General features: G+C 61.0%; 43 protein-coding genes and 1 tRNA gene (1 of these 44 cut by a window edge). 10 read left to right on the top strand and 34 right to left on the bottom strand.

Annotated features, from left to right (window positions below; all coding sequences use genetic code 11):
- Window positions 1-177, bottom strand: the 5' end (the start) of a protein-coding gene (gene rsgA / locus DXB98_RS03330; protein ID WP_199407110.1) for a ribosome small subunit-dependent GTPase A. It extends 777 nt beyond the left edge of the window; only the first 177 of its 954 coding nucleotides appear in the window; its start codon is at window positions 175-177; its stop codon lies beyond the left edge, outside the window.
- Window positions 178-648: 471 nt separating this feature from the next.
- The gene (locus DXB98_RS03325) at window positions 649-3,330 is read right to left on the bottom strand and encodes a cation-translocating P-type ATPase (RefSeq protein WP_117743145.1); all 2,682 of its coding nucleotides are present in this window, start codon (window positions 3,328-3,330) and stop codon (window positions 649-651) included.
- A gap of 441 nt (window positions 3,331-3,771) precedes the next feature.
- On the opposite strand from DXB98_RS03325, the gene pyk reads away from it, so the two are divergent.
- Together pyk and DXB98_RS03315 are read left to right on the top strand one after the other, a co-directional pair.
- Complete coding sequence (pyk, locus tag DXB98_RS03320; RefSeq protein WP_089572705.1) at window positions 3,772-5,232, top strand: pyruvate kinase; 1,461 nt, start codon at window positions 3,772-3,774, stop codon at window positions 5,230-5,232.
- Window positions 5,233-5,652: 420 nt separating this feature from the next.
- Complete coding sequence (locus tag DXB98_RS03315) at window positions 5,653-6,726, top strand: hypothetical protein (protein ID WP_117743144.1); 1,074 nt, start codon at window positions 5,653-5,655, stop codon at window positions 6,724-6,726.
- On the opposite strand, the gene DXB98_RS03310 is transcribed toward DXB98_RS03315, so the two are convergent.
- From DXB98_RS03310 to pheS, 6 genes are all read right to left on the bottom strand, one after another.
- Window positions 6,723-7,571: a hypothetical protein gene (locus DXB98_RS03310; RefSeq protein ID WP_117743143.1), complete on the bottom strand. Its 849-nt coding sequence runs from the start codon at window positions 7,569-7,571 to the stop codon at window positions 6,723-6,725. The two genes, DXB98_RS03315 and DXB98_RS03310, sit on opposite strands and share 4 nt — an antisense overlap.
- A gap of 80 nt (window positions 7,572-7,651) precedes the next feature.
- Window positions 7,652-8,422: an energy-coupling factor ABC transporter ATP-binding protein gene (locus DXB98_RS03305; RefSeq protein WP_117743142.1), complete on the bottom strand. Its 771-nt coding sequence runs from the start codon at window positions 8,420-8,422 to the stop codon at window positions 7,652-7,654.
- A gap of 44 nt (window positions 8,423-8,466) precedes the next feature.
- Window positions 8,467-9,303, bottom strand: coding sequence for an energy-coupling factor transporter transmembrane protein EcfT (locus tag DXB98_RS03300; RefSeq protein ID WP_117743141.1), 837 nt, complete (start codon window positions 9,301-9,303; stop codon window positions 8,467-8,469).
- Complete coding sequence (gene cbiM, locus DXB98_RS03295) at window positions 9,281-10,363, bottom strand: cobalt transporter CbiM (protein ID WP_117743140.1); 1,083 nt, start codon at window positions 10,361-10,363, stop codon at window positions 9,281-9,283. Before cbiM ends, DXB98_RS03300 begins: the two co-directional genes overlap by 23 nt.
- 167 nt (window positions 10,364-10,530) lie before the next feature.
- On the bottom strand, window positions 10,531-12,984 hold the full coding sequence (pheT, locus tag DXB98_RS03290) for a phenylalanine--tRNA ligase subunit beta (protein ID WP_117743139.1): 2,454 nt from the start codon (window positions 12,982-12,984) through the stop codon (window positions 10,531-10,533).
- A 184-nt stretch (window positions 12,985-13,168) separates the two neighbouring features.
- Window positions 13,169-14,245, bottom strand: a complete 1,077-nt coding sequence (pheS, locus tag DXB98_RS03285; RefSeq protein ID WP_117743138.1) for a phenylalanine--tRNA ligase subunit alpha — start codon at window positions 14,243-14,245, stop codon at window positions 13,169-13,171.
- A gap of 504 nt (window positions 14,246-14,749) precedes the next feature.
- Here pheS and DXB98_RS03280 point away from each other — a divergent pair.
- Entirely contained in the window at window positions 14,750-16,324 is a 1,575-nt protein-coding gene (locus DXB98_RS03280; RefSeq protein ID WP_117743137.1) for a carboxypeptidase M32, read from the top strand.
- 501 nt (window positions 16,325-16,825) lie between these two features.
- Here the strand turns inward: DXB98_RS03280 and glmM are convergent.
- The 7 genes from glmM to DXB98_RS03245 form a co-directional block, all read right to left on the bottom strand.
- Window positions 16,826-18,157: a phosphoglucosamine mutase gene (gene glmM / locus DXB98_RS03275; RefSeq protein WP_117743136.1), complete on the bottom strand. Its 1,332-nt coding sequence runs from the start codon at window positions 18,155-18,157 to the stop codon at window positions 16,826-16,828.
- Window positions 18,158-18,240: 83 nt separating this feature from the next.
- A complete protein-coding gene (locus tag DXB98_RS03270; protein ID WP_117743135.1) occupies window positions 18,241-20,553 on the bottom strand; it encodes a DUF4012 domain-containing protein in 2,313 nt (770 codons plus the stop codon).
- A 149-nt stretch (window positions 20,554-20,702) separates the two neighbouring features.
- A complete protein-coding gene (locus DXB98_RS03265; protein WP_199407106.1) occupies window positions 20,703-21,725 on the bottom strand; it encodes a DMT family transporter in 1,023 nt (340 codons plus the stop codon).
- 439 nt (window positions 21,726-22,164) lie between these two features.
- Entirely contained in the window at window positions 22,165-22,437 is a 273-nt protein-coding gene (locus DXB98_RS03260; protein ID WP_199407105.1) for a hypothetical protein, read from the bottom strand.
- A gap of 384 nt (window positions 22,438-22,821) precedes the next feature.
- Window positions 22,822-23,727: a TVP38/TMEM64 family protein gene (locus tag DXB98_RS03255; RefSeq protein ID WP_233505074.1), complete on the bottom strand. Its 906-nt coding sequence runs from the start codon at window positions 23,725-23,727 to the stop codon at window positions 22,822-22,824.
- Window positions 23,728-23,915: 188 nt separating this feature from the next.
- Window positions 23,916-25,715: a HAMP domain-containing sensor histidine kinase gene (locus DXB98_RS03250; RefSeq protein WP_233505073.1), complete on the bottom strand. Its 1,800-nt coding sequence runs from the start codon at window positions 25,713-25,715 to the stop codon at window positions 23,916-23,918.
- The gene (locus DXB98_RS03245; protein ID WP_117743134.1) at window positions 25,700-26,434 is read right to left on the bottom strand and encodes a response regulator transcription factor; all 735 of its coding nucleotides are present in this window, start codon (window positions 26,432-26,434) and stop codon (window positions 25,700-25,702) included. Before DXB98_RS03245 ends, DXB98_RS03250 begins: the two co-directional genes overlap by 16 nt.
- A 259-nt stretch (window positions 26,435-26,693) precedes the next feature.
- On the opposite strand from DXB98_RS03245, the gene DXB98_RS03240 reads away from it, so the two are divergent.
- Together DXB98_RS03240 and DXB98_RS03235 are read left to right on the top strand one after the other, a co-directional pair.
- Window positions 26,694-26,768: transfer RNA gene (locus DXB98_RS03240), tRNA-Val, on the top strand.
- A 402-nt stretch (window positions 26,769-27,170) separates the two neighbouring features.
- Entirely contained in the window at window positions 27,171-27,857 is a 687-nt protein-coding gene (locus tag DXB98_RS03235; protein ID WP_117743133.1) for a DUF5710 domain-containing protein, read from the top strand.
- A 444-nt stretch (window positions 27,858-28,301) separates the two neighbouring features.
- Here the strand turns inward: DXB98_RS03235 and DXB98_RS03225 are convergent, their stop codons facing one another.
- On the bottom strand, window positions 28,302-29,384 hold the full coding sequence (locus DXB98_RS03225; protein WP_117743131.1) for an HNH endonuclease: 1,083 nt from the start codon (window positions 29,382-29,384) through the stop codon (window positions 28,302-28,304).
- Between the two features lie 338 nt (window positions 29,385-29,722).
- Here DXB98_RS03225 and DXB98_RS03220 point away from each other — a divergent pair, with 338 nt between their 5' ends.
- On the top strand, window positions 29,723-30,091 hold the full coding sequence (locus tag DXB98_RS03220; protein WP_117799310.1) for a hypothetical protein: 369 nt from the start codon (window positions 29,723-29,725) through the stop codon (window positions 30,089-30,091).
- A gap of 100 nt (window positions 30,092-30,191) precedes the next feature.
- Here the strand turns inward: DXB98_RS03220 and DXB98_RS03215 are convergent, their stop codons facing one another.
- Window positions 30,192-31,658, bottom strand: coding sequence for an ATP-binding protein (locus tag DXB98_RS03215; protein WP_117743130.1), 1,467 nt, complete (start codon window positions 31,656-31,658; stop codon window positions 30,192-30,194).
- Between the two features lie 569 nt (window positions 31,659-32,227).
- On the opposite strand from DXB98_RS03215, the gene DXB98_RS03210 reads away from it, so the two are divergent.
- The gene (locus tag DXB98_RS03210; protein ID WP_117743129.1) at window positions 32,228-35,269 is read left to right on the top strand and encodes an insulinase family protein; all 3,042 of its coding nucleotides are present in this window, start codon (window positions 32,228-32,230) and stop codon (window positions 35,267-35,269) included.
- Between the two features lie 123 nt (window positions 35,270-35,392).
- The gene (locus tag DXB98_RS03205; protein ID WP_117743128.1) at window positions 35,393-35,989 is read left to right on the top strand and encodes a 5-formyltetrahydrofolate cyclo-ligase; all 597 of its coding nucleotides are present in this window, start codon (window positions 35,393-35,395) and stop codon (window positions 35,987-35,989) included.
- A gap of 42 nt (window positions 35,990-36,031) precedes the next feature.
- Here the strand turns inward: DXB98_RS03205 and metA are convergent, their stop codons facing one another.
- Window positions 36,032-36,958 carry a homoserine O-succinyltransferase gene (gene metA, locus DXB98_RS03200; RefSeq protein ID WP_117743127.1) on the bottom strand — a complete coding sequence of 309 codons (927 nt, stop codon included), beginning with the start codon at window positions 36,956-36,958 and terminating at the stop codon, window positions 36,032-36,034.
- Between the two features lie 229 nt (window positions 36,959-37,187).
- On the opposite strand from metA, the gene DXB98_RS03195 reads away from it, so the two are divergent.
- On the top strand, window positions 37,188-38,165 hold the full coding sequence (locus tag DXB98_RS03195) for an L-lactate dehydrogenase (protein WP_117735446.1): 978 nt from the start codon (window positions 37,188-37,190) through the stop codon (window positions 38,163-38,165).
- Window positions 38,166-38,298: 133 nt separating this feature from the next.
- Here DXB98_RS03195 and DXB98_RS03190 read toward each other — a convergent pair whose 3' ends face one another.
- The 12 genes from DXB98_RS03190 to DXB98_RS03135 form a co-directional block, all read right to left on the bottom strand.
- Window positions 38,299-39,267, bottom strand: a complete 969-nt coding sequence (locus tag DXB98_RS03190; RefSeq protein WP_117743126.1) for an SIS domain-containing protein — start codon at window positions 39,265-39,267, stop codon at window positions 38,299-38,301.
- A gap of 144 nt (window positions 39,268-39,411) precedes the next feature.
- Window positions 39,412-40,167 (bottom strand): GntR family transcriptional regulator, encoded by a 756-nt coding sequence (locus tag DXB98_RS03185; RefSeq protein WP_117743125.1) that lies wholly within the window; start codon window positions 40,165-40,167, stop codon window positions 39,412-39,414.
- A 2-nt stretch (window positions 40,168-40,169) separates the two neighbouring features.
- Complete coding sequence (locus DXB98_RS03180) at window positions 40,170-42,143, bottom strand: ATP-dependent DNA helicase RecQ (RefSeq protein WP_117743124.1); 1,974 nt, start codon at window positions 42,141-42,143, stop codon at window positions 40,170-40,172.
- A gap of 206 nt (window positions 42,144-42,349) precedes the next feature.
- Window positions 42,350-43,069: a GntR family transcriptional regulator gene (locus DXB98_RS03175; RefSeq protein WP_117735442.1), complete on the bottom strand. Its 720-nt coding sequence runs from the start codon at window positions 43,067-43,069 to the stop codon at window positions 42,350-42,352.
- A gap of 104 nt (window positions 43,070-43,173) precedes the next feature.
- On the bottom strand, window positions 43,174-44,181 hold the full coding sequence (locus DXB98_RS03170) for a YitT family protein (RefSeq protein WP_117743123.1): 1,008 nt from the start codon (window positions 44,179-44,181) through the stop codon (window positions 43,174-43,176).
- Between the two features lie 352 nt (window positions 44,182-44,533).
- Window positions 44,534-45,163 carry an HAD family phosphatase gene (locus DXB98_RS03165; RefSeq protein ID WP_158553134.1) on the bottom strand — a complete coding sequence of 210 codons (630 nt, stop codon included), beginning with the start codon at window positions 45,161-45,163 and terminating at the stop codon, window positions 44,534-44,536.
- Window positions 45,164-45,322: 159 nt separating this feature from the next.
- Window positions 45,323-46,306: an SIS domain-containing protein gene (locus DXB98_RS03160; RefSeq protein WP_233502247.1), complete on the bottom strand. Its 984-nt coding sequence runs from the start codon at window positions 46,304-46,306 to the stop codon at window positions 45,323-45,325.
- Window positions 46,307-46,505: 199 nt separating this feature from the next.
- A complete protein-coding gene (locus tag DXB98_RS03155; RefSeq protein ID WP_117743121.1) occupies window positions 46,506-47,339 on the bottom strand; it encodes a PTS system mannose/fructose/sorbose family transporter subunit IID in 834 nt (277 codons plus the stop codon).
- Between the two features lie 13 nt (window positions 47,340-47,352).
- The gene (locus tag DXB98_RS03150; protein ID WP_117743120.1) at window positions 47,353-48,147 is read right to left on the bottom strand and encodes a PTS sugar transporter subunit IIC; all 795 of its coding nucleotides are present in this window, start codon (window positions 48,145-48,147) and stop codon (window positions 47,353-47,355) included.
- A 36-nt stretch (window positions 48,148-48,183) separates the two neighbouring features.
- Window positions 48,184-49,107 carry a PTS mannose/fructose/sorbose transporter subunit IIAB gene (locus DXB98_RS03145; protein ID WP_117743119.1) on the bottom strand — a complete coding sequence of 308 codons (924 nt, stop codon included), beginning with the start codon at window positions 49,105-49,107 and terminating at the stop codon, window positions 48,184-48,186.
- 184 nt (window positions 49,108-49,291) lie between these two features.
- Window positions 49,292-50,374: a DMT family transporter gene (locus DXB98_RS03140; RefSeq protein WP_158553133.1), complete on the bottom strand. Its 1,083-nt coding sequence runs from the start codon at window positions 50,372-50,374 to the stop codon at window positions 49,292-49,294.
- Window positions 50,375-50,736: 362 nt separating this feature from the next.
- Window positions 50,737-51,729 (bottom strand): SIS domain-containing protein, encoded by a 993-nt coding sequence (locus DXB98_RS03135; RefSeq protein ID WP_117648180.1) that lies wholly within the window; start codon window positions 51,727-51,729, stop codon window positions 50,737-50,739.
- A 205-nt stretch (window positions 51,730-51,934) separates the two neighbouring features.
- On the opposite strand from DXB98_RS03135, the gene DXB98_RS03130 reads away from it, so the two are divergent.
- A complete protein-coding gene (locus DXB98_RS03130; RefSeq protein WP_117743117.1) occupies window positions 51,935-52,657 on the top strand; it encodes a GntR family transcriptional regulator in 723 nt (240 codons plus the stop codon).
- A 124-nt stretch (window positions 52,658-52,781) separates the two neighbouring features.
- On the opposite strand, the gene DXB98_RS03125 is transcribed toward DXB98_RS03130, so the two are convergent.
- From DXB98_RS03125 to mfd, 4 genes are all read right to left on the bottom strand, one after another.
- Window positions 52,782-53,363, bottom strand: coding sequence for a GNAT family N-acetyltransferase (locus tag DXB98_RS03125; RefSeq protein WP_117735434.1), 582 nt, complete (start codon window positions 53,361-53,363; stop codon window positions 52,782-52,784).
- Window positions 53,364-53,441: 78 nt separating this feature from the next.
- The gene (locus tag DXB98_RS03120; protein ID WP_117743116.1) at window positions 53,442-54,467 is read right to left on the bottom strand and encodes a low specificity L-threonine aldolase; all 1,026 of its coding nucleotides are present in this window, start codon (window positions 54,465-54,467) and stop codon (window positions 53,442-53,444) included.
- Window positions 54,468-54,512: 45 nt separating this feature from the next.
- Complete coding sequence (locus DXB98_RS03115; RefSeq protein ID WP_117743115.1) at window positions 54,513-55,376, bottom strand: phosphatase PAP2 family protein; 864 nt, start codon at window positions 55,374-55,376, stop codon at window positions 54,513-54,515.
- A gap of 56 nt (window positions 55,377-55,432) precedes the next feature.
- On the bottom strand, window positions 55,433-57,671 hold a 2,239-nt coding region (gene mfd / locus DXB98_RS10260; RefSeq protein ID WP_199407104.1), incomplete at its 5' end, for a transcription-repair coupling factor.

Raw genomic sequence — 57,671 nt, 5'->3', positions numbered from 1 at the left:
CATATCGTGCCCGGGAGCGCGGCGCACCGCCACACGGTCGCCCACGGCAGGCAGCAGGACCTCGTCCTCGCTGCGCGACTTGGCAAACCCCACGGCATGCTCGGCGCGAAAGGTGTCGTCGGCAGTAGCCACCAGCGGAAACCCGCGATCCAAGCGCACCACGGCACCAAGTTGCATCTGCTCGGGCTCCTCGGCATGTGCGCAGAAATCATCAAAGGCAGTCTGCTGGGCTTCATCGACCGGCAGGTCATCAAACGCCGGAACGTCCTGCAGCGCGTCGAGTCCCGGCACGCTTGCCAGCAGCTCCTCAGCAGATGCGGGAGCCTCGGTCGCGAGCTTCCGGCGACGATCGCGCTTAGCCCGCGCCCCCGTCGTCTTTTTCTTCGCTTTAGCCTTAGCTTTGCCCACAGATGCCTCCCAGCACAAAACCACACAACTGAGCAGGTATTTTAAAACAAAAAGAGCTGGCCGGGCAAAGCCCGACCAGCTCACAAACTTTCCCTCAGCTTATGGTCCTGAGAGGTTATCCGAAGGCCCGCCCGCCGGGAGGGGTTTCCCAAGGGCACATCCCGCAGCCGCAAAGCGGCGAGGACGTGCCCGTGGAAACCCCGCAGGCGGTCGGGCCGGTGGGAAGGATAGCCTTTCGACCTACTCCTTCTCCACGGCGCGCATGATCGCCTTGTAGATCTCCATCAGCGGAATGATCAGGAAGGCAAGGCCCAGCGCGGCGATAACGCCCTTAAGCTCAAGCGTCACAGGGCCAAAGAACATCTCGGCAAGCGTCGGCTGCACGGTTACGATCACCGTCAGCACCAGCGCCAGCGCGGCCGAAGCCCACAGCCACTTGTTCTGCTTCTTCATCTTAAACAGCGACGTGCGACGGCTGCGCATGTTAAAGCAGTGGAAGATCTCGACCATGTTGAGCGTGATGAAGGCCATCATCACGCCTTCTTCGTCGGCGGCGCCGGCGATCATATCGGCGATGTGGATGTAGCCCATGTCAAAGTACACGCCCACAAAGAAGCTCGCCAGCACCAGCACGGTGATGATCAGGCCCTGGACCACGCAGTCCAGACCCATATGTCCGGCAAAGACGCCGTCCTTGGCGTTGCGCGGCTTGCGCTTCATGATGTCGCCCTCGGCATCCTCCATGCCCAGCGCGAGCGCGGGGAAGCAGTCGGTAACCAGGTTCACCCACAGCAGCTGCACCGGCTGGAAGATGGTAAAGCCGATGAGCGTGGCGATAAACACCGAGAACACCTCGGCAAGGTTAGCCGAAAGCAGGAACTGGATGACCTTGCGGATGTTGTCGTAGATGCGGCGACCCTCTTCGCAGGCGCCGATGATGGTGGCGAAGTTGTCGTCTGCAAGCACCATGTCGGCGACGTTCTTAGTGACGTCGGTACCAGTGATGCCCATACCCACGCCGATGTCGGCGCGCTTGATGGACGGGGCATCGTTGACGCCGTCGCCCGTCATGGCGACGATCTGGTCGCGCGACTTCCAAGCCTCGACGATGCGGGTCTTGTGCTCGGGCTGGACGCGGGCGTACACGCCGTAGTCCTCGATGTGCGCGTCGAGCTCCTCATCGCTCATGCGATCGAGGTCGGCACCGGTGATGGCATGGCTGCGATCGGTAACGATTCCCAGCTGCTTGGCGATGGCCACGGCAGTGTCGATGTGGTCGCCCGTGATCATGACGGTGCGAATACCGGCGTCGTGCGCTTCGCGGATGGCGTCGGCGACCTCGGGGCGAACGGGATCGATCATGCCGGACAGGCCGCAGAAGACCAGGTCGTGCTCGAGTGCAGCAGGGCTGCAGTCGCTCGGGACCTCGGTGTAGGTGCGGCTTGCCAGCGCCAGCACGCGCAGGGCCTCGTCGGCCATGGCCTTGTTGGCGGCCACGAGCTCGGCACGACGCTCCTCGGTCAGCGGGACGACCTTATCGCCCTCGTAGATGTGGGTGCACAGGCCGATCACCACGTCGGGCGCGCCCTTGGTGTACTGCTCATACTCGCCGTCCAGGGTCTCGACGACCACGGACATCATCTTACGACCCGAGTCGAACGGGGCCTCGCCCACACGCGGATGCTCGGCAGTCAGGCCGGTGAGGCCCGCCTTGCCGGCGTCGTTGACAAGCGCGCACTCGGTCGGCTCGCCCACGGCCTCGCCTAAATCCTCGTCCCACTGGGCATCGGAGCACAGCGCCATACCGGCCAGGAACTTCTCCTTAGGCGCAGCAAGCTCGTGCTTGACGACGGTCATCTTGTTTTGAGTAAGGGTACCGGTCTTGTCGGAGCAGATGGTCTGCGTGCAGCCGAGGGTCTCGACGGCAGAAAGCTTGCGGATAATCGCCTGGCGCTTGGCCATCTTGGTCACGCCAAGCGACAGCACGATGGTCACAACGGCGACCAGGCCCTCGGGGATGGCAGCGACGGCGAGCGAGACGGCGACCATAAAGGTGTCGAGCAAAGCGGTCGGGTCGGTAAGGACGTTGCCCACGCCGTGGCGGAGGATATCGACGCCAAAGATGACGACGCAGATGACGATAACCATGATGGTAAGGATGCGGCTGAGCTCGGCGAGCTTCACCTGCAGCGGCGTGAGCTCTTCCTTAGCCTCGGCCAGGGCGCCGGCAATCTTGCCCATCTCGGTGTTCATACCGGTGCCGACCACGACGGCGCGGCCACGGCCGTACACAACGGTGGAGCCCATGTAGCACATGTTCTTGCGGTCGCCGAGCGGCACGTCATCGGTGCCCGCAGCAAGCTCGATCACGTTGGCGTGCTTCTCGACCGGCACGGACTCGCCGGTGAGTGCGGCCTCTTCGATCTTCATCGTGGCGCTCTCGAGCACGCGGCAGTCGGCCGGGACGGAGTCGCCCGCCTCGAGCATGATCACGTCACCGGGCACGAGCTCGGCGCTCGGCAGGTGCACGAGCTTGCCGTCGCGCAGTACCTTGGACTGCGCCGCGCTCATCTCTTGCAGGGCTTCGAGGGCCTCCTCGCTCTTGGCCTCTTGGACTACGCCCAGCACCGAGTTGACGATAACGACGAACATGATGATGGCGACATCAGCAAAGTCGGGCTCGCCCTTGACCATGCCCGTGAGCGCGCTGATAACCGCGGCCGCGATCAACATGATGACCATGGGGTCGGCCATCTGCTCAAAGAAACGCTTCCAAAGCGGCGTTTTCTCGGCTTCCTCAAGCTTGTTAGGGCCTGTCTTGGCAAGACGCGACGACGCCTCGCCGTTGCTCAGGCCGAGGTTCTCATCGACACCTTGGTCGCTGAGCACCTCCGCCGCGGCGGACAGGTATTCCTTTTGCATATAGAGTCCCCTCCTGGGATTCGGGCCACTCAGCAGATTGATGCCCGATCATAATTCCCAGGAGAAGGGCAAGGGCTCATCAAGGCTGCCGTGCTGAGCGGCAGTTGATAGTGGAGCTATGGTACCCCAAAGCGACGCGTCTAGCCAAAACATTCCATCTGGAAACACGGCACAGGCGCAACGGTGCAGACAGTGTGATGCTCGAGATTGATAAAACGTTTTTTCTTCAGCGCATCGGCAAACTGAAATATCGCCCAGATAGCAGCGGTAAGACCGCTTGGTAAAAATTTTTCTTTAGTCTTTTTTGACTAAAGAATGAACTTCTAAATCGGCGTACGGTCGATTTTTTGGGGTATTCGGTCGTCATTTCGTTATAATCAACTCAGTTTTATTTCTTATGGTTTATCTATCAGCGCAAGACGATGTCAGATGGAGGTCTGAATGTACAAGCGCACTAAGATTGTATGCACCATGGGTCCCGCCTGCGATAGCGACGAGACCATCCGCGAGATGATCAAGGCGGGCATGAACGTCGCCCGTTTCAACTTCTCGCACGGCTCTTACGACGAGCACCACGGTCGCATCGAGCGCGTCCGTCGTATTTCCAAGGAGCTCGGTCTGCCCGTCGGCATCCTGCTCGACACCAAGGGCCCCGAGGTCCGCACCGGCCTTCTGGTCGACGGCAAGAAGGTCGCCGTCAAGACCGGCGATAAGATCGTCGTCACCGCTCAGCCCACGTCCGAGGATTTCCACGGCACCGCTGAGCACATCTCCCTCGACTACCTGGCTCTGCCCTCCGAGGTCGAGAAGGGCTCCCTCATCCTGATCGATGACGGCCTGGTTGCCCTCGAGGTCGAGTCCGTCGACGGCCAGGACATGACCTGCGTCGTCAAGAATGACGGCCTGATCGGCGAGCGCAAGGGCGTCAACATGCCCAACGTCAACATCTCGCTGCCCGCCATCACCGAGCGCGATCGTCAGGACATCCTCTTTGGCCTGACCGAGAACATCGACTACATCGCCGCTTCCTTCATCCGTGACGGCGAGTCCGTCCGTGGCATCCGCAAGCTTTGCCGCGAGAACGGTGGCGAGCACGTGACGATCTTCCCGAAGATCGAGTGCGCCCTTGGCGTCGAGAACTTCGACGAGATCCTCGAGGCTTCCGACGGCATCATGGTCGCCCGTGGCGACCTGGGCATCGAGATCAAGCCCGAGCTCGTTCCCCACATCCAGAAGGAGATCATCGCCAAGTGCAACGCGGCCTACAAGCCCGTCATCACCGCTACGCAGATGCTCGACTCCATGCAGCAGAACCCGCGCCCGACGCGCGCCGAGGTTGCCGACGTTGCTAACGCCATTTACGACGGCACCGACGCCGTCATGCTGTCCGGCGAGTCCGCTGCCGGTAAGTACCCGGTCGAGGCCGTTAAGATGCAGGCCAGCATCGCTCTCGAGACCGAGAAGTACCTCCCGGCCCACGCTCCGCTCGAGGTTCCGGCTGACGCTCACGGCACCCGCGTCGTCAACAACGTTGTGGGTATGTCCGCTGTGAACATGGCCACCACCGTTGGCGCCAAGTGCATCACCGTGCCGACGACCACCGGTCGTACCGCTCGCCTGATCTCACACTTCCGTCCCAACATGCCGATCTGCGCGTTCTCCCGCCACGAGTGGGCCGTCCAGCAGATGATCATGTACTGGGGCGTCATCCCGCACCAGGCAGAGATTACCCAGGGCACCGTCAACGGCACGATCGTCAAGGCGATCGAGACCGCCAAGGAGCTCGGCTACGTCGAGGCCGGCGATCTGACCGTCGCCACCGCCGGCGATCCCCGCATGAGCGTCCAGCTCGAGGACAAGGTTTCCTCGACCAACGTCGCTTACGTCGCTCAGGTGCGCTAAATCGCACTTGCAAGCAGATTTGCATTGCAAAGGGCCCGGAAGGCTTCGCCTTCCGGGCCCTTTTTCTGTGTGCCAATACCTGCACACGGCAAAACACGCACTCATTTCTTTACCAAAAGCGCGAAATCCACCCTTCAGGGCCCAAATAATAAAGTCCCAAGCGCTAAAAGTGTTCGCCCGGTGGCAAACCCACACCTTAACCGACGCTGCTAAATCGTTTTAGCAAGGTCAAAAATGACTATGTTTTCGGAAGTGCGGGGAAAAATTGCTCACCCCCAAGCACAAGCCCTTTTATTTCAACAAAACCCCTGATAAAGTTGGCTCAAATACTCCTTGTGCTTTGCCTGCTTCTCTTTTTCCCCGCACTTCCGAAACCGATAGCCTTTCTAGCCCAAACAACGCTCAAACGATCGGATTGCTATGTCATTTCTCGCTTGCGGACCCTCGGCTTTCCAGTACTATCGCATCCCGCCCCAGATACTGGGACTCTATCCGGCAATCCTGCCGCCCGACCATGACCATCGCTTGGTGCATTACTCAAAACAGCCAGTATTTGAGGATCTACTCGACAAGCCGGTCTGGAGATTCGTGGGCGAAAAGGGTCGCCGCGCGAACGGCAAGCTTTTTCGCAGCCGCCTGCTGACCCAGGAACCACCTCCCGGGTCGTTTAGGCAAACTGAACATGGATTTGATGTCACATCGCCCGAGTTCACACTGCTCAACCTTGCTACGCAGGTCTCACGCAACCAGCTGCTCATGGCGTGTTATGAGATGTGCAGCTCATTTGCAGTATTTACGCCCTGCGAGCGTGCGCAAAAGCAACTTGATGAGGCAATATCCCTTAAGCTCATTCCACCCGACTGTGGCTGGGAGCGCGTTGTTGACACCAAGGGCAATGGCACCAATTTGTGGAAACGCGCGCCGCTCCTCAGCGCGGCGGATATCGCCGCGTTCGCCAAGCAGGCCGCAGGCCTGCGCGGCGTCAAGCAACTCCGTTGGGCCGCCAAACGCATGACAGGACAGACTGCCTCACCCTTCGAGGTCCAAACATCCATGCTCATCTCACTCCCCCGCGACGAAGGCGGCCTGGGCATAGACATCACCAATAACGCGCGCATCCCGCTCAGCGAAGCCGCACGTTCGCTGTATGACAAAACCTGCTGTTACGCCGACATCCTCATCGAAAGTTTCACCGACAGCATGGGTGTCATTCTGGAATGCCAAGGCCGCTCCGCTCATGACAGCGAAGCCGCGAGCCTCTCCGATGCCGAGCGCGCCACCGCACTCACAAGCATGGGCTACGACGTCATCCAACTTACCTATGACCAGATTAAGGATAAGAAGAGCTTCGACCACATAGCCGAGCTCATCCATAAAAAGGCTGGGCTTCCCTACACCCCAAAGACCAAACAGGAGTGCGACGCCGAAGATGCCCTGCGGCAAAAGCTATTTGTCGATTGGGACGAGCTGTTCACTACCGGGCCGGCCAGCTAGCAGCTAGCAATCAGGGGCAGTGCGGGTGTGCCGGGAGCGGCTCCGCGCTCGGCAAAGCCTGCCTCGGTTAGCTCGATGACCTCGGTAAACGTTGCATCGAAAAATTCCTCGGTTAGCAGGCGATACGGCGGATGATCGGGCTCACCGGGGTTTTCGCGTACAATCTCGTGCATGACGCCGATAGTCTTGAGCACATATTCGTTATGGATGGAATACTGCCCAAAACGCGTCGCCGCGGTATACAGGCGATTGGTCGCACGCGGAATCGAAACAATGCCCAGCGTCTTGCCAAACCAGTCAAAGTCGCCTTGCTTTTTAATGCGGAACTCCTCACACGGCTTGCCGCCGTGCGCCTCCAGATACTGGTTCACACGCGTGTTCCATACCGTGTCGGCCACCAGATGCGACCAGACGCCCAGCGTTAAATCGAGCAGCGACTGCGCCACATCTTCGGACGCAAGCGAGAACTCACTAGCGCCGGGACCGGCAACCGGCTCGGCATACTTGTAGCGCTGGGGATAGTGCACGCGGTTCAATCGCTCGCGTTCCTCGATAATCGAGGTCGCCGCGGCCGGCGCACCGGTGGGCGAACTTTTAAGCAACGGTGCCACATAGGTATCCCAGAACTCATGCTCACGAGGCTTAGGGATGGGCTCAGGCTTGGCAAAATGTGTAATGCTATACGGAATGGGATCGGCAATGCCAGGAACCATATAGCCCACGAAGATATCCGGAACCACGCAGCCAAACAAAAAGGCATTGCGGTCGCGCACACTATCGGCAAGCACACTGGTGCGATCCAGCAAACGCTCCGTCTGAGCGATATGAATGTTCCAGCTTGGCATAGCCACCCCCATAAAAAACCTGGATAACTATACCATCACGGCAAAGCCGCGCAGGCGGCTACGCACGCTTTACGCAGCAACTAGTCCGTAGCACCGCTTTCGGTTCCATACGACGGCGAAGACGCCTCGACCACATGGTGATATCGATCGATATAGATGGCGCGGGCACCCAGGCGTCGCACCAGATCCTGGTGATGCGTACTCATCAAAACCGTCTTACCCGCCGCGACGTAGGCCAGCAAGAAGTTGACCACGATGTCGCATGAATCTTCGTCGAGTCCATTGGTAGGTTCATCGAGGACCAAGATATCCGGGTTCATCGACACCACCGCAGCCAGCGCAACGCGCTTCTTTTGCCCGCCCGAGAGCTGATAGGGAGAGGCGTCGGCAAGGTCGGCAACCTGGAACAGCCCCATGGCATCGCGCACGCGGCGCTCGAGCTCGTCTGCCGGCAGCCCCATCTGGGCGGGGCCAAACGCGACCTCCTCGCCGACCGTGGCGCAAAAGAGCTGCGCATCGGCATTCTGGAACACAAAGCCCACGCGCTGATGGAACCGCTGGGCCGTCGCGGAATCCTTGAGATATGCCGCATCGACCACATGCCCGTCGAACAGGTACGCACCCGCGTCCGCAAGCTCAAGACCGTTGATAAGACGCATGACCGTCGTCTTGCCGCAGCCGTTAGGACCAAGCAGAGCAACGAGCTCCCCACGGTTCACCCGCAATGAAACGCCGTCGACCACCGTATGACCCGCATAGGAAAACACCACGTCGCGAAACTCGATGAGCGGCGTGATCTCGGTGCCGGCAGCACCGCTCGCACCCATCGCGTTATTCGTATCGTTTGCCAAAACGCCGCCCTTCCCTACTCACATCGACAGTTCGACCGTCCGCGCTACAACACCGCGCACAACACGACGAGCAACGCCACAACGGCCGCGTAAACGGCATCGTGCCAGCCAAACCCGGCGCGCGCGGGCGCCGGATACGCACCGGCAAAGCCGCGACAAAGCATAGCCTCGTCCATCGCGCGGCTGCATTCCATCGCCTTGATAAACGTCATGCCCATGATACCCGCCAGCGAGTCGGTGCGCGAAAAACCCGCAGGCGCGGATCCGACGCTGCGCAGCATGACCGATTCGCACAGATCGTGCGCCGTGAGTCCCAGCACCTCGATATGCTTGAGCGCCATATCAAACGTAAAGATAACTTCGTCGGGCAGATGCAGCATCTTGAGCGCCGCCGACATGCGGCTCCAGGTAAGCGTCCACGAAACGCCCAGTACCAGCGACACATTAATGAAGGTCTTGAGCGCGATCTTGAGCATGGCGCCCGTGGCAGAAGCGCCCAGCAGCAGAGCAGGCAGCGCCAGAACCACTGCGAGTCCCGCGGCGCCGAGCGCCGGCACAAAGGTCGCGCGCAGCCCGCGTACAGGGCGCACGGCAACGAGCACCAGCGCGATAGCCGCCATCAACATGAGATACAGCGGGCTTTGCGTCAGACACACGCACAGGACGCAAACGAACATCCCCACCAGGCGCACCGGAGCCGAAACGCAAGAAAGGGCGCGGTCGACCATCGACCCGCCCTCGTGCGCACCTCCACCCAGGCGAACCCGCTCAAGCAGGCTCGCCAGGTGCAGGACATTCTTTTGCATCACACGATGCCGAGCCCCCACGGGCTCATATCGCTCCTCGGCCGCAAGCCAGCTAGGCAGCTCGGCTATTGCCATGAGCACCGCTTTCCTTGACCGTCAGCGAGACCAGGCGGAATGCGATGGTAAGCACCGCCACGCCAATCACGCCCGAAAGGATATACATCGCGGCCTGGCCGGCAAAGCCAAGGCCCTGCTCCTCGGAATAGACCTGCAGGTAGTCGCCCGTGGGCAGCGCATCGGCAAAGGTCGGAGCATCGAGGCCGACCGAAGCCTGCAGACTGTCGTCACCAGCCTCCTGAACGGCGGTCGCGGCGCCCTCAGCGTCCCACTCGCCCCAGGCGTCACCCGTGGCCAAAAGGCCCAGCGGCGTGGCCAATACAAGTACGGCGACCAGAATGAGCGTGGGGATTAGGGAAGTCTTCTTGGCGGTACCATCGGCGGCAAGCTGGCCATCGACGGCCTCGGGCCCGACGATAATGCTCGGCGCCGTCTTCTTAATGAAACCGTAGATGGCGGCCGTCGCCACGCCCTCGATCACGCCGGCAACCAGCATATGCGGAATCAACATAGCCGGAATAGCCACGGACAGTGGGAAGGGGCAGTACAGCGGCGCGCCCGAAACGTTGGTAAAGAGCATCGGCTGAATACCAAACTCGATTGCCGCGCACAGGGCCGCCAGGCACAGGCCGACCCAACCGCTCACGACGGCAGAAACCGAGGTGCCCCAGCTCTTGTCGTGCAGACGACTGTTGAGCGCACCGAACACGATAGCAGCGACAAACGGCAGCACAAAGGCCATGTTAAAGCAGTTGGCGCCAAACGACAGAACGCCGCCGTCGCCAAACAGCAGCGCCTGCAGCGCCAGCGCGACCGAAACCGCGATGGCAGCGGCCTCGGGACCCAGCAGCAGTGCGATGAGCGCACCGCCGACGGCGTGACCCGTGGTGCCGCCGGGCAGCGGCACGTTGAACATCATGAGCAAAAAGGAGAACGCGGCGCAGATGCCCAGAAAAGCCATGTGCTCGCGATCGAGCGTAGCGCGCACCTTCTTGATGCAGTGAACCCAAACGGGCACCATCGCCACCGCCATGACGGCATCGGTCTGCGGGGACAGATAATTATCTGGAATGTGCATGTATGCCTCCCGATTGTCGGCACGCAATCGCAGCGCCGTTTGAATCACCTTGATAGTGTTACGTATTGATAGATTCGTAACACGCCGCCGGCTATCATAGCAAACGGCGCACTGCCAACAAAGCAGTGCGCCGTTTTGCAATACATTCGTCACAGACGCAAGCGATCTTAGCCGCGGACCTCGCCGTTTACGCCCTTGCACACCTTGGTGACGATCTTCTGGTGCGCCTTCTCGACCTCTTCGCTGGTGAGCGTGTGATCGTCGGAGCGATACGTAAGCGCAAAGGCCATGGACTTCTTGCCCTTGCCAATGCGGACCGGATCGCGGTAGACATCGAACAGGCGCACGCCCTCGAGCAGCTTGCCGCCGGCACTGGTAATACGGCGCTCGAGGTCCTCGCAGGTCACGGAGTTGTCGACCACGATTGCAAGGTCGTGCTCAACAGCCGGGTACTGCGAGAACTCACGGTAGTTCTCCTGGTTGCGGGCACCCTTGATCAGCTTGTCCAGATCGAGCTCAAAGGCAACGACGACCTCATCTATGCCGCAGGCCTCGCGCGCCTCGGGGTGAATCTCGCCGACCCAGCCCAGCACGGTACCGCCAGACAGAACCTCGGCCGCACGGCCCGGCTGCAAGAAGGCGTAGCCCTCGCCCTCGGCGGGACGGAAGCGCACCTTCTCGATGCGCAGCTGAGCGAGCAACTCCTCGACAATGCCCTTACCAAAGAAGAAGCGCAGCTTGCGATACTTCATGTTCCAGGACTGCTCACTCCACTGGCCCGAGAGCACACCCGCCACGGACTTGGTCTCCTTGGGCAGGCTAGCGTTCTCGCGGCCGTGGAACAGGCTGCCGACCTCGTACAGGTGCACGTTGGGCGTGCCGTGGGCCTCGTTGTAGGCCACAGACTGCAGCAGACCCGGCAGCAGCGAGCGGCGCATCTCGGTCTGCTCGGCCACCAGCGGGTTCATGAGCACCACGGGGCAGCCGCGGCCCTCGGTGGACATGCCAATCTTCTCCAGGTCGCCCGGGGCGGCAAAGCCAAAAGTCGTGGTCTCGTTGAGGCCACAGGCGCGCAGGATCTCGCCGACCTTGCGGGTAAGCTTCTGCTCGCGCGTCAGACCGCCGATGTGGTTCTTGGCAGCCGGGATGGTCGCCGTCACGCGGCCCATGCCCCACAGGCGCAGGACCTCCTCGATCAGGTCGATCTCGCGCGGCAGGTCAGGGCGGAAGCTCGGCGGGGTAACCTTAAAGTCCTCGCCGTCGCGCTCGACGGTGCAGCCCAAGCGGGTGAGCGAGCGCTCGATAAAGTCGGGCTCGATGTCGGCGCCGCAGATGGCGTGCACGCGGGCCAGGCGCAGCTTAATTCTGTCGATGGTCTTGGGCGCGGGGAAAACGTCGACGTAGCCGGGAGCAACCTCGCCGCCGGCGATCTGCTCGATGAGCGCGCAGGTAACGTTGGCGACATCCACGCAGCCGGTCTCGTCGACCTGGCGCTCAAAGCGGATGGAGGCATCGGAGATCAGCGACAGGTCGCGGCTGGTGTGCGAGGTGCGGCCGGCGTTGAAGCAGGCGCTCTCGACCATCACGTCGACGGTGTCGTCCTCGATCTCGGAATCCATGCCGCCCATAACGCCGGCCAGCGCCACGGGACGCTCGCCGTCGGTGATGAGGCCCATGCCGGCGTCGAGCGTGCGCTCCTCGCCGTCGAGGGTCGTGAACTTCTCGTCCTGCTGGGCGGCGCGAACCACCACGCGGCGATGGCCCTCGCGCTCGGCAAAGGTTGACAGGTCAAAGGCGTGCAGCGGCTGACCAGTGAGCATCATCACGTAGTTGGTGATATCGACGATGTTGTTGTGCGGACGCACGCCCAGGGCGTTGAGGCGCTTGACCATCCAGTCGGGCGACGGGCCGACCTTCACGTTGCGCACGATGCGGGCGACATAGCGGTCGCACAGGCCCTCGTCGGCAATCTCGACCGAAAGCTCGTCGTCGGTCGCGCGGCCGGTCTCTGCCTTGATGGCGGGCAGCTCCACGTGGAAATCGCGATCGAAAATGGCGCCGGTCTCGCGGGCCATACCGATCATGGACAGGCAGTCGGGGCGGTTGGGCGTGATCTCGCAGTCGAGCACGGTATCGCTCGAGCCCACATACTCGGCAAACGGCATGCCGCAGGGCGTATCCTCAGGCAGAATCATGATGCCGGAGTGGTCGCCGCCCAGACCGAGCTCGCGCGCAGAGCAGTTCATGCCCATGGACACGACGCCGCGAAGCTTGCTCTTCTTGATCTTGACGTCGCCGGGCAGAACTGCGCCGATCATGGCCGTGACGATGTGGTCGCCGGCCTCGAAGTTCTGCGCGCCGCAGACAATCTGCAGCGGGGCGGGGTTGCCGTCGGCGTCGAGGTTCTTGTCACCCACGTCAACCGAGCACACATACATATGGTCGCTATCGGGGTGCGGGGTCTTGGTGAGCACCTTGGCGGTCACCACGTGGTCGAAGGACTCGCCCACGGTGTCAATCGCCTCAACCTCGGTGCCGGTGCGGATATACTCGTCCGAAAGGGTCTTAGGATCTTCCGGAATATCGATCATGGTCTTGAGCCAGTCGTAAGAAACACGCATCTAGCTCTCCTTTCATACTGAAAGCCTGCGAAGAAATGCAGGTGGAAACTTCAACTTTGTGAACATTCCTTACAAAGCGAGGGTTGTCCAAGTGCGGCAGATCGGCCCGAAAGAGGAGCGCCGCGTACTCTGGTACGCAAGCGACGAATGAGCGCCGAGGTGCCGTGCTTGGGCAAGCCGCAGCCTAGAACTGATTCAGGAAACGCATATCGCCAGTCATGAGAGTTCTGAGGTCGGGCAGGTCGTAGCGCAGGGCCGCGACGCGCTCGGCGCCAATGCCAAAGGCGAAGCCGGTGTACTTCTCGGGGTCGATGCCGCAGTTGATGAGCACGTTGGGATCGACCATGCCGCAGCCCAGGATCTCGATCCAGCCGCTGTGCTTGCAGAAGTTGCAGCCCTTGCCGCCGCACACGTGGCAGCTCACGTCCACCTCGCAGGAAGGCTCGGTGAAGGGGAAGAAGTGCGGGCGGTAACGCGTCTTGCGGTCCTCGCCAAACATGCACTTAACAAAGTAGTCGAGCGTGCCCTTAAGATCGCCAAAGGTGATGCCCTCGTCGACGACCAGGCCCTCGATCTGGTTGAACTGCGGCAGGTGGCAAGCGTCGGCCGTATCGGGACGGTAGACGGTGCCCGGGCAGATCATGTAGATGGGCGGCTTCTGCGACTCCATGGTGTGGATCTGCACGCCCGAGGTCTGGGTGCGCAGCAGCACGTCGGACTCGCCGTGAGCGTGAGCCTCGGGATGCGCGACGCTGCCGGGGTTGTTGTCGACCACGTAGAACGTGTCGCGAGCCGAGCGGCTCGGGTGATCCATGGGCGCGTTGAGCGCGGTAAAGTTGTAGTAGGAGGTATCGACCATGGGGCCGGACTCGACGGTGTAGCCAATACCGCAAAAGATGTCCTCGGCCTCCTCGATGATCTGCTTGATCAGGTGCTGGTGACCGATCTGCGGACGGATGCCCGGCAGCGTGATGTCGACGGCCTCGTGCTCGAGTGCGTGCTTGAGGGCGGCGGCCTTCATCTCGGTGGTGCGCTCGTCGAGCATGCCCTCGATCAGCTGGCGCATCTCGTTGGCGCGCCTGCCCATGACAGGACGATCCTCGGGGGCGAGCTTGCCCATCATACGCATCAGGCCGGTGATGCGGCCCTTGCGGCCGAGCAGCTCAACGCGCGCAGCCTCGAGCTTTGCGGCGTCGTCGGCGCCTGCGACGAGCTCCTTGGCCTCTTCCTCGAGTTTGACCAGATCATCAATCAGACTCATGTCTTCCCTTTCGTCTCTCGCGTATCCGCGCTCCGGGACGGCTGACGCCGCCCGATGCTGCGGATGCGCGGCCCGGTTCGGTAACAAAAAAACCGCCCTCGGGCATGTGCATTGCCCAAGGACGGTTAAATTCCGCGGTACCACCTTGTTTGACCCGGCGGATGTCTGGCCCGCCGCGCCCACTCTGCGCCTCTTGTCGCGAGGCTCACGGCTTCCCTACTGGGGCTTTGCTGCCACTGGCCGCGCGCCCGTTGAGGTCGCTGCTCGGGAGTGAACGCTTGGCCCTTGCCACCGCAGGAAGGCTTGCAGCCCATGACCTTCCCTCTCTTGCCGGCGACGCGGCGGGCAAAACCCTCTCCGTCAACGCATTGGGCTATAGGATAGCACATTTCGCGAGCGCATCGCCGCGTTCCGTTTTGTTCGCGCTGGGTACAAGGCAGGTAACTGTGCAAACTGGCCGTGCACCCGCCTGCGGCGCTCGGCCTGCGAGATTAAGGATACGATATGGGAAAGAAGCTCGATAAGAAGGCCAAGCCCGCAGCGGGCAAGACGCCTAAAGGCATGAAGGTCGACAAGGCCGTCAAAAAGTTCCGCAAACTCGAAGGCAAGCTGTGGACTCGCGAGTACCTGCTCAAGATTGCCGAGTTCGATGGAGCGACGATTGCTCCCGCCAACGGCGCTGCCGCCCGTGCCGACGCCATGGGTACGCTTGCCGGCGAGCATCACAAGCTGCTGACCAGCGAGAAATCCGTTGAGCTCGTACGCTCCTTAGCGCGCGAGACGGTTGCAGGCGGACATGTAGACGACCCGCAGCTGCTCGACGAGCTCCGCGTGCTCGGCCGCGGCCAGCGCGAAGCGAGCGTTGTCCCTACCGAGGAGGCCGAGGCCTGGACCAGGCTCACCTGCGAGGCCGACGCCGTGTGGCACAAGGCCAAGACGGCCAATGACTGGGCGAGCTTTGAGCCCTATGTGGACAAGATTGTGGGCCAGCTCAAGCATCAGGCCGAGCTTATGGACCCCAAGCGCGACCCATACGACGTTTGGCTCGACCAGTACGAGCGCGGCCTTTCCGCCAAGAGCTTCGATGCGTTTTGTGACGAGGTCAAGGCCACGGTCGTGCCGCTCGTGCACGCCATCGGCGAGCGCGGCCAGCAGCCGGCCGCCGACTTTTTGCACGCCCACGTGCCCGAGGCTGCCCAGCGTGCCATGAGCTTCGACCTGATGAAGCTTGTCGGCCTGAACCTGGACGACACCACGCTTGCCTTTACCGAGCACCCGTTTAGCGAGGGTTTTGCCGTGGGTGACGCGCGCATCGCGACGCACATCTACGAGGACGATTGTATCTCCAATGTCTACAGCATCATCCACGAGGCGGGACACGCCATGTACGAGCTGGGCGTGAACCCCGCCTATGCGCGCACGTGCCTGGAGGGCGGCACCTCTATGGGCATCCACGAGAGCCAAAGCCGATTCTTCGAGAACACCGTGGGCCGCAGCCGCGCCTTTATGGGGCCGCTGCTCGAGGTACTGCGCCGCCACGCGCCCGAGGTCTATGGCAGCGTGGACAAAGACACGCTCTACCGCGCCGTGAACATCGCGCAGCCGTCGCTGGTCCGCACCGAGGCCGACGAGCTCACCTATCCGCTGCATATTATGGTGCGCTACGAGATCGAGCGCATGCTGTTTGCCGGCGAGGCCACGGCCAAGGACATCCCCGCGCTTTGGAACCGCTTCATGGATGAGTACTTGGGCATTCCCGTTCCCGACGACACGCGCGGCTGCCTACAGGATACGCACTGGAGCGGCGGCTCGTTTGGCTACTTCCCCACCTATGCGCTGGGCAGCGCCTACGACGCCATGTTTGTGCCGGCCATGTGCCGCGACGGCGTCGACCTCACCGGTGCCTGCGCGAGCGGCGATCTGGCGCCCGTCCGTGCCTGGCTGGGCGAGCACATTTGGCAGTGGGGCCGCGCCAAGGACGCGCCGGAGCTCATCAAGGGCGCCTGTGGTATGGACTTTGACGCCCGTTACTACTGTAGCTACCTCCAAGACAAGTTCACCACGCTGTACCAGCTGTAAGGCATAACCGACACGCCAACGCAAAGGGGAGCGCCGCGGAATCAATTCGCAGCGCCCCCCTTTCACTTAGTCATTGGGGACGCTCTTTAATGACTAGTCGTTTGGGACACTCTTCGCCAGCCAACAACCCGGCACTTGGGGACGTTCCTAAACTGCCGGCAGATAAGGAACGTCCCCAAGTGCCGGCAGAAAGGGAACGTCCCTAAGTGCCGGGTGACTGCTCCGGAGAGGCTGTGGTCAAAAACGGCAAAAATGAGTACTGTTGTCAGGTTGATAGCATTTATTTCGGGCTAAAACAGGGTCGCGGATGAGATTTAATCTCATCCGCGACCCTGTTTATTGGACATATGAGGAGCAATGTCTGTCGATATAACGCTCAGGCAATGCCGAAACGGCCTTTTGAGGCAAAATTTGCTGTTACTTATTTAGTGACAGTACTCATTTTTGCTTTTTTTGGCCACGTCATTTTATAACCCCCTATCAGACAGCCCAAAAGGCGCCCTATAGAGCCTCGAGTGCGTTGGCGATGCGCTTCATGGCGGCATCGGCGGATGCCTGGTCGGGGGCTTCGGCCAAAATGCGAATCACCGACTCGGTTCCACTCTTGCGCACGAGCACGCGTCCCTCGCCCGCCAGCGATGCCTCGGCCTCGGCGATGGCGGCCTGCACACCCATATTGCCCAGCGCGGCGTCCTTGTCCGCCACGTGCACGGCCACCTGCGCCTGCGGCAGCAGCTTGCACGGAGCCGTGAGCTGCGAGAGGGTCTCGCGCTCGGCGCGAATCACTTCCATCACGCGCAGCGAGGTCATAATGCCGTCGCCCGTGCGCTCGATATCGCCAAAGATCGTATGGCCCGTCTGCTCGCCGCCCAAGCTGTAGCCGCCCTCGCGCATCTTGGCATACACGTGACGGTCGCCCACGCCGCTGGTCACGGCACTTAGGCCGGCAAGCTCCAGCGACTTGACCAGGCCAAAGTTGCTGGCAATCGTCGGCACCACGGTACCGCCCGAAAGGCGACCGTGCTTGTTCAGATACACGCCACACACGTACAGGATCTGGTCGCCGTCTACCACGCGACCGCGCTCGTCCACGGCCAAGCAGCGATCGGCATCGCCGTCATAGGCAAAGCCCACGTCTAGGCCCTGCTCCACCACATGACGCTGCAGGCGCTCTATATGCGTGGAGCCGCAGTCGACGTTGATGTTAAAGCCATCGGGCGCGGCATTGATCACGCGCACGTCGGCACCGAGCGCGTCAAACACCGGCTTGGCCACCGAGGAAGCCGAGCCGTTGGCGCAGTCGATACCGATCTTGACGCCCTGCAGCGAAAAGTTCGCGCTGGCGATGAGCGAAGCAATGTAGCGGTTGCGGCCCTGCATGTAGTCCACCGTGGCGCCGATGTGGTTGCCCGTGGCCAGCGGTACCTCGCTCTTACCATCGATGTAGTCCTCGATGAGCTCCAGTACGTCCTCGTCCATCTTAAAACCGTCGCTATTGACGAGCTTAATGCCGTTATCGCAAAACGGGTTGTGGCTCGCGCTGATCATGATGCCGCAATCGAAGCAGCCTTCCACGGTCTGATGCGCTACGCCCGGCGTGGGGATCACGTGCAGCATATAGGCGTCCGCACCGCTCGCGACCAGGCCGCTCACCAGCGCCGCCTCGAACATATAGCTCGAGCGACGGGTGTCCTTGCCCACGATCACGCGCGCCTTGCGCTCGCGGTTGGTGCCGTAATACCAGCCCACAAAACGGCCAATCTTATAAGCGTGCTCTACCGTCAGCCCAACGTTGGCCTCACCGCGAAAGCCGTCGGTGCCAAAGTACTTCATGCGCTCTCCTTACAAAATAGGGGCGGACAGATTGCCTGTCCGCCCCAAAATGGTACTCGATTATCTGCGCTACCAGAAAAACCCTACGCCGACGCGCTGTCGCGAGCCGCCTGGCATGTAGGAGTCTGACGCAGCGTAAGCGGCTTGTCCCCCGCCTCGGCCGACGTGGTCAGCGTATACGTGATCGTCGTCGTCTCGCCAGCATGCAGGTCAACGGTGCCCGAATAGAAGGGAATTCCATGCCACGTAGCGGCGCCAAGACCAAACTGGGCGCCCTCGACGGTCAGATCAGTAATGTTGCCGCCCGTCGGGGCAAACAGTGAGACATTCAGGCGCTCGTCGTCGCGCGCGGCATCGGGCGCGCTCGCCGCGACGTAATCGGGCAGCTTGCCTGCCTCCTCCTGCGTCATGATGTTCGTCAGGGTAACGGTGATGCGATACGAGCACGTGCCGTCGCCGTTCTTGACGCCCTGGCCAATCTGCGTGTCGGCGTTCAGATACCAGTCGAGCTTGGAGAAGCTCAGGTTGTTAAAGTAAACGCCGGCAACGGGATCGGCACTCGGATCATCCGGATCGGGCAGCGAAGCGTCAATGCCCGTCTCTTTGATGGCATTCTGCTCATCATCGTTTCTCATCCAAGCAATCAGACGGCCCTCTTCGGCACCGCGCTCGAATGCACCGACAAGCTTTGTAACGTCGACATCACCGATGCCACCGAGAATCTTGTCGAAGGCGGCGCTGGCAACAGCCGCAAAGATGCCATCCGATTCCTCGACCGGATAGTTCCAATACACATCGTGCATGAGAACCTTCGCCGCGTTGGTACCGTCGACGACCGTACCATCGGGCAGCGAGACATTACCGACAAGGCCCAGCAGGTACTGCAAGAACACAGGATCGATGCCGACGACGCCATCAACGTCCTGCCCATACTGGGACTTCCACAGCGCGGCGACACGTTGCGAGTTGCGGGGCCAATCAGGCGAATAGGTATTGCCCGAGTTGTACAGGTTACTGTGGTTGCCGAACAGCGCCTCATCCTCTTCGTCGACGCTCTCGACTGCCTCATCCTCGCTGAGTCCAATGCGGGGAACAAACTCGCCAATCGACATCTGGCCGTCGGTGACCGAAATCAAACCTTGCGAACCGCCAAAGCCGCCGCAGGCACGAATTTCGACGTTGTTCATAGCGTACACAAGGTAGTTGCGCGTCTGGCCGTTGGCGCCGAGCATCTGGGGAAGGACGGGGGCGACCTTCTCCGCCGCGTCAACCGCGCCGTTGAGGGTGGCAAAGCCGTCCTTGGCCTTATCGACCAACTCGGTCACCTGGGAAATATGAGTATCGCCAATGCCCTGGATCTTCTCGTTGACGCTCTTGAACACCTTCGAGCTATCGGAGAGCGAATCGGCGACCGCCTGCAGTGCGGACACGTTGATGGTCCCATCCTGGAACAGCTTGCCGGGCGTGGCCTGCGAAAGGTTATCAGCCATGGGAACCAGCGCGTTGCTCGAGACATCGGACAGGGCGTCGATCATGGTGCGGGCCGCATTGATATCGCTGCCATACACCGGGATAAATGAAGCCGCCGTCCACAGCGGGCTCGAGGTCTCCGCCTTCATGCTGTCGCAGAGCTCATCGATCTTCTTCGCGTCGTCAGGCAGCGTCGAAAAATCGCCCGACGTGACCTTGTCCTTAAGGCCACCGACGATCTCGACAGCCTCCTTCGCTTCGCTCTTTACGGTCTTTGCCGAGTTAAGCAGCATAAAGCCGCTTGCGCCAAGCGCAACGAGAAGCACCGCGACTACAGCGGCAATAATGGCGCCAGTGTGACGCTTTTTGCGCTCGCCCTTGCGATGGCGATGACGGACCAGACCGTCAGAGGTCGAACTCGACGAAGCGTCGCCACCGTAGTTCAAGCCAAAATCGTAATAATCTTCCTTGGAACCCGAGCCCGCAAACTCGACACCGCTATCATCCAGGCGGGCGAACGTGCCAGTCTCGGAGGCGCCGGTGTAAATCGTGCCAAGGTTACCCGTAAGCCCCACGCCACCGGAAGAGGGAGTATTGTTGGCGGCCCTGCCGGCATTAACGTTGCCGTCGGTATTCGCGGCGTTGACAGCACCTGCGTTGTTCGCAGGTGCCGAAGGAGCCCCGCTCGGCTGCGACGTGGAGGTTGCACCGCCCGCAAAGACATTCCCTCTTGCACGGCCGGTCTTTTTTGCCTTTTGAGACTGCTCGTACAGAGCGGTAAACATCGCCGTCTCGCCCGGGGACACGCGCTTACCAGAACCGCCCTGTCCAGCGCCGCCCGGCGTGCCGGCCTTACCAGCCCCGTTCGGACGCGGCGGAACTGCAGGACGGCCGCTATCGCTGCTCTTAAAGTGATTACCAGCCATAAAGAAATCCTCGCAATTGAGTCGCAATGAAAAAGTCCATAACGTTGCTAGTTTATGGCATTTTGGGCATCGACAGCTAAACTCCAGACACGGACATCAATTGGCGAAAATGTGGCACAACACCTTTTCTGTCTTTGCGGCGGCGCCAGCTACACCGTGAGGAACATCATCACGATGATCATGGCAAAGCCGATAAGGTCGGTCGGCAAAAACACCGTGCCCAGCATAACGGCGCTGGTGATGGTCGCCGAAACCGGCTCCACAGTTCCGATGAGGCTCGCACGTACCGAGCCGATGTCCTTAACGCCCTGCATATAGAGCATGTAAGCAAAAAACGAGCCGATAACCACGAACACCGCGAGCGCCTCGACGCCGGCAGCGTCGAGCGCCGGCATATGCGCCCAAGGCTGCACGAAGACACACGAGACCACGCCCGCCGTGAGCATTGCCGAGCCCGTGACGATGGGGCTGCCGTATTCGGGCAGGATCTTGGCGGGAATCACCGCCATGCATGTAGCGCTGACCGCACACATGAGACCCGCGATCAGGCCGAGCGGCGAGATATTCAGGCTGGTGGGGTTGCCACCGGTGGCGATTAAAAAGGTGCCACCCAGAGCCAGACCGATGCCGATGACTTCGCGAGTACGCGGCATGCGGCGATCGGTCACGCAGGTGTAGCCCATGATGATAACGAGCTGCAGGCACTGGAGCACCGTCGCGGTTCCGGCGTTCGTCAGACGCACGGCCGAAAGATAGCAAAACTGATTGAACAGCAGGCCAAAGGCGGTAAAGAGCAGCAGCTGCTTGCGATCGGCGGCTGTGGTCCAGAGCTTAATCAGGCGCTCGCGGTCGCGCGTAACAACCACGGCCATAAAGAGTAGACCGGCGAGAATCTGACGCACGCTCATAAGCCACAAGGTATCGACGTGGTAGGTATCGAACAGAAAGCTCGCGCTGGTGCCCGAGAAGCCCCAAAACGAACCGCCCACCAGCGTAGCCAAGACGCCCATGATCAACTTGCGCGTCGAAGCGCTGTTCAGGCGGTCGCGCCATGCACGGCGGGTGTTGCGGCTGAGCTCGTCGGTGCCCTCGGGCACATCAATGTTCGATATATCGGTCATCGGCACCGAAGCTCCTGCGCCTTCGACCTGCTCGACGCACTCTTTGCTCATTCCACTCCCCCGAAACAGCCTGGAAACAATTCGGCTTACCTTACCACGGCGAAGGCACCAGCCGGAGGCTTGTCCGCTTATCGGTAGGACAATTCCGCAGGCGTCTTTCCATAGCTCGGTACCGCAATGGCCTTGCATTATGCGACAGTCAAATCGCGGCAGCAGGCTCTTTTGAAATGGATATGACAAAGCCCCCGAATTCCACAATGCAAGGGTTGATTTCCGATCTCAGCCGAACACATTGAGCAAATAGGCCGTTCCCGCACCTAGCCGAACGCCCCCGCGGCCCCTCCCGGGGCCCGGGGGGCGCCGTTTTCCCAGTTGAAGGAACGGTGGAGATGTGTTTCGATGGGTCCGGTGGCCATGCTCCGCCCGCCGCCCGGCACCTCTTCCCAGACTCAGCCGGACGGTCGGTCCGTCTATTCCGTTTTCCCTTAGGCTAGGACAGCGGGGCATCGCCCCTTTCCGCGCGCGCCCGCGCGATGAGCCCCGGCGTCAGGTCGAGTTCCCCGATGGGCACGTCCCCCACGCCGTAGGCGTCCAGCAGCGCCGCCGCGTCCTCCCCGAGCATCGCCCTGAAGGCGCGCGCGGGCGTCGCGAAGCCGAGCGCGCCGCGGGGCTCGGAGTTCACGTGCGACATGGCCAGCGACAGGTCCGCCGGGGCCAGCCGGTCGAACCTGAGGCCGCGGCCCTTGGGGGCTGCTCGAAGCAAAAACGAACGATCCCACGGACCTCGCGCGCGCTGTCGAGCTCATCGAGATCGGCGGGGGCATCGACGCGTGTCGTGATCTCGCACTCAAGCTCGCGCAAGAGGCGCAAGACACCAGCCGTGCGCTCGCCGAGAACGGCGTCATTTCGCACAACGCCGCTGACCTGCTCTGCTCCATGGCCGATTTCTTCATCAATCGGAGCGTATAGCGGAGTCGCAAGCGCGTAAACCCTCGAAACCTCCCCCAGCAGTGCATTTTGCTCGCGTTTCCGCAAGATTTCGATTTCAGAATGCACATGTTGGGGAGGTTTTGGATTGCTGTGGCGACCGGCGGTCCGATGTAGCCGCAAAAGGCCCATCAGCCGCCGTACATCCTCGCCGGCCGCCTCAGCTCGCCTTGGCACGCAGGCGACGATACAGCAAGCCGCCCAACGCCACGCACAGCAGTGACACGGCAGCGACGACACCAACCACCAGCCAGTTTCCGCTGCCCGCAGCGGATGCCGCGGCCGTCGAAGTCACAATGGAGGGAATGCGCCCAAACGTTGCGATGAGCACCACGGGGGCGAAGCGCATCTTGGTGAGGCCGGCGAAATACGTCAAGAAGTCCTTCGGGGTTCCCGGGATCAAGAAAATCACCAGCATGACCAGCTCGAGTCGCTTCGCATTATTGAGCCACGAAAACCGGTCGAGAAGGCTGCGGTCGAAGAAGAGGCCAACCAGGCTCCAGCCCCATCGACGCGTCGCCCAATAAATCGCCGACGTCGCCAGCCCCGAGGCGACGAGACACAGCGCCGTCCCCTCCCAGAAGCCAAACGCGTAACCACTCGCCAGCTCCACAGGCTCGCCGGGCAAAAAGGCCAAGAAGATCTGGGTGACGTTGATTCCAAGCATGACGAGACGACTTATCACGCTATGGTCGGCGACGAACGACCGAACCGCCTGAGGGTCTGCAAGCCATGCCAAGATCCCCGGAAGGTATTCCCAGCATGCAGTCGCGAGGATCGCGACCGAGGCTGCAAGCGCCAAAAGCACGCGACGGCGCAGGATTCGACGGCGGGCATCGAGACCATCGTCCTCTGCGACGGCCTCGGCCGACATTGCCGCAGCGGTCGCGAATGAGGGGGCGTTTGCGGTCCGCGCGCCGGCAGAAGAGGCGTCGTCCAGCGCGTCATGAGCGCCCGCGACTCGATTGCGAAGCTCGCTCAAGGCGCTTACGTCAAGACGGCGAGCGGCGCCCCCGCAAGAAACCTGACCGGAATACCCTTCGGCTTCGGGCTGCATCCTCATCATCGCGTTACCTCCTTGTGTACCTGACAGGGACAGTTTCGCAACTTGGTGTCTATGTTTTGTCTACCAGCAATGACAATTCAGTAAGCCTTACGTTAAGGTAAGCCATTCTTAAGGTAAGAGCAGGTAACTGGTTCGCCGACGGTTCGATGAGCCCGGCGACGCCCGCCCGCGTAGCGCGCGAGCCCTCGTCACAATTCCCCTGTTTCGTCCCCATCGCCGCCCATGCTAAACGTCGCCGTCACACGTGCCCCGCCGGTCGAACCATTCCCTAACTCAAGCGCTCCCCCGTGTAAACCGCACAAAATGCTCGACACATTCAAGCCCAGCCCAAAATGCTCGGCAGATTTGTTCTCGCTAAAGAACGGATCGCACCCGCGCCGCAGGGCTTCGGGCGTAAAGCCCGGACCATCATCGGCAACGCTCAGGGCCAACCTGCCCTCTCGAACAGAAATCTCAACCTCGATGACGCCCTTCGCGTGGCCGCACGCATTGCTCAAGAGGTTGTCGAGAACCTCTTCGACCAGGGGTAGATCGATGTGGGTCATGTCGGGACGGGCGCCATCTTCACCCTCGTCGATTGCAACCCTCAACGCGAGCCCTTCCCCGCGCGCCGCAACAACCTCGTTCGCATGCGACTCGAGCTCATCCACAAGGGACCGCGGCGTCAGCGGCTTGCGGTCTACAGGTCGATCTTCGAGCTTGCTCAGCCCTCCCATCTCCGTTGCGTACCGCTCCAAACGCACCATCTGGGCCGACAGGGCATCCAACGAACCAATATCGAGCTCATCGCCGCGACGCAGGCGCATCTGCGCCATCTCGATCGTCCCCTTGAGCACCGTGATCGGCGTTCGGAGGTCGTGCGCAAACGCCGCATTGAGCTGACGCCGCCCTTCGGCGGTGCGCCACAGCTCGCGCTGGGCATCGAGCAGCGACGCCCTCATATTCTCCAGCGTCTCGGACAGGCGACCAAGTTCTTTGCCCCGCACGCGCTCGATCGAGAAATCCAAATCCTGACCGGCGATGCGCCCCGCGGCGCTCGCCAGCTCCCCCAAGGGCCCGGCGATGTGAACGCGGTAGAAGTGCTTGAACGTGAGCCAACCCAGGCCGCCGTACGCCAAAACGGGCACAAGCCCCGTCGCAAGCGTGAGGACCCAGGGCATCGGACCATCGGGAGGCGGTGAAGCCGCATAATAGGCAGTGTTCGAGACGAGCCCTTCGCCAAACGTCTCCTCAAGATCGGCTCCCGTCATGTTTTCAAACAGCTCCACGCTCTGCGCGCGGCCCGCGCGGCTCAACGCGTCATAGCGGGCGAGGTTCTCCGCCGGAATCGTGCTGTTCACCTCGAGGATCTCCTCCTGCGGATAACCCTCGTTGTAATTGAGCCCCCAGTCGTAGAGGTGCACCTGGCCGCTACGAACCATGTCGACGGTCGCGTACAGCGTGCTGATGGTGCGCCCGCCCTCCGGCACGTAATCGCTACCAGTCCCCCAATCGCCCGTCGCAATGAAGACCGCGTACGGCCCATCGCCTGGCAAGTTGAGCTCGGATGCGGGAAGCAGCTGCTGAGAGGTGGGGTCGTAGATGTATGGGCCCGAATCGATCACGCCGTGCTCGGTCAAACCGTTATCGAGCGTCACCTCAAGTTCGTAATATCCATTATTCCAAGCCGCGAGCACCTCGATGGCACTCAGCGCAAGCACCGTGGCCACAACAAGATAGGCGACCAGATACGCCGTGAAGATCACGCCCAACGGCCGCAGGCTCCACCAGGTACGCAGGCGCTCTTTTCGCGGCAGGCGTTTCAGCCGCTCGCGCTCAAGCTCGCGGGCCGCGCGTCGCTCGGCGCGGCGAGCTGCGCGGCGGTCGCGCCTGCGGACAGAACCGCCATTGTCCCGACAACCGTCCTCGCAAGCGACAACTCGGCCGTCTTCGTGAGGCGCATGGCGCCCGCGTGGGCCCTTACCAAAACCCGTCACTTTGCCACCCACTTGTAGCCCACGCCCCATACCGTTGCGATCGGATCGTCCGCGATCCCCGCCGACGTAAACTTGTTGCGAATGCGGCGAATGTGCTCGCGCACCTGCGACGGGTCACCCGCGGCGTCCCATCCCCACACACGCTCGTAAATCACATCGCGGTCAAACACCTGGCCAGGGCGCTTGCTCAACAGGGCGATGATGTCGAACTCGAGCTTGGTCAAGTCGACGGTCACCGCGTTCGAATCGCCCCCGGCGGACGAATCCCGATTACCGCCCGCACCGTGAACCTCAACGATGCGCTGAGCGTAATCGATGGTCATCTCGCCAAAAAAGCGGACGGCGCCGTCGCTTTGCCGATCGCGAGCCCTTCCCTCGCGCGCCATGTGCGCCGCCACGCGACGACCCAGAACCTCGAGAGAAAAAGGCTTGAGCACGTAGTCGTCGGCGCCCGCCGCAAAACCATCAAGCTGGTCCATATCCTCAACGCGCGCCGTTAGAAAGATGATCGGGCAGCTCACATGCTCCCGCACGCGGCGACAGACCTCGAAGCCGTCCATCCCCGGCATGTTTACATCGAGCAGCATGATATCGGGGGCGGGGCCAGAAGAAGCCGCCGCCAGGGCCGACGGCCCGTCATGGGCAACCGAAACCTCGTAGCCCTCCATGCGGAAAAACTCCGCGAGCATATTTGCGATATCAACCTCATCATCTACGACCAGCATGTTCATGGTCGGCCCCCATACTACTCAAACAACGGCACACGCCTCGTGCAATCGTGCGCAAGACGGCGAAGCCAGCACATACTTCCCTGAAACCTTGCCACAAACCTGTCTACGCTTTGTCGATAATTTGACCGCAAACGGTCACCTGCAGGCGGCGAGCGGCTTTTTCTCACCAGACCACAATGCAAGCGATTTTTAAAAATGTTCTTGCCACCGAGTTCAGGCTCCGTTATATTATCCCTTGCGCACTTGCGCACCCTTGATCGGGCGTTTAGCTCAGGGGGAGAGCGCTTCCCTGACACGGAAGAGGTCAGAAGTTCAAATCTTCTAACGCCCACCAAATGTTCACAGCTCAGAGGCTATGTCTCTGGGCTGTTTTGTTTTATGTCGCCAAATCCGCTGGCAGCTCCAACCATCATCGCAACGTAGCATCAATTCACCTGACGAATGGCTGCCAAATAAATTCAATACCCCAACATCAACAATAGCCAGGCACAAAACTGCGCCGCAAACTGCTCCAACCGCTCAAACAACCACCCTGCCCATGCACAAAACCGCGTCAGCAACCCAAGTGCCTATCCCGGCTGACTCCGCAGTCAATCAAAACCGCCCCAATAGCCACCGAGGCCGAGACCAACGCGTCTCGAACCCATCCGAACCGCAACTTCTCAGCAAAACGCCGCGATGTCTGCGCTCTGCGGTATCCTTGAGCCACTTGCACCTGCAGCACCAAGGAGCCGCCATGCGCACCGAGCTCGATGTTCCCTTTTCGCACAAAGAAGAAGCCAAGGCGCTGGGCGCCAAATGGGACCGAACCAAGAAGATCTGGTATGTACCTAGCGGCGTCAACCCCGAACCCTTTGCCGAGTGGCTGCCCGGTGTTGACCGATCCGACCTCTCGGCGCCGTATATATATCTAGTACTGGGCAAGCGCGAGTACTGGAAGTGTCACAAAGAGACCTCGGTCGCGGCCTTCGGCATTCCCTATCGAACCGATAACGACGAGAGCATCGCCATCGCGCACGCGCCCAACGAAGCCGGGCACATTGCCATCGACACGGCCAACGCCAACGCACTCGCCATCGTGCCCGCTCTTGGCTGCGCACCGGGCGAGATCCGCGACTACCTTCATAAGCGCTGCGGCTACAAGCCCGTGGGCGCGCGAGCCTCCAAAGCCCCGTCACTCGGCAACACGTGCACCAGTTGCGATGCGCTGCAAGGCAGCCGCTATCTGTTCGAGGAGCCCTCATCCCCGTTTGCCCTCACTGCCATCAACAAGCTGCCGGCACTGGAGTTTGTGCGCGTCGAAGTTGCCGGCGTCTTTGGCGTCCCGGCCGCGCGTACCGACTTTGACCAGGCGCTCTTTACCTGGGCACGCGACCATCACGCCGAGTTCCACAAGCAGCTCGGTGAGGGGATTTATTTGTAGAGGCAAAAGACACTCACAGCCAACTCCTCCGCATCACCTGTCCCTCGTCGCCGGCGTCGTACACGATATCGAGGCCACAAACAGGGCATTTCTCCGGATACACCGGCATATGAACGCCTGTACGTTTCCTCACTTCGTCGCTGAATCTGTCACGTGCATCGATGAACCGAATGTCGAGACACGGTATTTGCGAGCCGCAGCAAGGGCAGGTGACGACAAACGACCCGCAATCAACCTCTACGCTCGGAAACATATTGTTGTCTATAAGGGCACACGGCAGTTTTCCGTACTTCCCCATCGCAATATCGCCTCGCCAGCTCATACACGCTCCCCTCTCGCTATACAAATCAGGAAGAGCATGCACCAGCAGGTGGGCGCGATATTGCATCGCCACGCGATCCGATCAAACAACACGATCGTCAAAGAATGCCAAAGCCAAATACGCTAATACGGCAGAAGCCCCGCCTTTTCACGCTTCTTTTCCGAGCGATCGAACTCAATGCGATGGGCCTCAAGAAACACCGTATTGGGTCGCCACTGACGCTCATTCGGCTGCCTTAGCGTCGCACCCGCAAAGGAAACGTAGTCGGTCTTATCCAGCAGGTACGATCCGCACAGCCGATATTCGCCGCAAACAGGCTCAAACGAAATCAGGTGAGCATCAAATAGGGAATGAAGATCGCGCCGAAGCAGAATGCCGTTGCTGGCAACCTGCGATTTGGGTCCCGAGTAATTCTCGATATGTGCAGCTTCCAGAGCTTCGCTGACGCCACAGTCCGACACCGCGCAACGGCCATCATAGGCGGCAACGAGCTGCTTGCGGAACCATTGCTGCCCCAATCGCTCGCGCCTTAACGCATAGCGGACCTTTTCGTCGTCGGTCGTACCCTGTCCGGCAAACTCAATATCGACGGGCATGTGCTTCAGATAACTCATGTCGGACGCAAAACGAGGGTCCGGTCCGCCTTTATGAACAGGACCGTGCAGAACAAACCATCCGTTTTCGGGCTCGAACCGTTCAACAAACGCAAGGCCGAGCACCTTGTAGCCCACCTCGGTTGCAAATATGACTCCGACTGGAACGCCACATTCCATGCAGTTGAGCATTTTACGGTTGTAATTCTGGTCTCGAAAACCAACGGTACCCGGCGCTTGAACCGAGTACTTAATGACCCACGTACCATCGTCCAAATAGAGCGGAGGCACATCGGTATAGAAGCTCTTTTTAGAGTTATGGACCGAAAGCGCAAAGATCTTATTGGGATCTTGCTTCACCCGATCCTGGCCCGGCCAGAAGATCCCTGAATCCCGCGTTACGGGAAAGAAGTCCGAGCCAATTCTCAAACGATACTGATACTGAGGGCTATCTTCCTTGGTGTGGTGCGGAAGGCTGGTCCAAACGCCGCCGCGCTGTTCCTCACCCAGAAACCACTCCCATGCCTCAACGTATTCGGAAGGCACGAGACTGCAGGCGCGGTCATAGCTTGGTCCATCCATCAACGGAACAGCAAGGTCAATGTCGTTCATCGCCAGCACCTACAACCATACGAACGCGAATCATGCCCCTCAATAATATGGCCGAGAGTCAATTATTACGAGGTCTCATTCCGCGATCGGCACGTCGTTGATGCTCTCGGTTTGCCGCTGGCGCGCTTGTACCCCGCTGTCCCACTTCCCTGTATACTGATGTAGCACGTGTTTCATCCGGGCTTGTTGGACCGGGTCGTTCATGGGAGGGCCTTATAGCTGCTTCGAATCCGCCTAAGGGGAGCGTTTCTTCTTCGTCCATCAAGCCGGTTACACGCAAGGCCGTGCGCTGCCAGCGCGAGGTCGCCTGGCTTGTCACGCAGGCAGCAGGCAGACTCGTGGCGAGCACGGAGGACGTCAATGCTCCCACACCGAGCTTTGTGCTGGCAGCGGCGCTGGATCGAGTACGCCAGCTGGAACTCGTCGCACAAGAAGACGGCAGCCATCTTGGCTACCAGGACGCTATGGCGCCCGACCTGTTGACCTTTTGTCGCATGACCAAATTGCCCGCCGCACCCAATGCGCTTTCGGACGCAGGCTACATGTTTACGCTTTCGGGCGCGGACCTTATCCGCGACATCTATGCATACTGCAGCGAGCTCGCCGAGCGCAGCGTCTTTGGCACGGCTGAAGTCAAACCGGGATATGTCATCAAGCTGGTTCTTAGGCTGTTCTTGATGGACGGGTTCGGGGCCATGCCGGCGTAAGCCGAGTCTTTAGCATCACCGTCGACTGGGCAACAACCGCTTTACCTTAATGGACGCCAATCGAGAGTCGATTATTGGGTCGCCTCGTCCACTAACGCATCTATCCCACGCGCTCCGACAGTCGATACTTGCGGTTGCGGCTCGTCGCCGGCGCCGTGGGCTCAAGCTCGCCTTGAGCAATGAGCGCGTTGACGCGCGACCTAACCTGGGAAATTGTGAGCCCTGTGTGCTCTGCCAGCTCGCGCGTCCCCAGCTCGCCGTAGTGTTTGAGTGCCGTCACAATTAAGCCCCCGCCATGATCGACCGGCTCGATCTTTGAACGGTAAAGTACGACCTTGAACCGATCGAATCCCGGGCAGAACAGGGGCTCGGCCAGACCATGCGCGCGCATGGCATCGATCATCATCGGGATGCCCGAGCCATTGCCCTCAGCCGGCGAACCTGCGCCATCCGGCAGCGGGACAATCGACATGAGCTTCACAAGCGTCGCGTTACGGCATCGGGAGCTGCCGTCAAACAAGTTCTCGCGAGTCTTTCCCCCGTAAAGGCCGCCAGGATTCGTCACCTCGACACGATCATCAAAGACGTCGACGGCAATCGATTGTCCACAGAACCGATCCCCGTATTCTCGATGGATTACGGCGTTGGCGATTGCCTCGCGCAGAACCTCCTCGGGAATCTCAAGCGAGTCGACACGCGAGACGCCTTGGACGGTCGAGGTTCGCCGCAAATTCTTGGCGACGGCTGCGACGGCATCCGAGATCATCTCGCCCAACGTTCCCTCACAGATTGTGCGGTCCATGAACCTCAGCGACCCCGCCATGCCCTTCTGAGTTCCCGCATGGACAGCCACGTCAATGAAGAGCTTGGGATAGAACTGCTGAGGGTAGGTGCCCACAACTAGGAGTCCAGCCTTGGTGACATTGCCCTGGGAATCAAGGATATTTAGGCGCTCCAGCTTCGTTTGTTTGTCCGGCGCGCCGCGCATTGCCCGGGGCGTCAACGAGAAAGCCCGATCTATCGTACGGTCGACCAGCGTCTCGTCGAGATCGTCCGCGCCCGCACCCGCCACCGCGTCGCGATCGCTCGGAGTCGCTCGACCGTATGACGCCAATGCGAGCACCTCGGTCGATGAAAGCGGCACATCTTTGTCATCGATGCGCTTGTAGCTGCCGCCCTGGGCGCCCCGCTCTATGACATAGCAGGGCTTGCTCGACGGATCGAGCTCCTCAATCGTAATGACGAGAACGATTACGCCCTGAAGCTCCACTCGCTCGATCGTGTATTTGGGCGGATTGGCCAGCTTTCCTCGACCGCCCGCATCACCCATGCCTGACACAAATTGGTTGAGCACTTTCTCGGTCTCGAAGTTCTCAACCGGGACAAAACCTGCGCGCTCACTCACTCCGAGCACGATGATTCCGCCGGCAGTGTTCGCGAATGCGCTCACCGTTTCCCACACGTCGCGGGAAAGCGTCGTGGCGCTCTCCTTCACTTCGACGTTAAGATCATCCGAGCCCATACGCCTTAAAGACTCAAGCAGACCGGTCAGCTCGTTTTCGTTCATCTGCACGTCCTTTCGCTCGGTCCTGCGGAGAATGCCGCGGATAGATTTCCCTCGTCTCTCAGTTATCTCTCGTAATTATCTCTCATTTATCTCTCTATCTCTCGGCTTAGAGATAAGAGATAGATAGAGATGAAATGTCTACCATTTGCTTCATTTATACATATTTTTGCTGGTAGAACAATCGGTATTGAGACAATACCATGATTGCCTGTCTCTTTGCTGCTCAGTTATCTCTCATATTTATCTCTCACCTTTCTGTTATCTCTCGTATTAGAGACGAATGAGATATGAGAGATGTGTGGGCGGCGGATGAGCGTGGATTTTGGACGGTCGGGAAATGAGGGTGGGTATTTGGACGGTTTTTGGGCGTTTTGAGGCTGATTCCGTCCGAAAATCCACTCTCATTCGATAGGCGTCCAAATTTCCACGCTCGCGCGGCGGTCACGCGGGGCCTTTACCCAATCCGCCGGTATCGCCTTCAGTTCGCTGCAGAACCGCGGCCCCATATGGGTATACTCTCGAGGATTCGACTCGATTCGCCCCCGCTGGGGCGTCAAAGGAGGCTGCATATGCCCACCACCTCAACCGACTCGCGCGCCGCTGCCGCCGCGCTGCTGGCACCCGGTACCACCTGCCACGGTTTTGCCGTCGAGCGCTGCGAGACCGTGCCCGAGCTCGACTCGGATGCCTACGTGCTTCGCCACACCGCCTCGGGCGCTCGCCTGCTGTACCTGGCGTGCGACGACGAAAACAAGGCTTTTGCCATTGGCTTTAAGACGCCGCCGGCCGATTCCACCGGTGTGTTCCATATTCTTGAGCACTCGGTGCTGTGCGGGTCGGCCAAGTTTCCCGTCAAGGAGCCGTTTGTCGACCTGATCAAGAGCTCCATGCAGACGTTCCTCAACGCCATGACCTACCCCGACAAGACCATCTACCCCGTTGCCACCACCAACGAGCAGGATTTGTACAACCTGATGGACGTGTACCTGGACGCGGTGTTCAACCCGGCCATCTATACCAAACCCACCATTTTTGAGCAGGAGGGCTGGCACTACGAGCTGGACCTGCCGGAGGGCGCCGAAGGCGAGGGCGACGCCGCGAGCCTGCGCGAGGGCACGCTGCGCTATAACGGCGTGGTGTTCAACGAGATGAAGGGCGCGCTGTCCGACCCCATGAGCGTGCTGGACGACGCCGTCAACGCCGCGCTCTATCCCGACACCGCCTATGCGCACGAGAGCGGCGGCGACCCGCGCGCGATTCCCGCGCTCACCTACGAGCAGTTCCTGGACACGCATGCGCGCCACTACAATCCTTCCAACTCCTACATCACGCTCTACGGCGACCTGGACGTGGACCGCGCACTGGCCTTTTTGGACGAGCGCTATCTGTCGCAGCCGAGCGCCGCGAGCCGCCGCATGGACGCAGCCGTTGCCGCCGGCGAGGACCCGTCCACGCTGGCACCCAATCCGCTGGGCGTGCAGGCGCCCGTGACCTGCGAGTACAAGCGCGTCGAGATGGCCACTACACCCGAGAACGCCCTGGTAGGCCTAGGCCTGGTGCTGGGCAGCGCGCTCGACCGCAAACGCACGATCGCGGCGGATATCCTGTTTGAGGCACTGCTGGGCTCCAACGAAGCGCCGGTTAAGAAAGCCATTCTGTCCGCCGGCCTGGGCGGCAACGTGGTGAGCTACACCGCGGCCGAGAGTCTGCAGCCCTACGAGCTCATCATGCTGCAAAACGCGCAGCCCGGCGTGGCGCGCGAGCTGCGCCGCGTGTTCCAGGGCGCCTGCCGCGACCTATGCGAGCATGGCGTTCCGCGCGAGCGCCTGGAAGCCATCATCAGCAGCAACGAATACGACCTGCGCCAGCGCGACTACGGTATCGCCGACGGCGTGGCCATTGCGTGCGATGCGCTGAGCACCTGGCTCTACGATGACAACGCCGCGACGCTGGCGCTCAAGTACGGCCCGGTGTACGAGGAGCTGCGTGGCGAGCTGGACGGCAACTATTTTGAGGACCTGCTGCGCGAGCTGGTGCTGGAAAACGATCACATGGCGCTGGTCGAGCTGGTGCCGGTGGACGCCGCCGAGGGTTCGGAGGGTGCCGAGGCCGCCGAGCTGGCAGCCAAGCGCGATGCCATGACCGATGCCGAGCTGGCCGACGTGGTCGAGCGCACGGCCGCGCTGCGTGCCGCGCAGGAGGCCGAAGACACGCCCGAGGCCAAGGCCACGCTGCCGCGCCTGCGCGTGTCCGACATTGGCGAGGCGCGCCCCGAGCCGCCGCTGGTCGTGGACACCACTGCGCCCATTCCCTGTCTGCGCCACGGCATCCCCACCAACCGTCTGGCCTACGCCATGCAGTATTTCGACCTGAGCTGCGTCGCGTTTGAGGATCTGCCCTATGTGACGCTGCTCTGCCGCCTGCTCAAGCAGCTGCCCACACGCGAGCATTCGGCCGAGGAGCTCGACAATTTACTTGCCGGCAAGCTGGGCTTTTTGAGCTTTACGACCGAGGTCATGACCCAGCCCGACGTGGACGGCGTGCGCCCCTACTTGCTGGTGAGCGCCGGCGCCCTGTCCGAAAAGATCGACGCGCTGGCGAGCCTGCCGCGCGAGGTGTGGTCGAGCACATTGCTGGCGGACGCCGATGCCGACCGCGTGCGCGACGTGCTCACGCAGATTCGTATTGGGCTTGAGCAGGGCTTTATCAACAACGGCCACTCGGCGGCGCTCGGTCGCGCGATGAGCTACAGCTCGCCTTCGGCCGTGGTGCGTGAGCAGCTCTCGGGCGTAGACTTCTACCTGTTCCTGCGCGATTTGCTCGACCACTTTGACGAGCGCCTGGACGGCCTGCGTGCCAGGCTTGCCGAGCTGGCAGGCCGCATCTTTGCGGCCGACGGCTGCCTGGCGAGCTTTACCGGCAGCGATGAGGACTTTAACGCGTACTGGGCCGCCGCGGGCGACTTGGGGTTGAGCGCGGACGCTGGCGGCGGCGCTGCCGGCCGCGACGCGCTCGTGGTGCCGGTGCCGCGCGACCGCCACGAGGCCTTTGTCATCCCCAGCGACATCTGCTTTGCGGCAAGCGCATGCGACCCGCGCCGTCTGGGCATCGACGTGACGGGCGCCTGGGCGGTTGCCGCCAACGCGCTCTCCTACGATTACCTGTGGAACGAGATCCGCGTAAAGGGCGGCGCGTACGGCTGCGGATTCCGCGCGGCCGGCGAGCGCCAGGCGGCGTTCTACACCTACCGCGACCCGGCAATCGATCCCTCGTTTGAGCGCGTGGCGCGCGCGGGCGAATGGCTCGGCAACTTTGAGCCCGACGAGGCCGCCTTCGAGGGCTTTATCGTAAGCTGTGTGAGCGGCATGGACGCGCCGGTGAAGCCCTACGCGCTCACCAAACGCCGCAACACGACTTACCTGGCCGGCCTCGATCCCGACGCGCGCGAGAAGCGCCGCGCCCAGATACTTGCCGCCACGCCCGGTGAACTGCGCTCGCTCGGCGCCGATGTGACGCGCATCGCAGCCGAGTCGCCGACCTGCGTCTTTGGCGGTCGAGACGTCATCGCCAAGAGCAACGCCGGCTTTAACGTCATCGACCTGCTGGGCTAGCCACAGCAAGCAAAACCACCACAAAGGGGACAGGCACCTTTGCGGCGGCTTCGACATTTGCCCAGATAAAACCTGCCAAAATAAACCTGTCCCTTTTTGGTAGGTTTGGGAGAGGGAGCTGGGATGGATAAGGCTGAGTTGCGACGGGCGGTGATTTCCCGGCGCGATGCTCTTGATTTGGATGTGCGTGCGGCAAAGTCCGCCGTTATCTGTACGCGGCTGGTTGAGCTGTTGGATCGCTCGGATGCCGCGGTGCCGCACACCGTTGCCATCTATGCCGCGATGGGTTCCGAGGTCAACCCTGCCGCGTTTGCCGCTGCGGTCGCCGCGCGCGGCTGGCGCGTGGCCTATCCGTGCATGCTCTCGGCAATTGATGCCGCAGCTTGTGGCCAGCGCATGTGTATGCGAGCAGTTGCCGCCGACGATGCGTTCGCGGCTCCGTTTATCGCCCACCCCGCGCGGGCCTTCGCGGCCACGGACATCGACAGCGGCCGCTTCCCCATCGTGCCTGCCGAAGCACTCGACATGATTGTTGTGCCGCTCGTGGCCTTCGATCAAACCGGCGCGCGTCTGGGCTACGGCGGCGGTTGCTACGACCGCTACCTGCCCATGCTCTCACCCGCATGCCAAATCATCGGCATCGCCTTTGACGAACAACGCATCAACCACGTCCCCACCGATGCCCACGACCTGCCGCTGCCCGACATCATCAGCGCCTAATCGCCGCCACATCAGCCACGGCTACAGCAGTACCATCGCAGTCTAGTGCTCCTCGCCGGCGCGGGCTAGGTCGTAGGGCGTAGTCTGGTAGACGTAGTAGTTGAGCCAGTTGGTATAGAGCAGCTGAGCCTGGCTGCGCCAGACGTTGCGCGGCTCGGTCGTGGGGTCGTCGTTCGGGAAGTAATGCGCCGGCACTTGAGGGTTGAGTCCGCGCTTCACGTCGCGCTCGTACTCCAGACGCAGCGTGTCGGTATCGTACTCGGGGTGACCAAAGACAAAGAAGCGGCGGCTGTCAGTCGACTTGACGATGTACAGGCCCACCTCGTCGGACACGGCAACGACCTCGAGCTGCGGCTCGGCTTCCACGTCCTCGCGGCGCACATCGGTATTGCGCGAATGCACGGCATAGAAACGGTCGTCAAAGCCGCGGACCAGCGGACTCTGCGGCTTCACCAGATAATGCTCAAAGACGCCGCTCGCCTTTGCCGGCAGGTCGCACTTCTGAATACCGTAATGATGGTAGAGCCCCGCCTGCGCGCCCCAGCAAATGTGCAGCGTAGAGTGCACGTGCGTGGTGGACCAATCCATAATCTGACAGAGTTCGGGCCAGTAGTCGACCTCCTCGAACGGCATCTGCTCCACCGGCGCGCCCGTGATGATCAGGCCGTCGTAGTGGATATCGCGGATGTCGTCGAACGTGCGGTAGAACGTCTCCAGGTGGCCGGCGCTCACGTGCGTGGCCTCGTGCGTCTTGGTGCGCAGCAGGTCCACCTCCACCTGCAGCGGCGTGTTGGAGAGCTTGCGCATGATCTGCGTCTCGGTGGCGATTTTGGTGGGCATGAGGTTGAGGATGAGCACGCGCAGCGGACGGATGTCCTGGTGCAGCGCGCGGTACTCGGTCATGACAAAGATGTTCTCACTCTCGAGCTGCGCGGCGGCAGGGAGGGCGTCGGGAATGCGAATGGGCATGGAAGCTCCTAACGAGTCAGTTGCAGCTATGGTACAACGAGCGACCCCATCCGCGCGAGCACATCGCCCAGCGGTTGATTTTCGGGTAGGTCCCAAAAATCTACCCTCCAACGCTGCAAAAGTAGAAATTAAGGCATGTCCCAAAAATCTACTGCACTTTAGTCTAGCAAAGTGGCAACAGGACGCTACAATGGTTCGACGCGAAAAACTCGGCCGGAAGGATACGTATATGTACCAGACGCGTAAGATCGGTGTGGTCGGCCAGGGCCACGTAGGAGCACATGTCGCCAACAGCCTGCTTATGCAGGGCATTGCCGACGAGCTGTACCTGTGCGATATCAACGAGGCCAAGGTGACGTCCGAGGTCCAGGACCTGCGCGACTCCCTTTCGTTTGTCCCGTACAACACCAAGATCGTCAACTGCTACGACCACTACGAGGAGCTGGCCTGCTGCGACGTCATCGTCAATGCCGCCGGCAAGGTCGCGCTGGCCGCTGGCAGCCGCGACGGCGAGCTGTTCTTTACCACCGACGCCGCGCGCACCTTTGCCAAGCGCATCGTCGACGCCGGCTTTGACGGCATCTTCGTCTCCATCTCCAACCCCTGCGACGTCGTGTGCACCGAGCTGTGGCACCTGACCGGCTACGATCCCAAGAAGATCATCGGCTCGGGCTGCGGTCTGGACTCCGCCCGCCTGCGCACCGAGATCTCCAAGAAGATCGGCGTGAGCCCCAAGTCCATCGACGCCTACATGATCGGCGAGCACGGCTTTAGCCAGCTTGCCGCCTTTAAAGCCGCGACCATCGCCGGCAAGAGCCTCAACGAGCTTCAGGCCGAGAACCCCGACAAGTACGCCTTCGACCACATGGAGGTCGAGGAGCTCGCGCGCAAGGGCGGCTATGTGACCTACGCCGGCAAGCAGTGCACCGAGTACGCCGTCGCCAACTCCGCCGCGCGCGTCTGCGCCGCCGTTCTGCACAACGAGCACGCCGTGCTTTCGGCCTCTACGCTTATGACCGGCCAGTATGGCGAGGAAGGCATCTTTACCTCCCTGCCGTGCGTGATCGGTGCCGAGGGCGTCGAGGAGGTCTACACGCTCGACCTTTCCGAGCACGAGCTCGAAGGCTTCCACAAGAGCTGCCAGCACATCCGTGACAACATTGCCCAGCTCGACTGGTGGGATGCCGAGGCCTACGACGCCAAGTAGGTCGTCGGTTGACGCGATACCCCCCACGCATGGACGCAATGCAGAGCGGGCCGCGCCGGAAACCCACCGACGCGGCCCGCTTTTTACGCACGCTGTTCGCTTGCGAATCGAAGGTGAATACTTTTCCCGGCACCTAGTACTGCTCGACACCCATATAGCGACGAACCTCGGGGCTGTGGTCGAACACCTTGCCGCGGGCGGCGCGCAGCTCGCAGCTCATCGCGTAGAAGAAGATCGGCTCCAGGAACGAACGCACGCTGGCCGGCACCTCGTCCACGCCGTACTCGAGCGCATCGAGCACTATGACCGTTTCGGTATGCGTGTTGAGGAATGCGAGCGCGCGCTCCTCCATGGGACGGCACTCGCCCGATCCGAGCTGCACAAAGTAGAACACGCCGGGCTCGGTGGCCTCGAAGGGGCCGTGGAAGTACTCGCCGGAGTGGATGTAGCAGCAGTGCTGCCACTGCATCTCCATGAGCGAGCAGATGGCCATAGCGTAGGTCTGGCTAAAGTTGGGGCCGGAGCCCAGGATGTAGAAGAACTTGTGCTGCTGGCAGAGCTCGGCAAAGCGGTCGCCCAGCTCCGCGTTGACCTTCTCGCGGGCGGCGGGCAGCAGCGCGTCCATCTGCTTAAGGCCGGCATACATGTCGGCGAGCGCCTCGTAGCCTTCCTGCTGATCGAGCAGCTCGGCAGCCATCAGAACGCCGATGCCCTGCGGGACCTCGGCCTGCGACTCGCCCTTGCCCCACGGATAGACCCAGGTGGTCCACTTGCCGTTGTCGATCTTGGAGCCCGCATAGTCGGTCATAGCCACGACCTCGGCACCGGCAGCCAGCGCCATCTCGCAACCGTCGACGACCTCCTGCGTGTTGCCGCTGTGGCTGCAGGCGACGACGAGCGACTTCGGCCCCAGGCTCTTGGGGGCCATCAAGCAAAACTCGCGCGCGGTGTAGACCGTCGAGGCAAACGTGGTGGCCTCGCGCTTGAGCAGCTCGTTGGCCGGCATCAGGTCGATCATCGAACCGCCACAGGCGATCCAAAAGACGTTCTCGATCTTACCCTTGCGCTCGATAATTTCCTGAATCAGATCGTGTGCGTTCACCGTGACGCTCCTCCTTGTGTGGCGGCTTTGAACGACGACAGCTCGTACCTGCGATCGTTCTATGTTGTCCTATTTATAATATGCGAACTGTCACAGGTGAAGTCGTTTCAGCAAATTTGTTCTATATTGTTCTGTCTATGGGCGTTAGATGTCAAACAAGTAGCGCGAGCCCACGATCTTTTGGCGCCCGAGCAGCAGGGGCCGCCCGTCCGCATCGGTAAAGTACGCCTCCATATAGAAGAGCGGCTCGCCGACCGGCACCTCCAGCAGCGGGGCCGCCTGAGCATCGGCAAGCGCAATCTCCACGGTGCAGGGGTCGGACTTGAGCGGTGCGCGGCCCGAATGCTCGGCAACGAACGCAAAGATCGAGTTATCGGCGAGGTCCTTATCGGCCAACGTCTGCAGGTAGGGATGATCGGCCAGCACAAAGGCGTTGTTCTCGAGCATGACGGGCACGCCATCTGCCGTGCGCACGCGCTCGACCACGATAAGCTCGCAGCCGGGCTCCACGCCAAAAAAAGCCGCGTCCTCGCGCGTCGCCGCGACCACCGTGCGCGACACCAAGCGTGCTCCGGCCACCATGTCGTTGGCGGCGCAGCCCTCGGTAAAGCTCTGGACATCGCCTTTCTGGCGAATCTTGCGTTTGAGCTTGGGGGCGCACACAAAGGTGCCCCTCCCCTGTTGGCGGTTGAGATACCCCGCACGCGACAGCTCCTCAATGGCGCGGCGCACGGTAATGCGTCCCACGCCGTAGGACTTCGCAAGCTCCATCTCGGAAGGAATGCGCGAGCCGGGCGCGTACACGCCGCGCGCGATCTCGCCCTTTAGGTCGTCCATGACCTGCTGGTACAGCGGCACGGCGGACACGTCGGGACGCTCGGTTTTATCGTCAGTTGCCATCGTTACGCTCCATCTCGCGCATGCTCGGACTCAAACTCTTCAATCGCCGCCATAAACTGCTCGCCAAAGGCGTCTGCCTTTTTCTCGCCGATGCCGTTGACCTGGATAAGCTCGTCGCGCGTCTGCGGACGCAGGCGACACAGACCGCGCAGGGCCTTGTCGGAAAAGACCATGTACGGCGCCATCTCCAGCTCGGTCGAGATTTCCTTGCGCAGGGCACGCAGGCGCTCGAATAGCTCGGCATCGTCGCCCACGCGCGGGCGCTGATCCAGCTCGGCCTCCTCGCGCAGCAGATCCACCGCACGTCGAGCGCGGGCCGAGGCCTTGCGCTTGGACGCACGGCGCTTAACGGTAAAGGCAAACGCCTCCTCTTCGACCTCGCCGGCACGCGGACCCAGCCCCACAACCGGGTACTGCCCCTGCGAGGCGGCCAAATAACCGCGGCCGCACAACTGGCCGATGATGTCCTTGATGCGCCCGACCGATTCGCTCGACAGCTCGCCATAACCGCGATCCTCGTCCAGATGCATCTGGCGCACGCGCTCGGTGTTGCCGCCGTGAAGCACATCGGCGATGAGCGACTTGCCAAAGCGCATGGGCCGCGTGGCCACATAGCGCACGGTGGCGCGGGCCATATCGGTGACGTCCTCGACCTCGAACTGCGTAAGGCAGTTGCTGCAGTTGCCGCAGCCCTCGGCGTCATCCGAGGCGGTGCCGCCTACGGCCGCATGCTCGGCCGCAGCCTCGTCGCCAAAGTAACGCAGCATGTATTCGCGCAGGCAGCCGGTGGTATTGCAGTAGCCTTCCATCTGACTGAGCAGGCGATATCGATTCTGGAGCGCCCACGCGCGCTGCTCATCGTCGAGCGCCTCGTCGGCCGCATCGCCGCGGTCGATCAAAAAGCGGCGCATGCGAAAATCGTTGCCGTTCCACAGCAAGTAGCAGCTGGCCGGATCGCCATCGCGGCCGGCACGACCCGCCTCCTGATAGTAGGCCTCGATGCTCTCGGGCACGTTGTTATGGATGACGTAGCGCACGTTGGGCTTGTCAATGCCCATGCCAAAGGCGTTGGTGGCGACCATCACCTGAATATCGTCGTCGATAAAGGCGCGCTGGCTTTGGCGACGGGCGTCGTTGCCCATGCCGGCATGGTAGCGACCAACGCGAATGCCGCTGGGGCCCAGCGCCTCGGCAAGCTCGCCGGCGAGCGCATCGACGGTCTTGCGGGTCGAGCAATACACGATACCGCTCTCGCTCGAATGCGCGATCACATAGTCGCGCACCCACACGGCCTTGGCTTTGTCGCCCATCTCCTCGCAGCCAAAGTAGAGGTTCTTGCGATCGAAGCCCGTCACCGCGCACGCGGGGTTTTGCAGGCCGAGCATCTGCTGAATGTCCGCGCGCACGCGCTCGGTCGCCGTAGCGGTAAAGGCCGCCACGATGGGGCGCTGCGGCAGGGAATCGATGAACTCGCGAATCTGCAGGTAGGCGGGGCGGAAATCCTGGCCCCATTGACTCACGCAGTGGGCCTCGTCAATGGCCACGAGCGGCACGCCGATGCCGCCGTCCGCCGCGGCCTCCTGCGCAAAGGCCAAAAACCGTGGCTCGAGCAGGCGCTCGGGTGCTACGTACATAAGCTGGTAGCGACCCTCGCGCGCCCGCTTGAGCACGGTGTTTTGCTGGGCCGGGGTAAGGCTGGAGTTGAGATAGCTGGGGCGCGCACCCGCCGCGAGCAGCGCGCGGGTCTGGTCCTCCATAAGCGACAGCAGCGGGCTCACCACAAAGGTGATGCCAGGCAGCATGAGCGCGGGCACCTGGTAGCAAATGGACTTGCCGGCGCCCGTGGGCATAACGCCCAGCGCGTCGCGGCCGCCAAGGATCGCATCGACCATGCGGTCCTGCCCCGGGCGAAACGAGGTGTAGCCAAAATAGGCGCCGAGCGTGTCGAGCGCCATCTGCTGCATGCTATCGGTCATGGTTTCCTAACGTCAGAATCCTCTGCCGCCGATTATACGCCGCCACGCGGACCAGCGCCGAGCTGCCGCTAGCCACGAGCAACGCGTTCCGAAAGGACGAGAGTGGATTTTTGGACACCCGACGAACGAGAGTGGATAATCTCCCACTTTAAGGCCGCCACCGGACCTAAAACGGGAGATTATCCACTCTCGTTTTCTATCCCGAACTACATCACCATAACGTAGCGCGATCCCACGTAGTACTGCTTACCCATCAGGACCGGCTCGCCGTTGGGACCGGTAAAGCCGGCACGCAGGTTGAGCAGCGGATCGTGCGGAGCAATGCCCAGCTCGGCCGCCTGCTCGACGTTAGCTCGAACGGCCTCGACCGTGCGGTAGCCAACCGAGACAATCGGCGTTCCACCAACACGCTCGACCTCGGCAAAAATCGACTTGTCCTCAAGATCGGCCGTCAACAGCTCACGGTAGGCGTCAAACGGCACAAAGATATTCTCCTCAAATATGGGCTCGCCATCGGCCGTACGCACGCGCTTGATATGCAGCAGCAGCGCGTCCTTCTGCAGGCCAAAGAACTCCATCTCGTTTTGACGCGCCGGCACAATCTGGCGATCAACCACGTGCGCGCCGGCCTTCATGCCGTTGTCGGCACATAGCGCGGAAAACGTCTGCAGCGTCGAGGCATGGAACTGGCGGTTGATGTGCGGCGTGGAAACAAAGGTGCCGCGACCCTGTTGCTTAACCAGGTAGCCATCGGAGCACAGCTCCTCGACGGCGCGGCGCACCGTAATGCGGCTCACCTCGTACTGCTCGGCAAGCTCAAGCTCGGACGGGATGCGCTCCTTAGGTGCATAAACACCTTTCTCGATCGCTTCCTTGATCTCGTCGTAAATCTGCTGGTAAAGCGGTGCATTTTTGGGCGCTGGCATATCTGATCACTCTTATCAAAATATCGAAATAACTAATACGTATATAACGTCTTTTTATATGTTACCTCAGCTTGATAAAACGATACACCGCATACAGCAAATCTTTACTTGCCGTCGTCCTGCTGCAAGCTTTCCTGATCGTGCAGACGGGCCTGCCTGCTAGCCATGCGCGCGGGCTTGTCGGGATCGGGTACGGCCGTAGGCATGGGCTCATCGACATGACCGCCCCACCAGCCGCCCACAAAGTTAAGCGTGTGGAACACATTGATCACGGCGCCGGGGTCGACGTCGCACACCAGCTTGACGATATCCTGGCTCTCGTAGGTCGAGACAACGGTGTGCAGCAGGTACATCTTTTCGCGGCTGTATCCGCCAATGACCTCGGCGCAGCTAATGCCGTGCTGAAAGTGATTGACATAGGCGGTCATGACCTCATCTGCCTCGCGCGTCGTGATCTGCAGCGTCACGCGGTCGTAGCGGCGATAGAAGCTGTCGATGGTCTTGGTCGAAATAAATTGAAACACAATGGAGTACGCCGCGTTGTCCCAGCCAAACATAAAGCCAAAGATCGCCAGGATAAAGCAGTTAAAACCAAAGATGACGCCCCAGATGGTCTTGCCCGTGTGGTTGGAGACCCACAGAGCGATAAAGTCGGTACCGCCGGTGGATGCGCCGGACTTAAGCGCGATGGCAGCGCCCAGGCCCGAGACCACGCCGCCAAAAATGATGAGCATGATCTTGTCGCCCAAAAACGGGGCGAAGTGAAAGATATTGAGGAACAACGACGAGAGCACAACTTGCATCATCGAGAAGATTACGAAGCGCTTGCTAATGCCGCTCCAGCATAGGAGCGCCACGGGGATGTTGAGCGCTAGCATGCCGAGCGAGATGTCGATGTGAACGCCGCCAAGCGAGGTAACGCGATCGAGCAGGACGGCGACGCCGGTGAGACCGCTCGGTAGCAGGTCGGCGGGCTGAATGAACGCCTGGATCAGAAATGTCTGAAGAATGGCGGAAATCGTGACCGCCACGGCAGTAATGGCGCGGCGGACGATGGTGAGGCGGCCGAGCACGAGCACGCGGTCCGTGAGCTGATCGATGGCGTTCGCCACGTAGGTTCCTTTCGAAGGCAGATGTAATTGTGGGGCATGCCGGCGATTGTAGCATGGAGCGCGAGTGGGCGCTTCAATTCACCCTCTCTCGACAACCAAAACGAGCCAGCAGCTCGCCAACCAAAGAGCCAAATTCTAAGTGAGTAGACTTTTTACGATCTGCCGAGCACACCAAAAACTGCCACCTCTGTGACCTGCGGTTTTACTAAGGCAGATGCGCTTTGCACTTGGCCTGAGCCAAAAAGTCTACTCACTTAGTCCGAGTCGAAGCCAAACGGATCAAATCGAAGCCGAAATGAGCCAATCCACCGCAAAAGACGTGCGAATCTGTACTACTCGTGGTGGATCGACGCTACAAAGCGGCCAAAATGTCGGCCAGGTTGTCGATGATGGTGTCGGCGGCGGACTGGTCCAGGTTGACGCCCTCGTGCGGACGCAGCGCCAGGACGCGGGCGCCGGAGCGCTTGCCGGCCTCAATGCCCATAGGCGAGTCCTCGATAACCAGGCACTCGGCCGGCTCAACACCCAACGCCTCCATGGCGCGCAAATAGATCTCGGGGTCGGGCTTAAACGCACTGCACTCATGGCCGCTGATGGTGTAGTCCAGCACGTCGGCGATACCGGCAATCTCCACCAGCTCGTCGATGAGCTCACGGTAGGACGAGCTCGCGATGGCACACTTCACGCCGCGCTCGTGCAGCTCACGCATCACCGGCTCCGTCTGCTCGTTGAGCAGCTCGGCATACGGAACGGGATGGACCGGGCTGTAGACCTGCTTGTACTCCACGCGCAGGCGCTCGCGCAGCTCAACATCGTCGGGCACCAGCGACTTCCAAATGGCGGGCTCGTTAGACCCCGAAAGATCGGGGATCTCGTCAAAGTGGAACCCTTTCTCTTCCATAAACGCCACGCGGCGACGATTGTAGAACCACTCGGTATCGACCAGCACGCCGTCCATATCAAACAGCACTGCCTTGATCATACGCATCTCCTCCCACTTGCCAAAAAGGGACAGGTTTATTTTGGTAGGTTTTATCTGGGGTTTTGCGGCGCGTGCGCACACGCCCTCCCCAGAGCAAAAAGGGGACGGGGCAAAACCCCATCCCCTCTCAATCAACCCGTAAGGTTAACTTACTTGTGATTAGTAGGAAAGCTTCCACATGTAGCGACGCATGGTCAGCGGGTGCTGACGGGCCTCGGCGATCTGGTTGCCGTACTCGCGCATAACGGCGAGGTGCAGCAGCGGGTTGAAGTAGGTGACGACGCTTGCCGGCACGGCGTCGGCCAGGCCGTAGTCCTTGGAGTCGATCAGAGCGACCTTGGCGCCCATGCGCTGCAGGAAGGTGAGGGCGCGAGCGTCCATCGGACGGGTAGCACCGTCGGACATGAAGAAGACGTAGGGCTTACCCTCGGTGGAAACCTCGAACGGGCCGTGGAAGTACTCGCCGGTGTTGTAAGCGGCGGCGTCAATCCACTGCATCTCGGTGAACAGGAAGGCGGCATGAGAATAAGCCATCTTCTCGGAGGCACCGGAGGCCATGAAGTAGATCATCTCGTCGTCCTTGAAGTCCTGGGCGAACTGCTTGGCGAGGCCCTTGGCGGACTGAGCGGCGTTCTCGCAGAGCTCAAAGACGTTGGTGAGGCCGGTGATCATGTCCTCGTAGTGGTCATAGCCCTCGGTCTGCTGAAGGATCTCGAGAGCAAGGGCGATGGCATAGCCGGGCTTCTCGCACTTGGCAGCATAGTTGGCGTGGAAGCCGTGAACGATGACGTGGTCGGCGTCGACGGTCAGAGCGGAGCCAGCCTTGTTGGTGAGGGAGACGACCGGGCAGTTGTGCTTCTTAGCGGTCTTGTTGGCCTCGACGGTCTCGGGCGTGGAGCCACCGAGGGAGCAGGTGATCACGAAGGTGTGCTCGTTGACCCAGGAAGGCGTGTCGTAGTTGAACTCGTTAGCGGTGAAGATCTGAACGTTCAGCTTGTCCGTGTTGTTGGCCAGGAAGTACTTGGCGGGGTAAAGATCGGACATAGAAGCACCGCAGCCGACGAAGGCGACGCTGTGGATCTCGTGGTTGGACAGGACGTCAGCGACGATCTGCTTAGGGAGGTTAAGGTCGATCTCGTACATCTGACACATTCCTTTCGAATTTTTGCGGCGTCACATTGCCGGACGCTCGCAGGGTTACCGTGGCTAGGACCGAGTCGCCGGCCCGTTGAGGATGCGACAAAGGGACTGTCCCTTTGACACATTTAGGGATGGAAGCCTGCCTGGGGTATGGGATGCCAGGCAGGCCCCCGGGGGAAAGCGGTTAGACGCTGGGTCGCGACTAGGCCAGGATGCCGACCGCGGAGAGGGCGATGCCGCCCACGATGGCGATCACGAGAAGCCAACCGGTGTTGACGTTCTTCTTGATGAGCCAGTACATAAGGCCGGTGAGGCCAAGGGAGATCATCTGGGGCATCATGCCGTCCAGGATGTCCTGGATAACGACGGTACCCTCAGCGAACTGCAGCGGGGTGGTGGCGCCGATCAGCGTAGCGATCATGCCGCCCACGGACATAAGACCCACGATGCCGCAGACATACATGAGCTTCTCCATGAGGTCGCCGCCCTGGAGCTTGCCCAGGTACTCGTGGCCACCCTGGTAGCCCATCTTGGCGGCGAACCAAGTGATCAGCACGGAGGGCACGATGGAGATGAGCATGGCCAGGATCGGGCCCATGATGGAGCCCTGCTGAGCCAGCTGAACGCCCAGGCCAAAGGCGATAACGCGGATGGTGCCCTGGAAGAAGGAGTCACCGATGCCGGAAAGCGGGCCCATGAGGGAGGTCTTGACCGCGTTAATCGAATCGGGATCGAAGTTCTCGGGATCCTTGGCGTACTCCTCCTCCATGGAGGCGGCGAGGCCTAGGACAAAAGCGCTCGTCTGCGGGGTGCAGTTGTAGAACGCCATGTGACGGTGGTAAGCCTCTTTCTTAGCAGCGAGCTGCTTGGGGTCGGACTCGTCCGGATAGAGGCGATCGAGCGTGGGGACCATGCCGTAGAGGAAGCCCATGTTCATCTGACGCTCGTAGTTCCAAGAGGCCTGGATGGCCCAGGAGCGCCAGAAGAACTGGCTGACCTTCTTGTTCAGGGACACGTCCTTGGTTGCGGTTGCCATAGTGTGTTCCTCCTTAGTCTTCGTCGTCTTCGAGCGGATCGTAGTCGGAATCGACACCGGCGGCTGCATGGGAGCCATTGAACTTGAAGCCCATGAAGACGATAGCCAGGCACACACCGATCAGAGCGACCGCGATGACGGACAGGTTGAGGTAGGCGGCGAGCAGGAAGCCGATGAACAGGAACGGGGTCATACCCTTCTTGATCATCATGGTGAGCAGCAGGGCCAGACCGTAGGCGGTCATGATCTTGGTCGAGACGTTCAGACCAGTGGACAGCCACTCGGGAACCATGTTGACGATGGCCTGGACCAGGTCGGTACCGACAAAGACGGCCAGGAAGATCGGCAGGAAGTACATGATGGCGTACAGACCGGAGCCGGCGCAGATGTGCATGCGGTAGGCGGTCTTGAACTTGCCGTTATCGATCGCGCTATCGGCCACATGGGTGAGGGCGGCGATGATGGAACGGAACACGATGCCGAGGAGCTGACCTAGGACGGCGACCGGGATGGCGATCGTCATGGCGGTCTCGGCGGAAGCATCGGTCAGGCACGCGAAGGCAGCTGCCACGATGCCGCCCAGGACCATATCGGGCGGAACGGCGGCGCCGACCTGCACCAGGCCCATGGACACGAGCTCGACGGCGGCACCGACGGCAAGGCCGGTGGGCACATCGCCCAGCAGCAGACCGACGAGCGTGGCGCCAACGAGGGGCTGCTCGAAGTTAAGACGACCGAGCAGGCGGGAGTCCCACATGCAGAACACGCCGACGAGGCCGACGAGCACCGCACTGATGAACGTATTCATACCCTTCTCCTTTCAGTCAGGCAAAAGCCTGGTTGATTACAGCTTGGCGTCGATGTCGACGCTCTGATACGTGGGGGTCTGCTGGACGTAGAGCTTGATGCCCATGTCGAGCAGCTGGTTGACGTCGGCCTTCTGGGTGGCGTCGAAGAAGACGGAGCTGTCCTTGCCGCCGACCTGATCGGCACCGTCGTGGTTGGCGGTGGCGCCCAGGTTGATGGCGTCGAGTTTGTAACCCTGGCAGAACTGCAGCATCTCGGCCGTGTTGCCAAAGACGAACATGACGCGCTCGCCGAGGGTGTTGAGCTTGTCCATCTTGGCGAGGGCACGCTCGACGGTGAAGACGTTCAGGCGCACGCCCTGGGGCTTGGCCAACTTTAGAGCACCCTTCTTGATGTCATCGTTGGCGGCAGCGTTGTCGACGACGATGATGCGCTCGGCCTGAACCTTGGTGGTCCAGGTAAAGACGACCTGGCCGTGCAGCAGACGGTAGTCAAGACGTGCGAGGACGATCTTGGCGGGACCGGAGCCGTGACGGGGCGCCTTGGCCTTCTTAGTGGGGGCCACGGCAGCCTCGATCGGCGCGTTGGGGTTGGTCAGACCGGTGCGGGCCTCGTTGATGAGGGCCGCGAGCTCGGCGCCCGTGACGGGGACGGGGCTCATAGCGAGCGTCAGTGCCAGCGGAATGTTGAAACCGCTGATCACCGTGAATGCTGCACCGTTGCGGGAAAGCTCGACCATGCTGTTGTTGACCGAGCTGCCGAGCATATCGGTCAGCACATAGACGGTGTCGTCCGCGTTGAACGTGGCGATCAGAGCGTCCACCTTATTGGTGATGGGCTCCTTGTCGTCACGAGCAAGCGACACGACGTGGACGTTCGACACGTCGCCGAGAACCATCTCGAGCGTGTCTTTGGCGCCTGCGGCCAGGCCGCCATGAGATGCGAGAATGATCTGATTCATCTTGCCTCCTCCTTTTCGTTATGGTCATTATAACGTCTTATACGTTGCGAATATTGATAATTATTATAAGAACCACTCACGGCCAAATATCGACCGTTCGCGGGTTTAACTGACTGGAAACGAAAGCGCCGTGGCTCGTTGGACAGTCCCGCTCAGTTACGTTCCCCAAGGGCTTACACTGCCTCTATCGCACGAAATACCAGGGGCTTTCCTGCACGGTGGGTTCCAGCGCGATGCCCGTGCGCTCCTTGAAGAGATCCATGTCCTGCGATTTCTCCGTCCACCACGCATTGGGCTTAAAGGTCATGCTCTCAATAACATGGCCGACAAAGGTAGTGTTGCGCAGCATGGTAAAATCCGTATTCATGATCACGATGGACACGAGCACCAAGACAATGCCCAATACTTTGATCGTGCCGGCGGGCTCCGCGTAGATACCAATGCCCAGCAGTACGGTGACGACTGTCTCGAATGACATTACGACGGGAACTTTCGACGTCTCGAGCCCCATGGATAGACCCTGCATATATAAGATGTAAGCCACGGCTGTGGGGATGAGTCCAAAGCCAAGGAACAGCAGCAGCAGCTGTGGCGACATTGCCACGGCGACATCCGGCCACGGAGCCGCGATAGCTGCCATAACCGCACCGCCAAAAACAAAGCCCCAAAACGTAACGGCCAGCGGGTGGACCGTCTTGGTTGCTATTCGGCTAAACACCGCGAGCGACGCACCACAAAGGCCCGCAATCACGCCCGACGTGACGCCCCAAACCGAAAAATGGAAACCGGAAAGGTCGCCATTGGTCACTGCAAGTACACAGCCACCTATGTTAAAAGCGATGGCAACAAGCTTGTTAGGGGTCACGTCCTCACGATAAAGCACGCGGCCGAGCACGACGCCAAACACCGGCGAGGTGTAGAGCAGCACCGAGGCCGTGGACATGCCCACCTCGCCCATGCACTCGTAATAGCAGGTGTTGGCGGCGGCCAAACCGACGATACCGACAAGCGCGCAGGGAACAAGCTCTTTAGGGCTTGCCTTGAACAGGGCCAGCGGACCCTGAGCCACGGTAGACCCCTCACCCGGACGGCAGCCCATAAACATCAGGACCGGCGCCAAGATAAGCGCTCCGACCAACAAGCGAAAGGCAGCCATGCTCTGGGACGAAACGCCCATGGCCGAGATGCCGTTTACAAAGATTCCGATGCTGCCCCACATAAGCGCGGCGATCAGCACCAGCACATAGCCCAGATTGCTTCTCTTCAACGTAGCCTCCTTGGCTTTGTTTCCAGTATGTTTCATGCTACGTTATAGTCGTTATATACATTTATCAAGACACAAATCGGCAAACGGGAAATCTCTAGACAAAAGGAGTGTAGTCATTGGGGACGTTCTTAAACGACTAGTCAAACAAAAACGTCCCCGATGACTAGTCACCCAACTGCCGCAAAATGACGAGAGTGAATAATCTCCCACTTTGAGCCACCAAACAGGCCAAAAACGGGAGCTTATCCACTCTCACCTTGGGGCAGTCGTTTAAGTACGTCCCCAATGAGTGACCCGCCGCAGGTAGAGGACGGACAGCGCAGCGTCGAGCCGTTACGCGGTTTGGTAAAACCGCGTAACTCCTAGTAGTCCAGCTTCCACATGTAGCGGCGCGTCATGTAGTCCTTGTGGGTAACGGCAGAGAGTGCACGCATGTACACGTTGTTGAGGATCGGCGCAAAGATCAGGTGGTTGAAGTACTCGCTCACGCTGTCTTTGATGTCGTTGAGACCGAGCTCCTTGGCATCGAGCTGATAGACGCGCTCGCCACCGTACTGGTTGACAAAGCGGATGCCGCGCTCGTCATTGCAGCGGCTGCGGCCGACGCTGATGAGCTGGAACAGCGAGGTGCGCTTGTCCAGGATCTCGAAGGGGCCGTGGAAGAAGTCGCAGGTGTTGATGGTGCAGGAGTCGATCTGCAGCATCTCCTGCACGTTGCAGATGCTAAAGACATAGGCGGCACCAAAGAGCGGACCCTGAGCCATGACATTGATGCAGGGCTTGTCAGCGTTCTGCTCGGCCCACTTGGCAGCGAGCGGACGGGTGTACTCAACGGCCTTGCGATAGATAGGATCGACCAGGTCGAAGGCTGCCATAGCGGTCTCGTACTCGGCATAGCCCTCGGTCTGCTGCGTAAGCTCCATAGCGATCATGGTCACAACGGCGGAGTTGGTGCGGCCCATGCAGGACTCGTCGACGGCCAAGCTGTCGTACTGAATCTTGTAGTCACAGACCTCGGTGAGGGCGGACTCGTCAACATAGATGGCGATGGTGCTGGCGCCGTGGTCCTTAGCGACCTGAGCGGCGACAATGGTCTCCTTGGTGCCGCGCATGGAAACGACGACGGCCAGGGTGTTCTCGTTGACGTAGGCCGGGGTGGCGTGCACGAACTCGTTGCTGGTGTAGCTGGAGCTCACGACCTGCGTAGCCTCGTGCTCCATAAAGTACTGGGCAGGATAGTTGCCGCCGTTGGATCCGCCGGCGCCAATCCACACAACGCGCTTGATGCCGCCCTTGTCTGCCTTGTCAGCCAAAACCTGGGAGACGACATCCTTAACCTGTTCCTGAGTAGTCATCGTGCATCAGCCTTTCTTCTCATTTGATGCTCTTGATGGCATACAAGTTACATACATGTTTTAGCGATGTCGACTAGTTGTATGCTATATTTGTCTTAGATATTTTGCTGATACGGTATATAAATACTCGTTACCAGCGGTTTTGTTGTTGAATTGGATACATGCTTGATTAGGCAAGCATACAGGTTAGATACAGGTTGATCGCATGAGCGCTTCATCTAAAAAGAAACTGACCCAATACGAGCGTCTGGCGGCCACGCTTCGCGACCGCATCGCTGCCGGCATCTACGCCTGCGGTGACAAGCTGCCGTCCGAAATGGAGCTCATGGACGAATCGGGGCTGTCGCGCAGCACTGTGCGCCATGCCCTTAAGGTGCTTGTTGACGAGGGCCTGGTTCGCACCGAGCGCGGGCGCGGCGCCTTTGTGGCTGACACGCCGGCGCTCCACGAGAACAACCTGGTGTTTTCGAGCTACACGGCGCAGATCCAGGGCCAGGGCATGAAGCCCACCACGCGCACGGTGGACTCGGGCTTTGCCAAGGCTGCCGGCGACGTGGCCAAGTTTTTCGATGCCGCCGTGGGCAGCAAGCTCGTCAAGCTCGTCCGTCTGCGCTATCTAGACGATGCGCCGCTGTGCTTGGAGACCACCTATCTGCCGCCAAGTTTTGAGGCGCTCATCGATCGCGATATCAACGGATCGCTCTACACCGCGCTGCGCCAGGAGTTCCATCGCGCGCCGGCGCAGGGGCACAAGACCTTTGAGGTGTGTTACGCCTCGCAAAACGAGGCGTTTTTGCTCAATGTGGAGCGCGGGCAGGCGCTGATTCTGATCACCGACTACGTCTACGACACCGACGGCCGCCCGCTGCACATCTCCAAGCGTATCCAGCGCACCGACCGCGCCAAATACACCGAGCCCATCGGCTAACCACCACCAAAACCACCACAATGGGGACAGGCACCTTTGTGGTGGTTTTTAAGGTTAACGCGCCAAAAACGGCCGATTTTCGAGAGAAACCACCACAAAGGTGCCTGTCCCCATTGTGGTGGTTTTAGGCGAGGAGGTCGGGGAACCAGGTTGGTTTGGGTTGGTTGGGGACGCGCTCGGCTAGGACCAGCTCCATCCAGCACATGTCGTACCAGCGGCCGAACTTTTGGGCGCAACGGTCGAAGGCGCCCACCAGGCGATACCCCATATGGGCATGGAAGTCCTGGCTGTTGTGCGTCAGATACTCGTCGTCTTTGTCGTGCGGTACGGCGATGAGCGCGCACATGTTGGTGATGCCCATCGCGACCAGGCATTGCTTGAGCGCATCGTGCAGCTTGCGACCCAGCCCACCATGGCGCACATCGCGCGCCAGGTAGATTGACGTCTCGACCGACCAGTCGTATGCCTCGCGGCTGTTGAGCGGGCTCACGTAGGCATAACCCACCGGACGCCCGTCCAGCTCCATCACCAGATACGGATAGCGCTTGAGTGTACGCTCGATGCGCCCGGCGAACTCCTCAACGCTCGGCACCTCGTATTCGCAGGTAATCGCCGTCTGGCGCACATACGGCTCATAGATGGCAAGCAACGCCGGCGCGTCTTCGGGCGTCGCGAGGCGAATCGTCGGCTCGGACATCTCGGCCATGCAACCCTTCCCTCTCAAAAGCAAAGGCCGCCCCGCGCCAAACCCAGGCGCAAGGCGGCCCCTCGTCATTACATCAACCTACAGGACAGCCGCCAGCGCGTCGATGTCCTCCTGCGTCGTGGCCCAGCTGGTGCAAAAACGTACCACGGTGTGGGTCTCGTCGTACTTTTCCCAGTACTCGATCGAGGCGTGCTCGCGAATGCGGGCCATGTCCTCGTTGGGCAGAATCACGAACTGCTGGTTGGTCGGCGTCTCCAAGAAGAACTGGTAGCCGCGCTCGTGCAGCACGCGACGAAGCGCCTGCGCGGTCTCGATTGCCTGGCGACCAATCTCAAAATACAGGCCATCGGTAAAGAGTGCCTCAAACTGCACGCCCGTCAGGCGGCCCTTGGCAAGCAGCGCTCCGTGCTGCTTAATGCGCGGAATGGGATGTGCCGGAGCGTGCATGCCGCAAAACACCACGGCTTCGCCGCAAAGCGCGCCGCACTTGGTGCCGCCAATGTAGAACACGTCGCACAGCTGCGCCAGCTCGGGTAGGGTAATGTCGCACTCATCGGCTGCCAGCGCATAGGCCAGGCGGGCGCCATCCACAAACAGCGGAATCTGGCGCTTCTGGCACACCGCATGAATCGCCGCGAGCTCGGCCTTGGAGTACAGCGTGCCGTACTCGGTCGACAGGCTCACATACACGGCGCCCGGGAATACCGTGTGCTCGTAGCTCTCGTTTTCGTAGAACACCTGGATATAGTTTTCGAGATCCTCGGCATGCATCTTGCCCTCGTAGCCGGAAATGGTGAGCACCTTGTGGCCGCCAAACTCGATGGCACCAGCCTCGTGGCAGGCAACGTGGCCGGTCTCGGCGGCAACAACGCCCTCGTAGGGCGCGAGCAGCATATCGATCACCGTCGCGTTGGCCTGCGTGCCGCCTACCAGGAAAAATACGTCGGCATCTGGTGCCTGGCAGGCCTTGCGGATAAGCTGCTTGGCACGCTCGGTGTGTGCATCGGTACCGTAGCCGGGCTGCGGCTCCATATTGGTGTCGACGAGCGCCTGCAGTACTGCCGGATGTGCGCCGTGGGAATAGTCGTTGTTGAACGCGAGCATGATAATCCTCTCTAGCCGGGCACGAACCCGATGATTCAGATGGGGCTATTGTACGCCGCCCGGATAAGCAATGCGCGCGGCAAGGCACTCGAGCGCCAGCACCAGGGCAAAGCCGCAGCTCACGTCACTCAAAAAGTGCGCGCCGATCACGATGCGACCAAAGGCGACGAGCGCCGCAACCACAGCGGCGATCCAAAAGACCACGCGGCGGCGCGACGGCTTTTCCTTAAAGGTCGCCGCGGGAAGCCCGGCGAGCATAAGGCCAATCGCCGCGTGTGCCGTGTGTCCGCTCGCAAACGACTTAAAGCCGTCCTTGATCACGCCGGCGGCGATATAGGCCCACTTGTCGGGGTTACCGATCACCCACCACGGCTGAAAATCGAGTCCCTGCGTCACCGCGATCACGCGCATGCGCGGGCGCGACCACAGCGGCTTGACGATCACGTTGAGGATGATGGCCTGGGCGACCCACACGGCAAGCACCATCAACGCCCAGCGCGTGAGCTCGTCGGGCTCGGTCGTGCGCGTGAGGCGATAGACGATAAGGTTGGCGGCGATGACCAGCACAAATGTCAGCCCCAGCTGAACGGCAATGAGTTTACCGCCAACCTTCAGGGACGAGACGATCTCGTAGCCGGCCAGGCCAACGTTGACGAGGATGCCGAGCACGGCGAGCCATTTGCTCTCCCTGGAGTCGGGACGCACCGCGCGTACGAGCATAACGCCCGCGACGCTCGCCGTCAGCTCAAACGGCAGCTCTCCGGCGGCCTCGATAAAGCGACCGTAGATGCTGCCGATATTGAACAGCGTGCTCGAGATCTGATAATCGAAAAAAGACCCGACGAGCAGACAAAAGGCCAGGATGACCGCGATAGCAGCAGCATCTTTCTTATAGATATACCCGAACATGCTTTCCTTTCGATGGGGTCAGATTGCCCAAATGGGGCGTTTGCAGCGTCGACCCGTTAGTCATCATCACTAGCGCCCAGCTGTTGCAGCAGCATGAGTGCCGCGGCCACCGGGCCGGTGCCGTCGTTGGCGTCGAGACCGCGGCCCAGGCCGCTGCCTGCGCCGGCGCCCGCCTTGTAGGGCACCGATAGCTTGCGGCTCTTGGGGAAGTTCACCGCGCCATAGCGAGTCTTGAACTCAAAGGCCACCTTCTTGGGCACGTCGACGCCCAGGAAGGTAATGCGCCCGCCGCTGAGCGTGACACTCTCGAGCCCCAGGCGCTCGCCGCGAATACGAATGCGCGCGCGGTTGAACAGGTTGAGTCCCGCCAACGGCAGCTCGCCATGCGCGGCCTCAGTCTCTTCCTGCACCTCGTCGATGCTCTCCAGGTCCTCGGCCGCCGCGAGCTTACGGTACACGAGCACGCGCTGATCCACCGCCGGCAGGTACTCCTCGGACAAGAAGTAGTCGGCCGGCAGGTTAATGCCCACGTTCGCCGCCTCCACGCCGGCATCGTCGTCGCCGCGCGCCTCGGCCACGGCCTGGCCCAGCATCTGCGTAAACAGGTCAAAGCCCACGCTCGACAGGTTGCCGTGCTGCTCGGCGCCCATAAGCGAGCCGGCGCCACGAATCTCCAGGTCGCGCATGGCGATGCGCATGCCGCTGCCCAGGTCCTGGAACTCGGACAGTGCGGTCAGGCGCGCCGTTGCCTCCTCGGTAAGCGGCAGCTCGCCCGGGAACATAAAGTATGCGTAGGCCTGCGTAGCCGAGCGGCCCACACGGCCCTTGAGCTGGTAGAGCTGTGCCAGGCCCAGGCGCTGCGAATCCTCGATGATAAGCGTGTTGGCGCACGCGTTGTCGATACCGCTCTCCACGATGGTCGTGGCAATGAGCACGTCGATCTTTTTGGTCGCGAACTCGATCATCACGTCCTCGACCTCGCGCGGGCTCATCTTGCCGTGCGCCACGCCCACGCGCGCCTCGGGCGCGGCCTCGTGCACGCGCGCCACGGCGTCGTCAATGGTCTTGACGCGATTGGACACGTAGTACACCTGTCCGCCGCGACTCACCTCCAGGCGAATCGCTGCACTCACCACGTCGGGGTCGTACTCCCCCACGTGCACGATCACGGGACGACGCCCAGTCGGCGGTGTCGTGATCAGGCTCATGTCGCGCACGCCGCTCGTGGCCATCTGCATGGTTCGCGGAATAGGCGTTGCCGAAAGCGTGAGCACGTCAATCTGCTCGCGCAGGTTCTTGAGCTGCTCCTTGTGCTGCACGCCAAAGCGCTGTTCCTCGTCGATGATCACCAGGCCCAGGTTCTTGGGGTTCACATCGGCCGAAAGCAAGCGGTGCGTGCCGATGAGCACGTCGATCGTGCCCTCGGCAAACGCCTTGAGCGCGCGCTTTTGCTGCGCCGGCGTGCGGAAGCGGCTGAGCACCTCGACCTCAAGGCCAAACGGGGCAAAGCGCTCAAAGAAGGTCTCGTAGTGCTGCTGGGCCAGAATGGTCGTGGGGCAGAGCACCATGACCTGACGGCCGGAGTCCACACACTTAAACGCCGCGCGCAGGGCGACCTCGGTCTTGCCAAAGCCCACGTCGCCGCACAGCAGGCGGTCCATGGGCTTGGGCGCCTCCATGTCGGCCTTAATGTCGGCGATAGCCTCCAGCTGGTCGCGCGTCTCGTCGTAGGGGAAGCTCTCCTCCATCTCGATCTGCTCGGGCGTATCGGGCGGACAGGCGATACCGGTAATCGACGAGCGGCGCGTATACAGGTCGACCAGATCAAACGCCAGCTTTTTGGCGTTCTTGCGCGCCTTGTTGGTGGCACGCGTCCAGTCGGCGGTATTGAGCCTAGTCAGGCGCGGCTTGTCGCCGTCGGGGCCAACATAGCGCGTGATGCGGTCGACCTGCTCGAGCGGCACGTAGAGCTTGTCGCCATCGGCATATTCCAGCAAAAAGTAGTCGCGCTCCTTGCCGCCCACTTCCTGGCGCGCAATCTCGCTAAAGAGCGCGATGCCATGCGTTGCGTGCACCACGTAGTCGCCCGGCTTAAAGGGGAAGGTGATCTGCGTAATGTCGACCTTGCGGCGGCTGCGGGCACGGTTGGCATCCATGCGGGCGTTGAGGTCGGCGATCGAGAACACGGCTAGATTGGCATCGGGCACCACCACGCCCTGCGGCAGAGCGGCATCCACAAAGGTCACGCGCCCGCGCGAGATGGTGGGCACAGCGGCACCGGCGGCAGCCTGGGCC

The organism is Collinsella sp. OM07-12 (genome assembly GCF_003438275.1).
In the GTDB taxonomy this organism is placed as follows: domain Bacteria; phylum Actinomycetota; class Coriobacteriia; order Coriobacteriales; family Coriobacteriaceae; genus Collinsella.
The sequence above is the reverse complement of the archived record's forward strand: the minus strand, read 5'-3'. Positions and strand labels throughout refer to the sequence as shown.

Coding starts and splice junctions, on each gene's coding strand:
- DXB98_RS03325 (WP_117743145.1), bottom strand. CDS start 3,330: ATGCAAAAGGAATACCTGTCCGCCGCGGCGGAGGTGCTCAGCGACCAA.
- pyk (WP_089572705.1), top strand. CDS start 3,772: ATGTACAAGCGCACTAAGATTGTATGCACCATGGGTCCCGCCTGCGAT.
- DXB98_RS03315 (WP_117743144.1), top strand. CDS start 5,653: ATGTCATTTCTCGCTTGCGGACCCTCGGCTTTCCAGTACTATCGCATC.
- DXB98_RS03310 (WP_117743143.1), bottom strand. CDS start 7,571: ATGCCAAGCTGGAACATTCATATCGCTCAGACGGAGCGTTTGCTGGAT.
- DXB98_RS03300 (WP_117743141.1), bottom strand. CDS start 9,303: ATGGCAATAGCCGAGCTGCCTAGCTGGCTTGCGGCCGAGGAGCGATAT.
- cbiM (WP_117743140.1), bottom strand. CDS start 10,363: ATGCACATTCCAGATAATTATCTGTCCCCGCAGACCGATGCCGTCATG.
- pheT (WP_117743139.1), bottom strand. CDS start 12,984: ATGCGTGTTTCTTACGACTGGCTCAAGACCATGATCGATATTCCGGAA.
- pheS (WP_117743138.1), bottom strand. CDS start 14,245: ATGAGTCTGATTGATGATCTGGTCAAACTCGAGGAAGAGGCCAAGGAG.
- DXB98_RS03280 (WP_117743137.1), top strand. CDS start 14,750: ATGGGAAAGAAGCTCGATAAGAAGGCCAAGCCCGCAGCGGGCAAGACG.
- glmM (WP_117743136.1), bottom strand. CDS start 18,157: ATGAAGTACTTTGGCACCGACGGCTTTCGCGGTGAGGCCAACGTTGGG.
- DXB98_RS03270 (WP_117743135.1), bottom strand. CDS start 20,553: ATGGCTGGTAATCACTTTAAGAGCAGCGATAGCGGCCGTCCTGCAGTT.
- DXB98_RS03265 (WP_199407106.1), bottom strand. CDS start 21,725: ATGAGCAAAGAGTGCGTCGAGCAGGTCGAAGGCGCAGGAGCTTCGGTG.
- DXB98_RS03255 (WP_233505074.1), bottom strand. CDS start 23,727: ATGATGAGGATGCAGCCCGAAGCCGAAGGGTATTCCGGTCAGGTTTCT.
- DXB98_RS03245 (WP_117743134.1), bottom strand. CDS start 26,434: ATGAACATGCTGGTCGTAGATGATGAGGTTGATATCGCAAATATGCTC.
- DXB98_RS03235 (WP_117743133.1), top strand. CDS start 27,171: ATGCGCACCGAGCTCGATGTTCCCTTTTCGCACAAAGAAGAAGCCAAG.
- DXB98_RS03225 (WP_117743131.1), bottom strand. CDS start 29,384: ATGAACGACATTGACCTTGCTGTTCCGTTGATGGATGGACCAAGCTAT.
- DXB98_RS03215 (WP_117743130.1), bottom strand. CDS start 31,658: ATGAACGAAAACGAGCTGACCGGTCTGCTTGAGTCTTTAAGGCGTATG.
- DXB98_RS03210 (WP_117743129.1), top strand. CDS start 32,228: ATGCCCACCACCTCAACCGACTCGCGCGCCGCTGCCGCCGCGCTGCTG.
- DXB98_RS03205 (WP_117743128.1), top strand. CDS start 35,393: ATGGATAAGGCTGAGTTGCGACGGGCGGTGATTTCCCGGCGCGATGCT.
- metA (WP_117743127.1), bottom strand. CDS start 36,958: ATGCCCATTCGCATTCCCGACGCCCTCCCTGCCGCCGCGCAGCTCGAG.
- DXB98_RS03195 (WP_117735446.1), top strand. CDS start 37,188: ATGTACCAGACGCGTAAGATCGGTGTGGTCGGCCAGGGCCACGTAGGA.
- DXB98_RS03185 (WP_117743125.1), bottom strand. CDS start 40,167: ATGGCAACTGACGATAAAACCGAGCGTCCCGACGTGTCCGCCGTGCCG.
- DXB98_RS03180 (WP_117743124.1), bottom strand. CDS start 42,143: ATGACCGATAGCATGCAGCAGATGGCGCTCGACACGCTCGGCGCCTAT.
- DXB98_RS03175 (WP_117735442.1), bottom strand. CDS start 43,069: ATGCCAGCGCCCAAAAATGCACCGCTTTACCAGCAGATTTACGACGAG.
- DXB98_RS03165 (WP_158553134.1), bottom strand. CDS start 45,163: ATGATCAAGGCAGTGCTGTTTGATATGGACGGCGTGCTGGTCGATACC.
- DXB98_RS03160 (WP_233502247.1), bottom strand. CDS start 46,306: ATGTACGAGATCGACCTTAACCTCCCTAAGCAGATCGTCGCTGACGTC.
- DXB98_RS03155 (WP_117743121.1), bottom strand. CDS start 47,339: ATGGCAACCGCAACCAAGGACGTGTCCCTGAACAAGAAGGTCAGCCAG.
- DXB98_RS03150 (WP_117743120.1), bottom strand. CDS start 48,147: ATGAATACGTTCATCAGTGCGGTGCTCGTCGGCCTCGTCGGCGTGTTC.
- DXB98_RS03145 (WP_117743119.1), bottom strand. CDS start 49,107: ATGAATCAGATCATTCTCGCATCTCATGGCGGCCTGGCCGCAGGCGCC.
- DXB98_RS03135 (WP_117648180.1), bottom strand. CDS start 51,729: ATGACTACTCAGGAACAGGTTAAGGATGTCGTCTCCCAGGTTTTGGCT.
- DXB98_RS03130 (WP_117743117.1), top strand. CDS start 51,935: ATGAGCGCTTCATCTAAAAAGAAACTGACCCAATACGAGCGTCTGGCG.
- DXB98_RS03125 (WP_117735434.1), bottom strand. CDS start 53,363: ATGGCCGAGATGTCCGAGCCGACGATTCGCCTCGCGACGCCCGAAGAC.
- DXB98_RS03120 (WP_117743116.1), bottom strand. CDS start 54,467: ATGCTCGCGTTCAACAACGACTATTCCCACGGCGCACATCCGGCAGTA.
- DXB98_RS03115 (WP_117743115.1), bottom strand. CDS start 55,376: ATGTTCGGGTATATCTATAAGAAAGATGCTGCTGCTATCGCGGTCATC.